Raw genomic sequence first — 56,896 nt, 5'->3', positions numbered from 1 at the left:
CTGATGCAGGAGGCGTTGCCGGGGCAACCGGCCGACAGCGCATCCCAGGAGGCATCCATGTCGATCACGCCAGAGGCCATCACGACCGTGCTGGAAAAGGGACGCGCTGCGGGCCTTGCCGCTTCGGGCGGCAAGAATGCCGACTATATTCCATACTTGGCTTCGGTTCCGTCAGACTTGTTCGGCATCGCCGTCGTGACCGCCGACGGGCAAGTCTTCAAGACGGGCGACGCCGACTTTGCCTTCGCGATCGAGTCGATCTCAAAAGTGTTCACCCTGGCGCTGGTGATGGAGAAAATCGGGGCCGAGGCCGTGCACAAGAAGGTCGGCGCCGACCCGACCGGTCTGCCCTTCAATTCGGTCATTGCGCTCGAGTTGCATGGCGGCAGGCCGCTGTCGCCGCTGGTCAATGCCGGGGCAATTGCCACGACAAGCCTAGTGCCCGGCGACAGCGCGGATGCCTGCTGGAAGGCCATACTCGATTGCCAGAGCCGCTTCGCCGGTCGGCAGATTTCCTTGAGCGACGAGGTGAATCGTTCGGAGCAGACGACGAACTTCCATAACCGGGCCATCGCCTGGCTGCTCTACAGCGCGGGCACCTGCTACAGCGACCCCATGCAGGCCGTCGATGTCTATACGCGCCAGTGCTCGACGCTCGTCACGACAATCGAGCTAGCCACAATGGGCGCGACGCTCGCCGCAGGCGGCATAAATCCAGTAAGCAAGGAGCGCGTGATCGCGGCGAGCAACACCGGACCGATCCTCGCGGAGATGGCGATGGAGGGCCTCTACACGGCTTCCGGCGACTGGGCCTTCAACGTCGGCCTGCCAGGCAAGAGCGGCGTTGGCGGCGGGCTGCTCGCCGTAGTTCCGGGCGAGTTGGCGATCGCGGCCTTCTCGCCGCCGCTGGATCCAGCCGGCAACAGCGTGCGGGGCCTTGCTGCGGTGGCGGCCGTGGCCAAGGCACTTGATCGCAACCTCTTTCAGCCGCACCAGGCCTGAGATCAAGGTCCCGCTCAAACAAAGGGAGGCCCGCCATCGCCCACAGACGCTTGCGGAAGGCAGATCACCACGGGGCCGCAAGATACCGCGCCAACGTTGGGAATCCCCTACCCCCGAATATTCGGGCCTCCATGAATGTCTGGAGCGTCACCGCGCTCGGCATCGGCTCCATGGTTGGCGCAGGCATCTTTGCCCTGCTTGGACAGGCCACGCTCCTGGCAGGTCGGGATGTCCTGCTCAGCTTCCTGATCGGCGGCGTGATTGCGTTGCTGGCGGGCTACTCCTTTGCTCGCCTCTCGGCCCGCTATCCCGAACGCGGTGGGCTGATCGACTATCTTGCGGAAGCGTTTCCCAAAGGCCTCTTTGCCGGCACTTTGTCGCTCGTTTACCTGGTGACGCTGATCGTCACCGTCGCGGTGGTCGGCAAGAGCTTCGGTGCCTATGCGGCGCAGCTTATCTTCGGTGATGCCGCCGGCCGCGGGATTGCGAATACGCTTGCGGTCCTCATGGTGCTCGCCATCGCCTTCATCAATCTCGTCGGTTCGGGAGCCGTCGGACGCGCGGAAATATTGCTGGTGGTCATCAAGCTCGGGATACTCGTCCTGCTCATCGCCGCCAGTCTTTCGGGCTTCAATTCGGGCATTCTGGCGAAGTGGCCCAGCGTCGGCTGGGCCACGCTGACGGCAAGCGTCGGCCTGACATTCTTTGCCTATGCCGGGTTCGGCATGATGGCTAATGCCGCAGCAAGCGTCGCCGATCCGAAAAAGGTCATGCCGCGCGCTATATTCCTGGCGATCAGCCTCGTCATCCTGCTCTATCTGGCGCTGGCCCTGGTCATTCTCGGGAACCTGCCGGCCGACCGGCTCGCCCATTATGCCGACACCGCCGTTGCCGCTGCCGCAAAGCCCGTGCTCGGGCAAATCGGCTACACCATCGTTGCCATCGGCGGTCTGCTGGCCACGGCATCGGCCACCAATGCGACCATGTTCAGCATCCTGAATCTCAACGCCGACCTTGCCCAGCAAGGCAAGCTCCCGCAGTTCTTCGGACAGAGCGAGTTGCATGTGCCACGCGGCTTTCCCATTGCTGTCGCTATCGCGTTGGCGCTCATCCTCGCCTTCCCCCTGGGCGCCATTGCCAACCTCGCGGGCGTTACCTTTCTCATCGCGTACCTTGCGGTCCTTGCCGCGCATTGGCGGCTGCGCGAAACAGCCGGAGGCATGCGACTGCCGATCGTGCTGGGCGCAGTTCTGATGGCGGGCGTACTGCTGGGCTCGCTAATCCATCTCGGGCGCGAGCAACCGGCGGGGCTCTTGCTGATCTGCCTGATGCTACTCATCTGCGCAGCCAGCGAATGGCTGATCGGGCGTGAGGAGTACCGATCGCCCAAACCTCCGGCGCAGGAGTGATGGTCCGGCAATTGGCGTCAAAACATGACATCATCTATGTATTAGCATGTATTCCTATGCGGATGAATTGAGTCGGGGGGGGACAGGCAATGCACGACGCGATAGTAATTGGGGCAGGTCACAATGGCCTCGCGGCAGCCATCCATCTGGCCGCGCGTGGTTGGAAAGTGGCGGTGGTGGAGCAGGCCGCCGAACCTGGCGGAGCAGTCAAGACCCGCGAGGTGACCCTGCCGGGCTTCCGCCACGACCTTTGCGCCATGAACCTGTCGATGTTCGCCGGCTCGGCTTTCTTTGCCACCTACAAGGACGAACTCACAGCGCATGGCCTAGAACTGGTGCCGGCGCCGGATGCATTTGCCTCGGCTTTTCCGGACGGCAGCTGGCTCGGTGTCAGCGCATCGCTCGACGAGACCGCATCTCGGATTGCCGCGCTCTCCCAGCAGGACGCCGACGCGTGGCGGCAGATGGTGGCCGGCTTCGGCACACAGGCGCCGCATCTTTTCGGCCTGCTCGGCGCCGAAATGCCCTCGCTTCAGACCGCAAGGACGGCATGGAAAGCGTGGCGTGCCATGGGCACGAGCGGGCTTCTCGACATGGGGCGCATGCTTCTGTCCACGCCGCGCGATTTTCTCGACGCGCATTTCGAGAGCGAAAAGCTGAAGGCGATGATGGCGGCGTGGGGACTGCATCTCGACTTCGCACCTGACACAGCCGGCGGCGCGCTTTTTCCTTATCTGGAATCGATGGCCAGCCAGGCCTTCGGCATGGTTATCGGCAAAGGCGGCGCGGATACGATCATCCGGGCGATGACCAGCCTGTTGAAGGCCAAGGGAGGCGAGATCTTGCTCGGCACCGGCGTCGAAGCGATCGAGATGGAGGGTGGCCGCGCAACCGGCGTGAGACTTGCCAACGGCAGGACGCTGAAGGCAAGCCGCGCCGTGATCGCCAATGCGCACCCGAAGCTGGTCTTCGGCAAGCTGCTTCCGAGCGACCCGGGACGGACGGCATTCGATAAGCGCGTGGCAAGCTTCCGCGCCGGCCCGGGGACAATGATGATCCATCTCGCGCTCGAAGGCCTGCCGGACTGGAAGGCCGGCCCAGAACTACACCGCTTCGCCTATGTCCACCTCGCGCCCGACATGGGCCTGATGGCGCGGACCTATGCCGAGGCCGCCTCAGGTCTTCTGCCGCGCGAGCCGGTGCTCGTCGTCGGCCAGCCGACGGCGGTCGACCCTAGCCGTGCGCCGGACGGCAAACATACACTTTGGGTTCAGGTGCGCGTGCTGCCGGCCGAGATACTCGGCGATGCAGCCGGCACGACTTCGGCGCGTTCATGGGATGATGCCAAGGACGCCTACGCCGAACGAGTGCTGGATCTGCTGGACCGCTATGCGCCGGGCATACGTTCCCGAATTCTTGGACGCGCGGTGTTCACGCCATGTGACCTGGAGCGCGAAAACCCCAACCTCATCGGCGGCGACAACCTGTCCGGCAGCCACCGGCTCGACCAGAATTTTCTGTTCAGGCCCGTCGCCGGCTGGTCGCGCTACAAGACGCCGGTCGAGAAGCTTTATCTATGTGGAGCGGCCACCTGGCCAGGCGCCGGCACGGGTGCCGGCTCCGGTTTCATGCTTGGCCGTAAGCTGGCGGGAAAGTAACGGATCCCGCTGTTCCGAAAGCTGCGGTGCGGCCAAAGCCGCACCGCATATAGGCCTCAGGCCGCGACATGGAGCGCTCGGTAGCCGCCGCGCCAATAGGTCAGAGCGCCACCCTCATCCCTGGTGCCGACGGCCGCAACCGAGCCGATGACGATCGAATGCGAACCGCGGTCGATCATTTCATCGAGCTTGCAGTCGAACACGGCGACCGCGTCCTTGAGCAGCGAGGCGCCGGTGACCATCGTCGCCCACTCGGCACCCTCATAGCGATCGGCGCCCTTGATGCCGCCGAAGCCCGAGAAGCGTTCGGCCAATGCCTGATGGTCTGGCCCGAGCGAGCTCACACCGAAATGGCCGAAGCGCTCGATGATCGGCCAGGTCGAAGACGAGCGGTTGACGCAGGCGATCACCTTGGGCGGCTGGGCCGACAGGGACACCATGGAGATGACGACGAGGCCGGAACGATCCGTCCCGACGCCGGCGGTGATGAGGCTGACATTGCCGACGATCAGGCGCATGGCGGCGCGAAACGCCGCCACACCCTGTTCGCTCGACATGTCGTGAGAGGTGAACCCATCTGACATGACGTTCCTCCGCTCGCCTTACGCAGCCGCTTCGGCCGGACGATGCGCCGGGCGAATGCCACGCGCCTCGAGGATCGGCAAAACGTTGTCGCGGAAATAGGGGAACTCTTCTGCGTAATCGAAGAAGGAAAGCGTCGTCCCGCGGAATCCTGCCGCATGCAGCGCGGTGAGGCCGTCGGCCACCTGCTCGGGCGTACCGGTAAGCGGGAAGCCGCCATGGCCGGCCGCCATGCGATCGCGAATGAGCGCGAGCAGATCATGCGGGAAGGATTGCGCATGGCTGAACAGGAGCCGCACGAGATTGTCGACCGCCGGCCAGTCGGTGTTGTTCTTGCCGGTGTGCTCCAGGAACTCCTTGGCTTCCTTTTCGGTCGGACGGCAGACGACATGCGAGAAGGTCAGCACATTCACGTCGCGACCGACGTCCCTGCCCTGCTGCTTCAGCATCGCGATCTCCTCGCTCGAGCGGGACAGGTCGATGGCTGGCGTGAACAGGAAATCGGCATTGCGCACCGCAAAGGCGCGGCCTTCGCCCGAGCCGGCTGCATTCAGGATCGGCACCTGTCGCGACGGACGCGGATCGCCGAGAATGTTCTTCAGCTTGAAATAGGTGCCGTCCCAATCGAAGGCTTCGGTGCGGGTCCAAAGCGCCTTGATGACGTCGTACCATTCCTGCGCATAGCCGTAGCGGGTCTCGTGGTCGTCCGGCAGCGTCAGCCCCAGCGCCTCGTATTCCGGCTTGTTCCAGCCCGCGACGATGTTGAGGCCGATACGGCCGTTGCCGATCTGGTCGATCGTGGCGAGCTGCTTTGCCACCACCACAGGATGATTGGCGGTGGTGTGAATGGTCGCAAAGATCGTTATGTCACGCGTCTTGGCAAGCAGGCCGGCCGCCCAGGTCATCGTCTCGAGAACGCCGCCATGGAAGTTCGTCTCACCGCCATAGCCGACCCAGCGGGCGATCGGCAGCATGAAATCGATCCCGGCGTCATCGAGCATCTGCGCCAGCCGCAGATTGTTGGCCCAGGAATTGTTCCAGCGTTCCGGCAATTTCGAGACCGTCAGCCCGCTTGAGCAATTGGTCGCGAAAGTCCCAAGCAGGAACGTATCGGAATTGTACATACGGTTGTGGGATTCAGTCATCGTGCTCCTCCATACGATGAAATTTATAATAGAATGTCTATTTGAAATCTTATGTAGACGCAAGCGGGTCGCTGCTGCATCTTTCCGGGAGGGAGATTCACATGGCGCGAAACAGCAAAAACAAAGGCACTTCGGACACGTTCGATCGCACCTGGCACCTGGCGCATACGCCGCTGGAGGTCGACGTCGTCGAACTCGAATACGCCCTGATGCGCTCCTTCGAGGCTTTTGGCCGCTGGCAGACCGAGTGCCTGGCTTCCGTCATAGATTTTGCGGCGAGTGGCCCCGAGAATGCCCTGCTGCACATCATCCGGATGAATGATAGACCCAAGAGCATCCATGACCTCGCATACATGACCAATCGCGAGGACATTCCGAACATCCAGTACAGCCTGCGCAAGCTGATCAAGAGCGGACTTGTCGAGCGCAACGGCAGCGGACGTTCGGGCGTGACCTACGAGGTCACCGCGCTCGGGAAGGACGTCACCGACCGCTATGCCGAAGTCCGGTCAGCCTTGCTGATCGATGCCGTGCGACACGTGCCGGAACTGGCCCAGCGCCTGGAGGATGCGGCGCGCACGCTCGAACTGATGACCGGCATTTACGCGCAGGCGGCACGGAATGCGGCCACCCATCGCCGGCGCCCAGGACGCTTTGCCGTCACCGCGCAACCCAAAGCCGCAGAGCCCGAACCTCGCGACTGACGCGGCGACAGCACTGTCGGCCGCCCGTCGTGAAAAAATATCCGATTACATATATTTTCGCTTGGCAAAGCCGCAGAAACCATCTTAACCTCCAGCATCACCAGATCGGCACATAGCCGGCGGGTGCGTCGGCGAAAGCACCGACGCCAAGGGGAACATTGGAGATAGATATGACGACGCTTAACAGGCGCGATGCGCTGGCGCTTGGCGCCGGCACCTTCCTGGCTGCCTTGCTTGCTGGGCGAGGCATTTCGGCTGCCGCGGCCAGCGACACGCTTACCATCGCTTTCAACGTGAACCTGCCCTCGTTCGACCCTACGGTCGGCTCGAATGCCACCAATCCCGCGACCCAGGCGATCTACCGGACGGTCTTCGATCACTTCATCGACCAGGGTCCCGACTTGGCCTTCAAGCCGGGCTTGCTGACGGAATGGGGCTGGAACGAGGACAAGACCAAGGTCTGGATGACGGTTCGCGAAGGCGTCACCTGGCACGACGGTACGCCGCTCACGGCAGAGGACATCGTTTGGTCGCTCGAACGCGCCGCCAAGCAGGAGACCGGGAACCCGATCCAGTTCATCTGGTCGACCGCCGGCAACTACAAGATCGACGGCAACAAGATCACCGGCGACGTACTGCGCTACGAGCCGACCTACTTCATGTGGATGGCCTATCTGACCGGCTACGTGCTGCCCAAGGCCCATTACGAGAAGGTCGGGGCGGAGGGCTTCGAAAAGAAGCCGATCGGCACTGGCCCCTATATGGTCGATGCCTATGAAGGCAACTCCTTCCTGCGCCTCAAGGCCAATCCGAACTATTTCGGCGGCAAGCCGCCCTTCGAGACGGTCGTGTTCAAGTTCGTTCCCGACGCAACCAGTCGCGTCGCGGAGATCGAAAGCGGCTCGTCCGATGTTACGCTCGATATTCCCTATGAAGAATTCGATCGCCTGAAGTCGGTGCAGGGCCTGGCCGGCATTGCCACGCCGATCACCGACATCGGCATGATCTTCATTACCAATGTCGATGTCATGCTCGACAAGAACGTCAGGCTCGCTGCTCATCACGCCATCGACAAGAAGGCGATCGTGGATCGTCTGCTGCGCGGCTACGGCGTGCCGATCGACACGCTGGAAGCGCCGAACTACACCGCCTATGATCCTTCGGTCGTCGTCGGCTACGATCCCGAAAAGGCAAAGGAACTGCTGGCGGCCAGCGGCTACTCGACCGATAAGCCGGCAAAGTTCACGATCCAGACAACGCGTGGCCTGAAGCCCAAAGACTACGAGATGATCCAGGCGATCGTCGGCATGTGGCGCAAGGTCGGCATCGAGGCCGATATCGAGGTCTACGAAATCGCCAAGCACTTCGAGCTGCGCGCTGCCCACCAGCTTGCGCCGGCGGCCTTCTACAACTGGGGCAACGCCATCATCGACCCGACCACGTCGACGGGCTTTGCGATGTTCGGGCCTTCGCCGCACTCGGCATGGAAGACCGAGGACCTCGACAAGCTCATCGGACCGCTGTGGGGCGAGAAGGACGAGGAAAAGCGCATCGCCGGCTGGAAGGCAGTTTCCAAATACATCGCCGAGAACGGATATGTCATTCCGCTTCTGCAGTATGTGCAGCCGATCGTCTTCAAGTCCCAGCTGAAGGTCGCGCCGAACCAGTCCGGCGCGCTTCAGCCGGTCCACATCGAAAAGGCGTAACAAGAGGCGTTGACCCACAAAAGGTCAGTGTAGCCAATGTTTCTAGCCAGATTGACCAAACGCGTCGGCATCGCGGCAACGACCTTGTTCGGTGTCGGCGTCATCGTCTTCGTCCTGTTGCGCGTTGCGCCGGGCGATCCGATTGCGATGATGATCGCGCCGGGGGCAACCCCGGCCGACATCGCTGCACTACGTGCACACTACGGCCTGGACGAAAGCATACCCGTGCAGTTCGCGCTGTGGCTGAAGGGCATTCTTGCCGGCGATTTCGGCACGTCGATTTCCATCCGCCGCGATGTTCTCGACCTGCTTGCGGAAAGACTGCCCGCGACGCTCGAACTGGCAACGGCCGCGCTGCTGGTGGCCATCCTGATCGGCGGCGGAGTAGCGATCGTCGGCACGATGCTACGCCGCACTCGCGGTGAAAGCGTTGTAGACGCGGCCAACGGGCTGTTGCTGGCGATACCGGATTTCGTCTGGGCGTTGGCGCTGGTCCTCGTGCTCGGCGTCTTCTATCCAGTCCTTCCTCTTTCCGGCCGGGTCAATCCGCAGTCGGCCGACGATTTCGCCACGCGGTTCTACCTCGTGGAGAGCATTGTCACGCTGCGCTTCGACAAGTTCCTTGAGGTTGCATCGCATTTGGTGATGCCGACACTAGCGCTTGCCCTGCCGCTTGCTGCCGTCATAACGCGCGTGCTCAAGCAGGCACTGGCCGAGACGATGGTGCAAGACTACGTGCTGCTCGCACGGCTGAAGGGAATGTCCGAGTTGCGGCTGATCCTGCAGGAGGCATTGCGCAACGCAGTCGGCCCGACGCTCGCGCTCACCGGCGTGCAGTTCACCTTCCTGATCGGCGGCACAGTCATCGTCGAGCGCATCTTCTCCTATCCAGGCGTCGGCAACATGGCGATAGACGCTGTCATCAACCGCGACCTGCCACTGATCCAGGGGCTGGTCTTGGCATTCGGGCTCATGTTCATCGTGATCAATATCCTCGTTGACCTCGCTGTGGTCGCGCTCAATCCGCGGCTGCGTCATGGCTGACGCGGTCATCATCCAAACAGCGGCACGGCGCCGGCGCTTCGCGAACCTCTTCGCCAACCCCAAAGTGCTGTTCGGCGGCGGCTTCATCCTTCTGCTGGTCCTGCTGGCATTCTTTGCGCCCTGGATCGCCCCCAAGGATCCGCTCGAGCAGGACCTGATGCTGGGCACGCTTCCGCCAGCGGGCTTCCCTGGTGCAGAGCCAGGCTACTATCTCGGCACCGACGACCTCGGCCGCGACGTGCTTTCGCGCCTCGTCTACGGCAGCCGCGTCGCGCTCACAGTGGCCTTCGTGGCCGCCAGCTTGGCCGCCCTCGTCGGCGCCATGCTTGGGCTTCTGGCTGGCTGGTACGGTGGTTGGGTGGACGCCGTCGTGTCCCGTCTGGTGGACATCTGGATGGCCTTTCCGCCGGTGCTGCTGTCGATCCTGCTCGTCGCCATTCTCGGCTCCGGCGTCCACTCCGTCATAGCGGCTATCGTTATCATCGACTGGACGCGCTTCTGCCGCGTGGTGCGGGCGGAGACCATGACCCAGGCGAGCATGGATTACGTCACGGCGGCGCGTACCATCGGCTTTTCGCGCTTCACCATCCTGATGCGCGAGATCCTGCCCAATGTCGCGCCGGTCCTCATCGCGCTTGTAAGCCTGGAAATGGGCATCGCGGTGATCGTCGAGGCGATCCTGTCCTTCGTCGGCCTGTCCGTCGCTTCGGACATTCCAACCTGGGGCGGCATGATCGCGCAAGGCCGGCAGATCATCCATCACGGCTGGTGGGTCCTGACCTTTCCCTTGCTCATGCTCTTTGCCACGGTGCTCGCCTTCAACCAGCTTGGGGACGGATTGCGCCGGGTAATCGATCCGGTGATGCGCCGATGAGTTTGCTCTCCATCAGGAACCTGTCGGCGGTCAGTGATCGGGACGGCGGCACGCCCATCCTGCGCGGCGTCTCGCTCGATCTTGCGCCCGGCGAGGTCATCGGGCTTGTCGGCGAAAGCGGTGCGGGCAAGTCGACGATTTCCAAGGCCGTGCTCGGCATGCTGCCGCGAACGGTGCGCATCACCAAGGGCTCGGCCATCTTTTCGGGGCGCGACCTGCTCAGTCTCTCGTCCCGCGAGCTGCGGAAGATCACCGGCTCCGAGATTACGCTGATCCCACAGGACCCAATGACCGCGCTCAACCCCGGGCGGCGGATCGAAAGCCAGCTCACCGACGGGCTGAGGCTGAAGCGGGGCATGTCTTCCACCGACGCGCGCCGGCGCGGCCTTGAGCTTTTGGAGGAAGTGCACATTCGCGATCCGGAAAGGGTAATGCGCGCCTATCCGCACGAACTGTCGGGCGGCATGCGCCAGCGCGTGCTGATCGCGGCCGCATTTGCCATGGACCCCAAGCTCGTCGTCGCCGACGAGCCGACCACCGCGCTCGACGTGACGGTGCAGAAGCAGATCCTGCGCCTGATCCGCGCCATGCAGGCCAAGCACGGCACGAGCGTGATCTTCGTCACTCACGACCTCGGCGTCGTCGCTCAGATCTGCGATCGCGTGACCCTGCTTTATGGCGGCATGGTCGTGGAAGCCGGAGCGACCGCCGAGATCATGGAGCGCCCGCGCCATCCCTATATGCAAGCGCTTCTTGCCGCCGGTCCGCGTTACGACCGGCCCGACCGGGCGCTTGCACCGGTGCCGGAAAGCATCTTCGCCGGCTTGCGCGAGGAATTGGCATCGTTCGACCGCGAGGAGGTTCGCCATGGCTGACACCCTTCTTTCGGCCTCGAACATCGAGGTCGCCTACGGCGCCGCGCGCAACATCAAGGTGCTGCACGGCGTCGACTTGACCATCGCCAAGGGCGAAACGCTCGGCATCGTCGGCGAATCCGGATCGGGCAAGACGACCCTTGGGCGAGCGCTGCTGCGCCTTGTCGATGTCACGAACGGCACGGTCACTTTCGACGGGATGGATATCACGCGTCTTGGCGAAACGGCGATGCGCCCCCTGCGGCGGCGCATGCAGATGATCTTCCAGGATCCGATGTCATCGCTCAATCCGCGCCATTCGATCCGCCAGATCCTGACCGGGCCGCTTCTGCTTCATGGCCTCGCGACGGACAGGCGCGACGCCGAGCGCCAGGCGTCCAAAGTCATTGAGCGCGTCGGCCTGCCGCTCACTACCCTGAACAGGAACCCGCACGAACTCTCCGGCGGCCAGCGCCAGCGCGTCGGCATTGCGCGCGCCGTGGTGATGCGGCCGGATTTTGTGCTGGCCGATGAGGTTGTGTCCGGCCTAGATGTCTCGACGCAGGCGCAGGTGTTGTCGCTGATCGGCGAACTCGGCCGCGAGATGGGACTGGCTGTGGCATTCATCAGCCATGATCTGTCGGTGATCCGCGCCATCTGCGACCGGGTCATGGTGCTGCAGGGCGGAAAGATCGCCGAAGAAGGCCCGTGCGGCAGCGTGTTCGAGGCGCCGCGCTCCGACTACACTCGCGCCCTGCTGGATGCGATCCCATTGCCGGATCCGATGCCGGGCTGGCTGGAAAGATAAGGGGGCGGCCCCGACCGCTCTACTTTTTCTGCATCGCCAGAACAGGCAGAGTGAATCCGGGGATTGCCGGCTCCCAGCCGCCTACGCCGGAATTGACTGCTCTCAAGAAAATTCAGAAATCATTAGCCGGCTTTAAGCGTGGTCGCGAGATCATCCAATAAGCTGCATCGCGTTTAGCGGAAACGAGCCGACTGCTCGGCTCATTTCCTGATGGCTCTGCATGCGTCCTGCCGCTCTTATGCGGCGGCCTTGTCGCCGTAGATGCTGTCGATGGTCTGCAGCGCCCCATCAAGCGCCTTTCCTTCCTCATCCAGCAATGCCGCGCGGCGCAGACGGTTGAGCCAGGAAGCGCCGTCCGCGCGTCCCTGCAGCCGTGAAACCTGGCCGATGACCTTGTCGAACTTGGAATGCCCGCGAGCATGCGTGTCGGAATAGCCCTTGACCAGGCGTCGGCACGAAACGACCTCAACCGCCAGCTCATAGTCCGCAGCGATGACCTTGCCGGCCAGGTCAAGCCATCTGTCGATGTGTTCGATCTCGCGGGCATGCCGAAGGGTACGGCGACGGAAGCGTTTTGTCCCGGCCAGCATGTGCAGCATCAGATACCAGCCGACAGTGCCGGTGCGTACGCGACGCCCCTTGTTGATCATCTTGTCGAGCGTCCCGAATAGGCGGGGGCTGTCTTCGAGCCAACGGCCAAGCGCGGCCGGCATAGTGCCGGCCACCTCTTCCATGCGCGGATGCATATATTCGGTGGTGTAGACGATCTGGTCCGACTTGACGCCGATCTCCTTGCGCACGCGCTCGAAACGGCTCGCGCGCGTTTTGAGGTCGGCGACGCGGATGACGTCGTCATAAGCCATCGCAACGGCCAAGTATTTGGCGACTTCGGCGGTGAAGGCAAAGCCCCGTCTCGCGCCACCGCCGGCGGCATCGAGCCGATGGGCCGCCTCCACCTTATCCAGATACTCATTCGCGTAGGCGACGTCCTGATAGTCCAACAGGCGCTTCACGCCGGCAAAGAGCATGGGCTGAACAGGCTGGGGGTATCCGGCGCGTATTCGATCGAGCAAACGATTGAGGCCAGGGTGCGGATCCGAGGCGGGCAACGGCGGAAGCAATTTCGCCGGCAGCTGCTGGCTCGGGGCTTTGCCGGCCGGCTCGCGCGCCCTGTCATAAGCAGCTGCAAAGGCGCGCAGGCTCGCCTCCACACCCTTGCCGCCCGCCCGGATAGCGGTCTCGAAGGCACTGCGGGGAAATGGCAGGACTTCGGCGGATGCCAGCGCGCCGAACATGGCGGCGGAAACGACGCTTCCGTTGGCCTCGGCCAGCGACTGCATGTCGAACACGATTGCACGCTTAGCCGAAACCCCTGTCGCTTCGACCACGACCGCGGGATCGCCGGTGCCGTCGCCCGGCTTCTCCTTCTCGGTCACTGCATAGGAGCGGTGGCTCGATGCAATGAGAGTGGTGCGTTCGGGCGTGACCAGCCCGCGCAGCATGGCGCGACCGGCCTCCATGAACTCGGCTGCGAGCACGACATCGACATCGCCGGGCGTGGGCATGAGCGAAAGGACCGGCGGCTTGGCGTCCTTGGGCGGCAGCATCTCGATATAGTAGATCGTGGCGCCGGTTCGCTGTGCGACGCCGGGAACCGAAGTCGACTGCGCAACCCAGCCCCCAGCTTCGGCCAGATCAACGATCCAGTCCGACAAAACGCCACCGCCCTGCCCGCCCATTGCGAGGATGGCAACCGTGATCGGTTTTTCCGTCGCCAGACGGGGAGCCATATTCGAAGGTTTCTGCAACATGGGGACCACCGTTAAGCAGCGAAAGCGATCTGGCGACTGGCGCGGCGGCGCTGCAGGAAGCCGATGAACAGCCCCCTCAGCGTCGCGGCGATGCGATCCAGCCTGGTCGGGTTGTAGATGATGTCGGCGCGATAGAAGGACGGGCAGAGCACGGCGGCCTCCGACACCTCGCCGCAATTGCCGCAGCCCACGCAGCTGTTGTCGATCGCGGCGACGGGATCGTCCTTCAGGGGATCGTCCGTATGCTTGACTGAAAGCGAAGGGCAGCCCGAGAGCCGAATGCAGGCGTGATCGCCGGTGCAGACGTCCTCGTCAACGCCGAAGCGCTCGCGCACCATCCTCTTGCCGCCCTTGACCGCCTGGTTGAACTGCGGCTTCACCCGACGCTGCTTGTTCAGCATGCATTCGGACGAGGCGATGATGACCTTGGGGCCTTCCTCCGGCGTGGTCAGCGCTTCCTTCAGCGTGTCGCGCACCTTGGCCACGTCATAGGTCCGGTCGATCTGCCGGAGCCATTTGACGCCGACGCCCTTCACGGCCTCGGCAATCGTGTTGTTGGTCGAGCGCGTTGGATTCTGCGCACGCGAAGACAGGATGTCCTGCCCGCCGGTCGCCGCCGAATAGTGGTTGTCGACGATCAGGATGACGCCGTCATGCTTGTTGAATACGGCATTGCCAACGCTCGACACCAGGCCGTTGTGCCAGAAGCCGCCGTCGCCCATGACGGCGATCGGCCGCTTGTCGGCCTTGACGTTGAAAGCCGAAGCGCCAGCGCCCGAAAGGCCGTAGCCCATCGTGTTGCCGCCGATGTTGAAGGGCGGCAGGACGGAGAAGATGTGGCAGCCGATGTCGCCGGACACATGATGCTGCCCGAGTTCTTTCTCCATCAGCTTCATGCCCGCGAAGATCGGCCGCTCCGGACAGCCTGTGCAGAAGCCTGCCGGGCGCGGAGGCACGACCTCGGTCAGCGCCTTCACCTTGGCGTTCTCCAGCACGGGTTTCGGGTCGGGCGTCGGCGGCTGATTGCCCAGCAGTCGCGGCGCATGGGATTTCAGGAACGACCTCAGCCCGTCGACCATCAGGGCGGTCGTGTAGTCGCCGCCCAGCGAAAGCAGGTCCTTCCCGTGCACCTTGGTGGCGATGTCTCGACGACGCAGGATCGTATTCAGGGACTGTTCCAGATATTCCGGATGCCCTTCCTCGACCATGATCACCGCCTTCTTGCCAAGGCAAAAGTCGGCCACCTCGTCATCGACAAGCGGATAGGTGACATTGAGGACGTAGAGAGGCAGGAGCGAATTGCCGTAGACGTCGGCCAGGCCCAGCAGTTGCAGCGCCCGCATGACACCGTTGTACATGCCGCCCTGAAGGATGATGCCGACATCGCCATCGGTCGGCCCGAAATGCTCGTTCAACCCGCGCGATCGGATGAACTCGACCGCTTTGGGCCAGCGCTGCTCCAGCTTTTCCTTGTCGTGGAACAACGAAGCCGGTGGCAGCACCACGCGGTTGACATCGCGGCGGGGATTTTCGAGCGCCTCCTTGAGCGTGAAGGTCGGGCGCTTGTTGTCCTTGGCGACGAAATGGCCGTGAACGTGGCAAGCGCGGATGCGGATCTGCAGCATTACGGGCGTATTCGAGGCCTCGGAAAGTTCGAAGCCATCCTCGACCGCTTTCACCATGCTTGTGAGGTTTGGGCGCGGATCGAGCAGCCACATCTGCGACTTCATCGCGAAGGCGTGGCTGCGCTCTTGCGGGATGGAAGAGCCCTCGCCGAAGTCTTCGCCCAGGATGATGAGCGAACCGCCCATCACACCGCCCGATGCAAGATTAGTGAGGGCGTCCGAAGCGACGTTGGTCCCTGCTGTCGACTTCCAGGTCACCGCACCCCGGATCGGATACATGACGGATGCCGAAAGCATCGCCGCGGCGGCCGCCTCGGATGCGGAGGATTCGAAATGAACACCCAGATCGTCCAGCACGCCCTTGGCGTCGGCCAGCACATCCATCAGGTGCGAGATGGGCGAGCCCTGATAGCCGCCGACATAGCCCACGCCCGACTGCAGCAGCGCCTTGGTGATGGCGAGGATGCCTTCGCCCCGGAATATCTCCCCCTCGCCCAGCTTGAGGTCCTCGACCTCCCGCGCAAATGAGCGCTCCGCCATTGCCCCCTCCTTTATGAGATTATATGATTTATCATATTTTGGCGCATGTGTGATGTCAACGATTGCGGCTTGCGAGAAGCGGCCGTTGAAATGCCGAATAATATATGAGATTTCATGTAACTTCTGAAATTTGAATGCCCAGCGGGAGGAGAGACCAGAAAAATGTCCTTATTCTTTGATGACATTCGGGTGGGACAGGAGTTCCAATCCGGCAGCCAACTGGTCAACCGAGATGACATCCTGGACTTCGCAAAGGTGTTCGATCCCAACCCCTTCCATTCCGATGACGAGGCGGCCAGGGCGGTCGGCTATCCCGGCATCATGGCGTCAGGACTGCACACGCTCTCGCTGAGCTTTCGCCTGTTCTTCGACCTGCATCTGTGGGACGACTCCGTGATGCCTTCGCCAGGCATCGACAAGGTGCGCTGGCTGAAGCCGTTGTATGGCGGGCAGGAAATCCGGATCAAGGCCACGGTCATCGAGGTAACGGCGTCGCGTTCCAAGTCGGATCGCGGCATAGTTCGGTTGCTGCACGAGACCATGGAAACAGCCAGCCAGGACGTCATCTTCACAGCTGAGGGCCTGCACCGGCTGCGGCGGCGTCTTGCATGACAGGCCTTGGCTCGGTAACAAATCGGCACCCGCTAAAACAAGGCGACAAGGTCGTGGCAAGATCCAAGGATAAATCGAATTCGGCGAGCCGTTCCCCGCTCGTCCTCGACCAGTATCCGCCATACCTGTTCCACCTGATTACAAGCCACCTGAACAACCGCCTGCTCGACCGGATGCGGCCGCATGGCGTCACCGTTCAGCGCTGGCGCGTGCTGATGGTGCTGATGAACGGCGATGGCCGAACCATGACCGATCTGGTGCGCATGACCCTGATCGCCCAGCCGGCGGTCAGCCGCGTTATCGACCAGATGGAGCGCGGCGGCTTGGTCGAACGGCGCGTTGCCGAGCGCGACAATCGGATCGTCGAGGTTTTCCTCACCCAACACGGTCGGGACACCTATTGGAAGATCGCTCCTGATGCGGAAAGGCATGGCATCGACATGCTGGCAGGCTTCAATGCAAGCGAACGCAAGCAACTTTCCGAGCTGCTGCGCCGAGTGCTGGACAATGTCAGCCAGGGCCCCGCTGCAGCGGAAGAGGAGTGAGCTTCAGGGGCCAGCCGCGCTTCCATAGCGAGTATCACAGCTTTGACTTCAAACGGGTTCGGTCGCCTAATGTCGAGCCGCACCCGTTCCCCTGCCTCGCGCGCCGTGCTGAGGCCTGTTTTCTGCCCGGCGAAATACTTGCAATATCATATAATCCGACCTAACCTTCGACGTATCAGTCAGCCGTGATCGAATTTCAGCTCGGCTGACGATGCCTATTGCATCTGGGAGGGACGCTTATGGCTTCAGCCAACATTCTTGCCGATTTCGCGTCGGCGCTTCTTTCTGGCTCCATCAAGGTTGTGGACCTTTCCGCCCCTCTCGGGCCGGACACGCCGGTCATCGCGCTGCCGCCTGAAATCGGCAAGAGCACGCCAAGCGTGAAGGTGCACACCATCTCCAGCTACAATGACGACGGCCCCTTCTGGGCCTGGAACTGGCTGGAACTGGGCGAGCATACCGGCACACATTTCGACGCGCCGACACACTGGATCACCGGCAAGGACTATGCGGACGGCACCACCGACACGATCGCGATGAAGAATTTCGTCGCACCGGCGAACGTCATAGACCGCTCGAAGGAAGCAGCGGCAAATCCCGACTATCTGCTCACCGTCGAAAGCATCAAGCAGTGGGAAGCCGAGCACGGCGAGGTAGAGGCCGGAAGCTGGGTGCTGCTGCGCACCGACTGGTACAAGCGTAACGGCTCCGCCGAGACATTCCTGAATGCCGACGAGAATGGTCCCCACTCCCCCGGCCCGACGGCGGAAGCCATCGAATACCTTCTGTCAAAAGGCATCATTGGCTGGGGCTCGGAAACGGTGGGGACGGACGCAGGCGCTGCCGGCAGCATTACGCCGCCCTTCCCGGCACATAACCTCATGCACAAGGCCAATCGCTACGGTCTTGCGAGCCTCTGCCATCTCGACCAACTGCCGCCGAAGGGCGCCGTGCTGATTGCGGCGCCGCTGAAGCTGGTCAATGGTACAGGCTCGCCGGTCCGGGCAATGGCACTGGTTCCGCGATGATGCCTGCTGCCGGCGCAGCGCGTCCGGCGGCAGCGATAATTGGCTGAGAAGGAGGGCGCGGCCATGGAAAAACCCGACTACATCATCGTCGGCAGTGGCATCAATGCACTGATTGCTGCGTCCGTCCTTGGCAAGAAGGGCCGCAAGGTGCTTCTCCTCGAGCGCGAGGAACGCATCGGAGGCTGCATCCGCACGGAAGAGATCACGGCGCCGGGCTTCGTGCACGACGTGATGGCAACGACCTTCGTGCTCTTCCTTACGTCGCCCGCCTATGGTGCCATCGGCAAGGATCTCGAAGCCCGCGGGCTCGAATTCGCCCATTCGGAACTGCCGACCGGAGTGCTCAGGCCCGACGGCAGCCATGTGATCCTATCCAAGGACAGGCAGCGCAACATTGCCGCGTTCGATGAATTGGCCGAGGGCGATGGCGCCGCCTTTGCGCGGGAGATGGACCGACTAGGCGCCGACGCTCCTTTCCTGTTTTCGCTGCTCGGCGGCTCGCTGTGGTCGGGCGGAATGCTGAAGACTGTCGTCCGCGAGGCGTGGCGGCGCGGCCTGCGCAATCTGGCAGGCTGGTTCGGCGAGGCGCTCGTCCCGGCCCGTTCCTATCTCGAGACCACCTATGCATCCGAAACCATGCGGGCATTGTGGGCGCCGTGGGTTCTGCATTGCGGGCTGGGACCCGAAAGCGCCTATTCGGCGCAGATGGTGAAGGTGATCGGATTTGCCACCGAGATGGCGGGCTGTCCGATCGTCAAGGGCGGCGCGCGCAACCTCCTTGCCGCATTCGAGCGCCTGATCACCGACACCGGCGGCACGATACGCACGAATGCCGATGTGAGCTCGATCATCGGCGATCAGCAGGGCCGTGCAAGCGGTGTGCGCCTCGCCAATGGCGAGACGATCACCGCGCGCAGCGGCGTCATCTGCTCGGTCACGCCGAACCAGCTCTACGACAGGCTGCTGACCGACTGGCCGAAGCCGATGCCTGCCGAGATTGACGAGAGCGTGAAGCGCTATCGCTACGGCAAGGGCGACATGCAGATCCATTACGCGCTGTCCAGGCAGCCGCAATGGAAGGCGGGGGCGGAACTGGGCAAGGTGGCGCTGCTTCACCTGACGCCTGGTCTCGACGGGGTTTCACGCGCTGCCAATGAGGCCGAGCGCGGCATGCTGCCGGCGGAACCCTCGATCTGCGTGGGCCAGCCGACCGCACTCGACCCCAGCCGGGCTCCGGCGGGCAACTCGATCCTCTGGCTGCAACTGCCCGAAGCGCCGCGCTTCATCAAGGGCGATGCGGCAGGCGAGTTGGACGTTCCTTCGGACGGCCGATGGACTGAAGGACTTCGCGAACGCTATGCCGACCGCGTGGAGAAGATCCTCGCACACCATATCGAGGGTTTTCGCGAGACCGTCATCGCCCGGCGCAGCTACTCGCCGGCCGATCTCGAAAGCATGAATATCAACCTCGTCGGCGGCGACCCTTACGGCGGATATTGCGGGCTGGACCAGTTCTTCATCTGGCGGCCGTTCAAGTCCTCGGTCAATCACCGAACGCATGTGCCAGGGCTCTACCACGTCGGCGCATCCACCCATCCCGGCCCAGGCCTGGGCGGGGGCTCGGGTTTTCTTCTGGCTTCGTCGCTAAAGTAGGGGCCAGACCTGGCCGCGTTCCGCCGCAACGCGGCGAGGCTCCGAACTTCCGAGAAGATCAAAGACGCCTGTGAGACAGCCTGGCGCGAGCGCAACGCATCAGGCCTATTCAATAACGGACAAGCCAAAGACCGTCAGGGGACCAAAACCATCGAGCCGGTCGTCTTGCGCGCTTCCAGGTCGCGGTGAACGTCAGCAACTTCGGCCAGAGGACGCTGAGTGATGCGGTCCGTTCGAACTTCCCCAGCCAATATGCGCCGGAACAGCTCCGCCGAACGCCTTTCGAGATCGCCTCGCTCGGCAATATAGTCGAACAGCATCGGTCTGTTCGCCGATAGGGAACCTTTCGCGAGATCGGACAGCGCGAACCCCTGTATCGGGCCGGACGACTGGCCAAAATTCACGAACATGCCGAAGCGCCGGAGGCATTGAAGCGAGCCGCGCCAGGTGTCGTTTCCGACGCTGTCGTAAGCAACGGCGCAGCCCGCGCGCTGCGTCAGCGCCTGCACTTCGGCCACGAAATCCTGTTCGCGATAATTGATGACGTGGCTGTAGCCGTGCTCACGCGCGAGGGCGACTTTTTCAGCCGAACCCGCGGTTCCGATCGCGACCGCACCCAAAGCCTTCAGCCACTGCCCCAGCAACAGCCCGACTCCGCCCGCCGCCGCATGAACCAACACCGTGTCGCCCGGCTTGACCGCATAGGACGACGTCACGAGGTATTGCGTGGTGAGGCCTTTCAGCATGACGCTCGCCGCCACGGCGTCGCTGAGGGCGTCCGGAATGCGGACGAGTTGCGATGCGGGCACGTTGCGCTCGGTCCGATAGGCGCCATGTCGCATGACATAAGCCACGCGGTCGCCTGGCGCGAAGCCGCTCACGCCCTCGCCGAGCGCCTCCACGACGCCGGCGGCTTCCGCCCCCGGGATCATGGTCGGCTCCGGCCAGGCGTAGAGCCCGCTGCGAAAATACACATCGATGAAATTGACGCCAATGGCCGTGTGCCTCACCCGCACCTCACCCGGCCCCGGAGGCGGCGTGTCGATGTCGGTCCAGACGAGGACCTCCGGCCCGCCCGGTTTGCTGGCGACAAAGGCTTTGCTCATGACATTCTACTCAGCTTTTGACGTCGAATTCCGGATCGACCGGGATTTGCATTGCGGTGACGATATGGTTCGTCTGCGCCGCCAGCCCGATTACCGCCAGGAGTTCGGCGTGCTGCGCGTCAGTCATGCCTTTGGCGCGCGCGGAGGCGGTGTGCGAGTGAATGCAATATTGGCAGCTGTTCGCCGTCGACACGGCAATATAGATCATCTCCCGCACCATCGGATCGATCGCCCCCGGCGCGACCATGACCGCCTTGAGTTGCTCCCAGACGCGCTTCAGATTGACGGGATCGTTGGCGAGACCGCGCCAGAAGTTGTTGACGAAATCGGACTTCCGGGTCGCGCGGATATCGTCGAACACCGCTTTGACCGCCGGATTCGCCTCGACGTCGGCGTCGCTCCACAGTTTGACAGTAGCCATCGGTTTTCCTCCTTTAGCGATGAGCCCATTCCCAGTAGAGCGCGCGGGCGCGGCGCGTCACCGGACCGTATTCCAATGCACGGTCGTCGAAGCCGATCACCGGCACGACCTTGCTCATATTGCCGGTCGAGAAGATTTCGTCGGCCGTGCGGAAATCCTCCACCGTCAGCGTCGTTTCGTGGACCGAAACGCCAGCCGCGCGCAAAAGCTTGATGACGCGCTGGCGTGTGATGCCGTTGAGAAAGCTGCCGTTCGGAACGGGGGTGAATACATCGTTGCCGCGAACCATGAAGATGTTCGAGGTCGCCGTTTCAGCCACATTGCCGAGCACATCGGTGACGAGCGCGTTGTGAAAACCCTTGGCCTTGGCCTCGCGCAGCATGCGAGCATTGTTCGGGTACAGGCAGGCCGCCTTGGCGTTAACGGGCATCACTTCCAGATAAGGCCGACGGAAGGACGTGGTGGTGATGGTAAAGCCCTTGGGCTCGACCATGGGGATGGCTTCGAGGCAGAGCGCGAAGTCGGTGGAGGACGCAAGCGGTGCGACGATGCTGGTGTCGCCTTCCTCAGCCCAGTACATCGGACGGATATAGACGTCGGTTCCGGGAGCGAACTTCTTCAAGCCCTCGCGCGCCAGCGCTTCGATGTCACCGGCGGAGAGTGTCGGTTCCAGACCGAGCGCGCGGGCGGACGCGTTGGCGCGCGCCGAATGCAGGTCGAGATCAGGCGTGACGCCTTCGAAGAGGCGCGCGCCGTCGAAGACGAGGGAGCCGAGCCAGGTCGCATGTGAGGCCGCGCCCAGAATGCGCACGTCGCCCTCGCGCCATTCGCCCTTGTAGTATGTCCAGATCTGTCCCTTTTCGGCCATTTCGCTACCCTTTCCTATTCTTGCAGCCGCGCACGCTTTTCAGCTTTCAGTGCACCGCCGCATACATGATTTTTTCTTCCGTCGCCTCGACGGGCGAGAACTCCTCGACGATACGCCCCTGCCGGCTCACCAGGATCCGGTCGGAGAGATTCATGATCTCCGGCAGGTAGGAAGAGATGACCACTACGGCTAGCCCCGCATCCGCCAGCTGGTTGATGAGTTGATGGATTTCCGCAATGGCGCCGACATCGACGCCGCGCGTCGGCTCGTCGAAAATGACGATACGGGGCTCCTGCAGCAGGCCCTTGCCGATGACTACCTTCTGCTGGTTGCCGCCCGAAAGCTCCACGACGCGGGCGTTGTTGTTGATGGCGCGGATGTTCAGCCGCTTGATCCAGTCTGCAGAAAGATCCTGCATTTCCTTCATGCTGATGATGCTGGATTTTTCCCTGTCCGCGGCCAAAAGCCCGGAAAACAGGTTTTCAGCGATCGACATGGTTTCGAAGAAGCCTTCGCTTTTCCGGTCTTCGGTGATGTAGACGATGCCGGATTTCACCGCCTCGCGCGGCACGTAATAGCGCACCGCCTTGTCGTCGAGCTCGATCGTCCCGCCACGCAGGAAGTCCCGCTTATAGATGCCCGAGACCACCTTGAACGTCTCGGTGCGGCCCGAGCCGATCAACCCGAACACGCCGGTTATCTGCCCCTCGAAGATGGAGAAGGAGTTGTTGCGGACCATACTTCCCATGGAAATGTCCTGCACCGACAGGATCTTCCTACCCGCCTTGCGCAGGCGCGACGGATCGCGCTCACGGTAAAGCTCCGCTGAGAGCGAGCGCCCCACCATCGCCGCGACGATTTTTTCGCGGTCGAAATCCGTTACGGGACCGCTCGCCACCAGCTCGCCGTCGCGCAGGATCGTGATCTTGTCCGAAATCATCAGCGCTTCCTCAAGCGCGTGACTGATGAACACGATGGAGACGCCCCTCGCCTTCAGGCGCCGGACGAGTGCGAAGAAATGGCGCTTTTCCTCGGGCGTGAGCGTCGCCGTGGGCTCGTCGAAGATGATGACTTCGGCATTGTGATGCACGGCGCGTGCGATCTCGACCATCTGCTTCTTCGCAGCGCCCAGCGTCTCCACCATCGCTGTCGGATCGACGGAAAAGTTCAACGACTGCAAGAACTGCTGCGCGGAAATATAGGTTCCGCGCAGCCGGTTGAGGAATTTCTCCGAGCCGAGATAGAGGTTCTGCGCGACCGTCATGGACGGCACGAGGCTGGTTTCCTGAAATACCATCGCGATGCCAGCTTCCAGCGCCTCGTTCGGCGATGAGAAGCGCACGCTCTTTCCCTTGTAGGCGATGGTTCCGGCGGTGGGCTCGACCACGCCGGCGATCATTTTCGTCAGCGTCGATTTGCCCGCCCCGTTCTCGCCGAGCAGGGAGTGGATTTCTCCGCGCCCAAGACGGAAATCCACGTTTCTGACCGCCGGCACGCCACGATATTCCTTCGTGACGCCCTTCATCTCCACAATGACGTCGCCAGCTTGAACCATCAATGCACCTTCTGCTGCGCGATGTCGGTGGGCCCTGCGTCGACGATGCAATCGCCGCCCTTGCTGGCGACCAGCAGCCGGCCGTCCAGCTCGACGGCACTGCAGGTGCCGTGCCGATGGCCGTTCGCCCGGCTGTGATAGCTGAAGAGGGGCTGGAGCTTTTCGCCCAGTCGCACCACCAGACCGTAGGAGCGGCTCGGCGACCAAGGCTTGTGCACGCCCATGGTCTTGATGCCACCGCATTGCAGGGGCTCGAGAAAACTGCGCCCCGACGAAAGTGCGGGTGCGATCCAGAATTCGCGCGGCACCAGGCTGATCATATCCATGCGGTAATGGGTTTCCTGCAGGACTAGTTCGATCAATCGATTGCGCGGCGCGAAGAACGCCAGCCATGCGCCGCCGCCGGTGGCGGGCGACAGCCGTGCAGGATAACCCGGAAGCTTGTCGGCGACTGTCCGCTGTGTCCCGGTCGCGCTGTCGAGACGGACCAGACGATGTTTCCAGCTTTCGCTGAAGATGACGCCGCCATTGACCGGCAGCAATCCATAGGGGAAAGCCAGACCGGACGCGGCCTGCGAAAACTGCGCAGAACCGGGGAAGCGTTTCCAGATGGAGCCTGATGCGCCGCGGCGCATCAGGTCGGCGGACCAGTTCGCTATGGAATGATCGGCAGAGCCGTTGGCGAGCCACAGGGTTCCATCGGCTGCAAAGGCGAGCGCGCTTATGCAGCCAACGATGCTCGGCAAGGCTTGCTCCACACCATCGATGAGGAGCTTTCCGGTCTCGAGCGCCACCGCCAGGTCCCCACCGGGACCGACCGCCAGAGCCGTTACGGGCGCGGGGAAGCGCGCGGCTATCTCCGGCTCGCACCCCACCGCGAAACTGTAGACGGCGTTCCCACTGCTGGCGAAAAGCCTTCCGCCGGAGACGGCCAGATTGTCCGCTTCGCCCAGATCGGAGAAGACGCCCGCGTCGTCCAGAAGGGTGTTTGGGCGGAACGCACCGTCGAGCGGCGGTATGGTGACGGCCTTACCGCGGAAGTGATCGAGGATCGGATCGAAGATCATCGCTTTTCCCCCCAATAGGAAACGGGGCCGGTCCAGTCCGGGTCCGCGCCTGCGATCCTGTAACGGCCGATGCGGTTGTTGAGGATGCCGCCCACGAAGAGATACCCCTTGTGCTCGCGCATCGAGGTCACCATGGGATGCGACACGCCGGAAAGATCGCCCAGCGTGTCGACGATCCTGCCGTTTTCGTCGAACTTCACCACGCCGCCCGTATTGATGTTTGGGAACAGCCATTCGTCCTGCGGCAGTCGGCGCGTCATGCGCTTGCGCATGTCGGGATGGCGTAGCGAAAGGTCGAAGCTCGGCGTGCGCATGCCGAGCCACGCCATCCAGTAGGTGCCGTCGGAGGCACGATTGATGTTGTCGGGATAGCCCGGCATGTCTTTGATGACGCACTCGGCGGTTCCTGCCTTCGGCCCCTCCAGCCAGTAGCGATGCACCCGGCACGCCCAGCTTTCGGCGAAGAACAGCGACTTGCCGTCATGCGCCATGCAAACGCCATTAGTGTAGCGATAGCCGTCGAGCAGCGTCTTGGTCGAGCCGTCCTTCGGATCGTAGACCAGCAGCCGTCCGGTCGGGCGGTTCTCGATGGAATCCAGCGCCCAGTCGTGAGCGTCGTAACGCTTGGTGGAGTCCGTGAAATAGATACGCCCGTCCGGCGCGATGTCGCAGTCGTTCGGGTCGCGAAGGCGCGCGTCGTCCACCACCGATGTCCATGAGCGCGCGGTTTCGGCGGAGAGTTTCTTGACCTCACGCTCAGGCGAAATGGAATAGAGCCCCATGGCACCCACGCAGGAAATCAGATTGCCGTCGGGGTCGAAGGCGAGCCCGAGCGGGAAACCGCCGACATGCGCGAAAACCTCCGAACGCTTGTAGTCGGGCGCGAAGAAGCGGACGATCTCACCGTGGCGCGTTCCGCAATAGAGATTGTCGTCGCGATCGAGAATGACGTCCTCAGGCCCTTCCAGCTCACCGAGGCCGATATAGTCGGCTTCGGACAGGCGGTCGTCGAGCTCGTAGGGCGTGCCGGATCCCGGCGCAGCGGACTGCGTCTCGCCCATTTTGAGATAGACTGGCGCGACATAGATTTCGTTGAGAACCTTGTGCCGGTTCTTCAGCCAGCGAATGTCGATGGTGACCGCAACGGCGAGCATGACGCCCAGAACGAGCTGCGTCGTGCCCGTACCGTAGCCGAGCCGGATCAGTCCGTTGGTCATGACGAGAACGATGATCGCCCCCATCACACCCTTGACCACCGAGCCGCGGCCACCGCCAAGACTGTTGCCGCCGACCACCGCTGCAGTGAGTGCCAGAATTTCGAGGTTCAGGCCCGTGCCGGGGCCGACGCCGCTGAGGCGACAGGCGATCAGGAAGCCCGCGATCGACGAACAAAGTCCCGAGAAAACATAGGTGAAAAAGACCGTCCGGCGCACGCGTATGCCGGCGTTGTGCGCGGAGCGCCGCGAACCGCCCACCGCCAGAACGTGCCAGCCAGGACGGGACCGTGTCAGGGCGACATGCGTGACGATCGCGAGCAAGATCGCCGTCAAAACGGAAATGGAAAGGCCGAAAACCGTTTCGTCTCCGATGAAATCCCAGACGTCGGAGGATGCGAGCGACGTCTGCACCTGAGCGGCGAAGCTCACGACGAGAATGTCGTAGATAGCCCGCCCGATGATGAACGTAACCAGAGTGGTGATGAAAGCGCGCAGTCGCAGGAAGCCAACCAGATAGCCGTTGATCGCGCCATAGAGCAAACCTGTGGCGATGGCCGCCAGCAGCGCCAGCCAGACAGGCTGTTCGAAGATGAAGAAGACCGCCACGGCCGAGAAGGCGGAAAGCGCGAAAATCGAGCCGACCGACAGATCGATGCCGCCACCCAGCATCACGACCGTCAATCCGGTGACCACCAGGGAGAACTCGCCCAGCTGGCGGGTCGATTCCTGCAAGGACGCGACCTTGAAAAAGCCCGACACGGCCGAACCGAAAATCGCGATGGTCGCGACGAGGACAGCGAAAGGAATGGCGTTGTCCGTCCAGCGTTTCGTCAATATCTCGCCGATCAGGTGATCGGGCATGTAGTTGTAGCGCCAGGCCTGGATACGTTCTCGAAGCGACATGGGGATTTCCGAATACAGAACGTGGCGAGTGACCGCAAAGCGCGGTCACTCGCCCATGATTGCGGAGCGAGGCTTACTGGGCTTGCGCCTGGAGGGCCTTCACATCCCAGCAGCTTGCCGGCGTAAGGTCCGCCTTCGTCGTCGCCTTTTCGAGCGTGTAGATATAGGTGTGCGACGTGCCGGCCGGCTGGCCGCTCTGCAGCAGGAATTTGATGATCGCGCTGATGTCTCCCGACTGCCTGGATAGGTCGGTCATGACCACCGCGCCATAGGTTCCGTCTTCGAGACGGTCGCAATCGGCGGTCTTTTCGCCGCCACCGGTCGTGACGAGGAAGACCTTGTCCTGAAGCTTGGCGTCGCGGATGGCCGCGGCCGTGCCGGTGGCATCGCCATCCCAGAAATCGACGATGCCGCAAATGTCCGGATGCTGCTGAAGGATCGTCGTGGCGGCGTTACGCGCCGTCGTAGCGTCCCAGTTGGAGTCGGGCTTGGCGACGACCTGGAAATCCGGATTCTTCTCCAGAACCTTCATGACGCCGGCGTACTGATAGAGGCTCGACGCGTTGACCTGATCGCCCTGAATGAGCGCAATCTTCTTCGACGAGTTCGGGCCGCAGCCCTTGATCACCGCTTCGGCTTCAAGTTGCCCGAGACGATCCCAGTCCGAACCGATGAAGGCGTCGACCGCATAGTTCACCGGGTTGTCGATGGCGATCACGTAGATGCCCGCCGCGTGAGCCTTCTTGAACAGCTTGGCGTAGGAATTGAGGTCCGGCGACTGCACGACCAGCACGTCCGGCTTGGTGTCGGAGGCAATCGCTTCGGTGATCGCCTGCGCTCCAGCTTCGGCGCTCCAGTTCGGATCCCGCGTCTCGAAAACACCGCCGAAGCCTTCAACCTCGCGCTTGAGATAGTAGGCCCAGCCCTGCGCCAGATCGAAACCCATCGTCATCGGAACGAGCAGAACGCGCTTGCCCTTTAGGGCCTGTTCGTAGGCCGCCGGCCCCGGATCCTCGGCGGCATGCGCAACCTGCGCCACCAGCGCGGTGGATAGAATGGCCGTCGCGGCCAGCATTTTCCTGAAGAAATTCATGCTTTCCCTTCTCCTCTCGAGCGGCGCTTTGCAGGCCGGTTTTTGAATTTGGCTAGATATCGCCCTGTTGGGCCGTCTGTTCGTCGCGTGGGTTGATGATGCCGTCGATGATGATCGCCGCCAGCAAAATGGTCGATTTGATGAGGTTTTGATAAAGAAGCGGGATGTCCAGAATGGTCATCGCGTTGAGCAGGATGCCGATCAGCGCCGCGCCCACCAGGACGTTGCGCACGCCTCCCTTGCCACCAGACAGGCCGATGCCACCGATGACCGCCACCAGAACGATGTCGTAAAGAAGCGTCGAGTTGACGACGCGCGTGTTGATGGAATGGAGGCTGGCCGCCGTCAGAAGCCCGGCGACGAATGCGATGAGCGCCGACAATACATAGCGCAGGACCAGCATCGGACGCACCGGAATTCCCGAATTGCGCGCCGCAACCGGATTGTCACCGGCGTAATAGACGTAACGGCCCCATTTGGTGAAACGCAGGAAAGCGAATATTCCCAGGCTCAAACCCGCGAAGATGAAAACTTCGACGGGAATGTCGAAATAACGCAGGTCCCCGAATAGCTCGAGCCAGTGATCCGCCGGAACGGGTACGGCGTCCTGCGTGATCAGTTGCGAGCGGACATAGCCGAACACGAACGAACCGCTCGCCAGCGTCACGAAAATCGCGGGCACGTCCGCATAGGCGACCAAAAACCCGTTGAGGAGGCCGATGCCCACGACGCCCGCCAGGACGAGGGCAAGCGCGGCGGCATCCGGAGACCCCTCGCCAAGCAGCTGCAAGTACCAGGCGACCGACATGGCCATGATGGCGACCGTCGACAGATCGATACCGCGCCCGATGATGACGATAGCCATGCCCAATGCAAGGATGCCCAGAACGGAGACAGAGCGCACGATGGCGATCAAATTGTCCGTCCCCAGGAACCCTGGAAGGCCAATGGCGGCCGCGACGAACAGCGCTCCGGCGAGCGCCAAGATGATCCGTTCCTGATTTAGAAAACCCCAGCCGGACTTCTGCACGTTCTCGCCCCCTTCGACCTTGCACGTATTCTCGTGCTTGCAGCTCGAAAGTCGAAGGTAACAGCAGCAAAATCAATTCGTCCAATGAATAGTTTTGCCAATAATCAGTGCGATTTTGGAATAGATGTCCGTCGCGAGAAGGGAGGCCCTCTGAATGCGCTTAGCGGTGGAATGAATGGGAAACGGCGTCGCCGTCGCCACCAGAAAGTTGGTCGCCACCTCAGCACCCCATTGCGCAAATCCTCGCCCGAAACCGGGTTGCCTCGGGTCACCACAATGCGTCTTGCAAGTTCTCGGCAACGATATGGGCTTTCAACGCCTCTACGAAGCGCATGCCATAATCGGGTAGAGGGGCAGCGTAACTCCACATGGCGCAGATATCGAAATGAACCGTCTGCCCCTTCAGCGCGATAGATCGGCCGACAAGGGGCGGGCCGAATTTCATCGCTGAAGACGGCACGACCGCCACGCCGATCCCGCCTTCGGCCATGGCGAAGAGCGTATGCGGGGAGTAGCTTTCGAGCACTATGGACGGCGCGGCTCCCGCCAGTTTGCACGCGGCGTCGAACACTTCGCGCGAGGCGTGACGCTGATTGAGCGTCAGGATCGGCAGACGCAACAGGTCGGTCATGTCTATGGGAGACGTTTCGTTTGAAAGAAACTCCTCGGTCGCCACCGCGAGGAAGCCCAGCCGTCCCAGCGACACCGTTTCGAAGGGATCTATGGGCGACATGGGGCGGGCGCTGACCGTCAAATGCACCGAGCCGGCACGCAACTTTCCGGCGAGTTCGGGGCCGCCTCCGTCTTCTATGCGGATGCTGACGCCAGGGTTTTCGCTCGTCCATCTTTTCAGGAATGTGGGCAGGTAACGCTCAATGAGCTGCGAACAGGCCCCCAGCTTGAGCACGCCGCCCTGGCCGCTTCCCAGATTGTCGGCCAGGACCCGCAGGCTTTTGTCCGCCACGACCACATCGTTTATCTTGTCCAGAAGAGCGTCACCATGGGCCGTCAAGCGCACATTCCGGCCGCTCTTCTCAAACAGTTCCACGCCCAAATAGTCTTCCAGGCCTTTGATCTGTCGCGACAGTGCCGATTGGGTGATGTTCAACCGCTGCGCCGCGAGCGTAAAGTTCATCAACTCGGCTGCGGCCACAAAGCCGTTGAAGTTGCGGATATCCAAAAGCCAGCCTCCTGCGCAAATCCCGCAATTTGAATTATGCGGGCGGTGAGCGTCGCGAGTATAGCCGCTTGCATCGATGGCATGCCAGAGGCGCGCTTTCGCTGTTGCAGACACCGACGAAAGAACTAACCCGTCTTCTGAGACACGAGACGCGGCGCGGGCTCGAGACAACGAAAGTTGCATTGACGTTCGTTTTTTCTGTCGGCCTACTATTTCGAAAATCGATCAGGCTCGCCCATGAAGGCGACCCAAAGGGCACATCACCGATAGCGGGGGAGGAAATTCCGCGGCACAGCTGCCGCAATCCGTCTCAGGAGCAGAACAGACCAGGGAGGAGAGCATGCCGGAGTTCAAACTCACGAACGCAAGCGCACCCGGTTTTTCGCGACGTTACGTGCTGCAGCTAGGGGTGGGCTTTGCTGGTGCAACCCTGATGCCCGGCTTCATCGGTCAGGTCGTCAAGGCCTATGCTGCCGACAAGCCGCCACTCGGCACTTGGCCCGCCGGCTCGCAGGGCGACACGGTCTTCATCGGCGCCTCGGTTCCGCGCACCGGTGCCTATGCCGTCCAGGGTGAAGACGAGATCAAGGGCATGGAACTTGCCGTCGAGCACATCAATGAGGGGCACGACCTGATCAGGCGGATCGCGCCCAAGGTGAGCGAGGGCGTGTTGGGCAAGCAGGTCAAGCTGGTCGTTGCCGACTCAGGCGCCAAGCCGAACAATGCCGTGCAGGCGCAGCAGACCTTCATCAACGATGACAAGGTCATCGCCATGACGGGATCGACCTCTTCGGCGGTCGCGGTGGCGCTGAACAAGTTCGCCCAGCGCGAAAAGATCCTCTACCTGGTGGGGATCTCCGGCTCCAACGACACGACAGGCAAGGACTGCGCACGCTATTCCTTCCGCCAATGCTTCTACGGTGAGACCGCGGCCAATGCGATCGGCCCGGTGCTGTTGAAAAATTTCGGCAAGGGCAAGAAGGCGGCGTTCATGACGCCGGACTACACCTATGGCCACACCGTCACCAAGTCGGTTAACGACTACCTGAGTTCGCACGGCGAATGGACCATGGTGACCAACCAGGTATCGCCGCTCGGGACGGAGGACTTCAGCCAGTATCTGACCAACATCGCCAATTCCGGCGCCGAGTTCATTATCAACGTCAACTGGGGCCGCGACGCGGTGCTTTCGGTGCAGCAGGCCAAGCAGTTCGGTCTGACGCCGCAGATGAAGATGGTGATCCCCTACCAGATCCCGTTCCTCGCCAAGGAAGTTGGGCCGGAACTTACAGCCGGGGTCTTCGCCGCCACTGACTTCTGGTGGACGATGGAAGACCAGTATCCGCTTGCCAAGATGTTCGTCGAAGCGTTCCAGAAAAAGTACAACTACCGCCCCGAATGGGGCGCCGAGAACAGCTACATGCAGTTTGCCATATGGGCGCGCATGGTTTCCGAGGCCGGCAGCTTCTACCCGCCGGACGTCATCAAGCAGTATGAGAAGGGCGAGACCTTCCCGTCGATGGTAGGCGACGTCCACTTCCGCCCCGAAGATCACCAGCTCGTGCGCCCTGTCGTCATCGTCCGTGGCAAGGACCCGAAGGACATGAAGAACGAAGAGGACTTCTGGGAGGTGCTCGAGGTGGTTCCAGGCGAACAACTGATGCAGAAGCCGGACGCCTTCGGCTGCCAGTTGGGCGATTACACCTGATCGACCGCAGATGCCTTCCGCGCGCGACCGGTGCGCGGGAGGCGCCCGGGTCACCGGAGGGGAATACACCACCGGCCATGATGGTGGGCATGCAGGCAACGGGCTCGACCGTTTCTCAATCTCAAGGCAGGCGGTAGCGTGGTCAATTGGGCTAACTTCATATCGCAGTGCTTCAACGGGCTGGTGCTCGGCGCGCTTCTGGCGCTGATTTCCTCCGGCCTCACAATCATCTACGGCACGCTTGGCGTGCTCAACCTCGCCCACGGCGCCATGTTCATGCTGGGTGGTTACGCCGGCTGGGTCGCCTACACCTATTCCGGATCCTTCGTCGTGGCGGTAATCGCCGGCTCGCTGTTCGTGATGCTGGCCGGTGTGCTGATGGAACGGCTCATCATCCGCCATTTCTACACGCGCCCGCACGAGGACCAGCTTCTCGTCACCTTCGGGCTCGGCATCGTGTTCGTCGAGGCGGTGCGGTTCTTTTTCGGCAGCCTGTCACAGACGGTGCCCCCGCCCGCTTCGCTGATGGGCATAACCTCGCTCGGCTTCATGATGTACCCGACCTATCGGCTGGCTCTCCTCGGCATCACCACGGCGGCGCTGCTGGTACTCTATTTTGTGCTCTACCGGTCGCGCATCGGGATGATCGTGCGCGCCGGCATCGAGGATGCCGTGATGGTCGATTCGCTCGGCATCAATGTCTATCGGGTCTTCATGCTGGTGTTCGGCATCGGTGCCATGGCGGCCGGATTTGCCGGCATCGTCAATGCGCCGGTTGTCTCGATCGCGCCGGACGTCGGCGAGTCGATCCTGGTGCAGACCTTCGTAGTCGTCGTCATCGGCGGCGTCGGTTCCTTCCCGGGCGCGGTGCTCGGAGGTCTCATCGCCGGCGAGATCATCAGCATCACCTCGATGTTCAACCCCGGCTATTCCTATGTGATGCTCTTTGTGGCGATGACGCTCGTGCTGGTATTCCGGCCCTACGGGCTGCTTGGCACCGCGGGTCGCGAGTGAGCGTGGGCGATGAGCACGCGACGCCCCCTTCTTGTCGAGGCGCTGACGGCCGCCGCGCTGGTTGCCGTGCCCTTCGTCCTTCCACATCTCGGCTTTTCGCCGACGACCATAAATCGCATCCTCATATGGGGCCTGTTCGGATTGGGCTTCGATATCCTGTTTGGCTATACGGGGCTGCTGTCTTTCGGACAGTCAGCTTTCTATGGCACGGGCGGCATGTTCGCCGCTTATCTACTGACCGAGGCGGGCTTTTCCTATGTCATGACTGCGATTGTCGTCGGCGCGCTGGTCGCGGGCGTCGTCGGCTATCTGGTCGGGCTGATCGCCCTGCGGCGCACGGGCATCTACTTTGCCATGATCACGGTGGCGATCGCGGAAGTCTTCTTCTTCGTCGAGTTCAATCCGTTGTCCGACTACACCGGAGGGGAGAATGGCCTGCCCGGCGTGCCGACGCCAAGCTTTAATCTTGGCTTCACGATGCTCAACTTCAGCACCGATTGGTCCATGTATGCCTTTCTGGCGTTCTGGTATCTCGTCGGGCTGGTGATCGCGCTGCGCATCGTGCGGTCGCCGGTAGGAGCGATCCTGAGTGCGATCCGCGATAACCCGCTGCGCGCCGCGGCCCTCGGCCACAACATCCACGGCTACAAGCTCACCGCTTTCGTCGTCGCTGCGATCTATGCCGGCTTCGCCGGCGGGCTGCTTGGCGTCATGCAGGGTTTCATGCCGCCGGACGCCTTCATGTTCGACACGTCCGGCCAGCTCATCATGCAAACCGCGATCGGCGGCGCCGGGACGTTGTTCGGCCCGCTGGTGGGCGCGGCCGTGTGGCTCTATCTCAGCGATTTCTTCCAGAACACACTGCATCTCGGCGCGACCTGGAAGCTGGTGCTCGGCACAGTGTTCGTACTGCTCGTCTGTTTCCTCAGGCGCGGCATCGTCGGCTCGGCCGTCGATCTTTACAGACTGACGACCCATCGAGGAAAGCCCGCGAAGCCGATCGAGGCGAGCAGCGTGGCGCCGACGGCCATATCGATCGCGGGAGCTTCTGCTGCCGCGGCGCCGATGCCCGCGCGCAAGCGGCCGACCGACCACGTGTCGGGGGCCATCCTGCAGGCCAAGGGCCTTACCAAACACTATGGCGGCGTGGTGGCCAACAGCGATATCGATTTCACCGTCGATCACGGCGAGATGCGCGGCATCATCGGGCCGAACGGCGCCGGCAAAACCACCTTCTTCAAGATGCTGACCTGCGAGGTTCCACCAACGTCGGGCAAGATCGTGTTCGAGGGGCAAGACATCACGGGGATGCGCGTCACCGATGTCTGTCAGCTCGGGCTGACCAAGAGCTACCAGATCAACCAGCTTTTCGAGCGGCTGACCGTCCGGCAGAACCTGACGATTGCGGCGCTGGGCGAGATCCGCGGCAGGTTCAGGCTCGACCTGTTCCGCAACATCCGCAACATTCCAGACCTCGCCGAACAGGTCGAGCACACGCTGGCGCTGGTCAATCTGACGGGGCGGCCCGACACGCCGGTATCGGAACTCGCCTATGGCGAGAAGCGCCGGCTCGAAATCGGGCTTGCCCTGGCGACTTCGCCAACCTTGCTGCTGCTCGATGAGCCGCTCGCCGGCATGAGCCCGCCCGAGCGCATCGAAACGGTGGCGCTGCTCAAGTCGATTGCGCGCGGCCGCACGGTGATCATCATCGACCACGACATGGATTCACTATTCGAGCTGGTCGAGAAAATCACCGTGCTGCAGGAAGGCCGCGTGCTGGTCGAAGGCACGCCTGACGAGATCAGGAACAATCCCAGGGTACAGGAAGCCTATCTCGGCGGCGTGCATGGAGTGATGGCATGAGCCTGCTCGAAGTCCATGGCCTCAACAGCTACTACGGCGACAGCCACATCCTGTTCGACGTCTCGTTGCGTGTCGAGAAACACGAGGTGGTGGCGCTTCTGGGTCGCAACGGCGCCGGCAAGAGCACGACCCTCAAGAGCCTGATGGGCGTCGTCACACCGAGCAGCGGCAGCATCAGGTTCGACGGCGTGGAGATAGCGGGCAGGAGAGCCCACAGCATCGCCCGCGCCGGCATGCAACTCGTGCACGAGGACCGCCGCATCTTCGGCAGCCTGAATGTTGAGGAGAACATCATCCTCGCCGGGCTGACCGCCGACAATAAATGGCCGCTGGAACGCATCTACGACATGTTTCCGCGGCTGAAGCAGCGGCGCACCAGCCGCGGCACCGATCTTTCCGGCGGCGAACAGCAAATGCTGGCGATCGCGCGGGCGCTGGTGCGTGATCCGAAGATCATCCTGCTCGACGAGCCGTTCGAGGGGCTGGCACCGGTCATCGTACACGATCTGGTTCGCGCATGCCGCGAACTGGCGCAGGCTGGCCAGACCATCGTCCTTGTCGAACAGAATTTGGCAGCGACACTCGCGCTAGCCGAGCGCGTCTACATCATCAACAATGGCCATATCGCGCATGAAGGCCCGGCAGCAGAGATCAGGGAGCAACCGGGCCTCTTGCAGCGCTATCTCGGCGTGTAGCCCGATCCGGCGCCCTGTAAAGGCATGGCCTTCACGAAATCGATGAAGGCGCGCAGCGGCGCCGGCACCAACCGGCGTCCGGGGTAGTAGAGAAACGGGCCGGAAAAGCTTTGCCACCAGGGCTTCAGCACGGGAACCAGGGCGCCGCTTTCGAAGTGCGGCCGCAGCCAGTCCTCGAAGAACGACACGATGCCCGCGCCGTCGATTGCCGCCATGACGCCGAGATCCGAGCCGCCGCCGGCCTGCACGACGAGGGATGCCGGCGGGTCGACCCGCACCACCTCGCCATCGCGTTCGAACTCCCAGGGCGCGAGCGACCGGCCGGCGAAGCGGGTGCGGATGCAGGCATGCGCAAGCAGATCCCGCGGATGCTCCGGGCGGCCCCGTGCAGCGAGATAGGAGGCGGATGCAGCGCTGGCGAAACGTTGAACGCGCGGACCGATAGGCACGGCGATCATGTCCTGCTCCAGCCGTTCGTCATAGCGGATCCCCGCATCGCAACCGGCAGCGATGATATCGACGAAACTCTCGTCGGTGACGATTTCAAGCTGGATGTCGGGATAGGCGGCCAGGAACCGCGGCACGATCTGCGGCAATACCAGCCGCGACGCGCTGACCGGAACGTTGAGCTTCAATGTTCCCGCCGGGCGGCCGCTCAGGCTCCTGGCATACTCGAGTGCCGCATTGATTTCGCTGAAGGCCGGGCCCACGCGCTCCATGAGGCCGCGCCCCGCCTCAGTCGGAACGACGCTGCGCGTGGTACGGTTCAGAAGTCGAACGCCGAGCCGCGTTTCGAGACGCCGGACGGCATCGCTGAGGGCCGACGAACTGCTGTCGGTCGTGCGCGCCGCCTCACGAAAACCGCCAGCTCGCGCAACCGCCAGGAAGGCGCTGATATCCCCCATCTCCGGCTCGCCTTGCTTCATGCCGCCGCTCCTTCATCCATTGTCCGAAACTGCGGACAGCCTGTACGGATTATACGCCGTTATCGGCCGGCACACTCGGGCTTATCTGCATGTCATCCAGAAATTGGAGGCAGACCATGTCCAATCTTGAAAAATCCGGCACGTTCCAGCTCGGCAGCTTCACGGTCAAACGGCTCGGCTACGGCGCCATGCAGCTTGCAGGCAAGGGCGTCTTCGGCCCGCCGAAGGATCGCGCTGAGGCGATCTCCGTACTGCGCGAGGCCGTGGAGAGCGGCGTCAATCACATCGACACCAGCGACTATTACGGGCCGCATGTCACCAATCGGATCATCAAGGAAGCGCTGCACCCCTATAAGGACGGTCTCGTGATCGTCACCAAGGTCGGCGCGACGCGCGGCGCGGATGCCTCCTGGAACCTGGCCTTCTCCAAGGAGGCGCTGACGCAGGCGGTGCACGACAACCTGAGGAACCTCGGCCTCGACGCCATCGATGTCGTCAACTTGCGCGCCATGTTCGACGAGCATGGACCAGCGGAGGGTTCGCTCGAGGAGCAGCTGACGGTTCTTGCCGACCTCAAGCGCCAGGGTCTTATCAAGCATATCGGCCTCTCGAATGTGACCGCCCGGCAGGTCGCCGACGGCCGCAAGATCACGGAGATCGTCTGCGTCCAGAACCAGTACAACCTGGCCCATCGCGACGACGACGCGCTGATCGACCAGCTGGCGCGGGAAGGTACCGCCTATGTGCCCTTCTTCCCGCTTGGCGGCTTCTCGCCGCTGCAATCGACGACACTATCGAACGTCGCCAGGCGCCTTGAGGCAACGCCGCTTCAAGTGGCCCTTGCCTGGCTCCTCAAGCGCGCGCCGAATGTCATGTTGATCCCCGGCACCTCCTCCCGTGTCCATCTGCGGGAAAATCTGGCAGCCGTCGATATCGAACTGCCGGCGGACGCGATGAGCGAACTCGACGGCATCGCAGCCGCCAAGGCCGGCTGAGGCAGAATCCGTGAGAGCGCGGTCGTAAGGCTGCCGCGCTCTTTTCCCAAAACGGCTTTGCCTGCGTCCTTCCGCACCATGGCCCTCCTTAGGACTGCCTGTAAGATGCGCTCATTGACCCAGCCACTGACAGGAGTTTGCCAAGTGACTGAGCCTGAGAAGGACAACCGCACGGACGCGCAGAAGAGGGCCGAAATCCGCTCCTCTATCATCACCTGGGCCGTCTTTATCGGCGGCCTGGCATTGGCCTTCGCCACAGTGGATTTCTTTCTGATCGCGGAATAGGCGAGAGATTTGACAATCAACGCGGTTTGGCCGACACACCGGCCATGAATACCCTTCCCTTTGCCCTCCTCATCATTTGCAAAGGCAGCCTTCTCATAGGCTGATTGCCTGGTGCCGCTACCTGCGATGGCAAGAGCGGTGCCAGGATCGCGAGACTACCCCCATAGGAGATCAATGCGTGTCCTTGGACCGAGCGCTGCGCTTGCGCGCGCCCGCGTCTGGGACACCACATCATTTGGATTGTTCCGAGATGACTTTTCGATACAGCTTCACGTTTCCCATCGCCGGCCCAAACAAGTTGCCTCGCTTCAAGCATTGGGCGGTCGAACATGCGCCGGGCATAGAGGTCAGCTTGCCGCCGCAGGTTCCGGTCAAAAGTGAGGCGATGACCATCCGTCTGAAGTCGGTCGAGGATCGGCAAAAGCTCATGACATTGCTGGCCGACGTCAAACTGTAGGCCCTCCAGGTCGGCAGCGGTCAAATTCCGCTGCCGACATCTTCCGCGTCCGGCGCGCGCGACAAACGAGGGCACTCGCATTGAGCACGATCGCCCCCGGCTGGCCTTCTCTGCGGGAAGCGTCGAGCGGATGTCCGGCTAATAAGCGTTCAAGGCAATCCCCCATATTCGGTAGGCGGTGCAACAGAGAGCTAGATCGCTCCATCAGCGCCGCTCGCGGTAACGTCGACCCTTCAACATCAGCTCATATTCTCGACGAAGGGAGACCTCCATGAACGCAAAGCGTTTCACTGAGCCTGTCGCGATTTTTGTCGGCCTTGGATTCCCCCGAGAGATCGAAACTGTTCTGGATGCCTATGAGGTGCTCAATGAATGGAGCGGGAGCCGTGGGCCATGGCACAATATGGCGCTCACCAGGTGCCGCGCTGCGTTGATCAAGGACGAAGATGTAGAAGCCGCGCGCATCGCGTTTGTGGCCTTTGCGCGTGCGAGGGGGATTCTGGCGGCAGATGCCCTCACTGCCTCCGTTGAACGCGCCGCCCGGGAGTGGTTGGAAAACTGAGCCTCATGCAACCGCCCTCCCCCGCATAGCGTTGACGCGCTGTGGAGGCATTGCGATGGATCGCGGCGAGTTCTTCCCTGTTGCGGTGACGCTCAGCGACGGATCCTTCATCTGCGTCAGCGATGTCATCCAAGCGGGTGATTTTCTGCTGCAAGTCAGTGGGCTGCCGCGATGGTTGCCGCACTGGATTGTTTGGGACGGCGGAGCAGCAGCACAACCGGCGATATTGCGAGGATCAGGACGCCCATCAGCCAGAAGCAATCACTGTAGGTCATCACCAGCGCATCCTTTTCGATGAGGCTCGACAGTTGCGATATCGCCCGGAGCTTGGCGGTCGCAGCGTCAATGCCCTGGGTCACTCCGCTAGCCGCGATACGAGCCTGGCCTGCCGGCGAATTCGCAGTCAGCGTCTCCCGGATGCTGTCGGAGTGGACGGCGCTCCGCTGGTCTATGAGGATCCCGCTCATGGCAAGTCCAATCGACCCGCCGAGGTTCCGGGCCATGCTGAATATACCAGCTCCGTCCGCGGCATTCTCGCGCCCGATGGCCGCCATCGATACTTGGTTGAGAGGCATGGCGGCGAGCATCTGTCCGACGCCACGGAGAAGCTGCGAGATCGTAAAGTCGCCTCCGGCGCTGTCAGGACCGAGGCCGACGTCAACGAAGCAACTCAGCGCGAAGAAGGCGAGCCCGAGCGCGACCATGAGGCGCGCGTCGAAGCTGCCGACGATGCGGGGAAGTATCGGAACCAGCAGGAGCACAGGCAGGGCCGACAATGCCATGATGCCGCCCGCCTGTCGGGGGTTGTAGCCTGCGATGCCGCTCAGGAACTGAGGCACGACGAAGGTCGCGCCGTAGGTGGCCGCCCCGACGACGAGCGCAATCAGGGTACAACTTGCGAAGGTGCTGTTCTTGAGAAGGGAAAGCTTGATGACGGGATCGGCGCTCGTCTTCTGGGTTATGAACAGAACGATGAAGCCGAGCAGTGACGCGAGGCACAGATATACGATCATGGAGGACTCGAACCATTTCTCGCGCTGCCCCTCTTCGGAGACCACCGTCAGGCAACTGAACGCGACCGCCATCCCGACGATCCCCCACCAGTCGGCCTTGGCGAGCAGTCCCAGGTTCGGGCTTTGACGTGGAAGTCCCAGAAGCAGGAGAGCTGCGAGGCCGATGCCGACCGGAAGGTTGAGGAAAAAGCACCAGCGCCAGCTTACCTCCTCGGCGAGATAGCCACCGACCACCGGGCCGAGGACCGGGCCGAGCAGGACGATGATGCCGAATATGCTCATTCCGACGGGCATCTGGCGGGCCGGCAGGCGCGTTCGGATGATCACTTGCGCCGTCGGGATCAGCGCGCCACCGAAGAAGCCCTGGCCCGCACGACCGACGATCATTTCAACGAGGCCGTTGGAAAGTCCGCACACCATTGAGAAGAAAACGAAGGCTGCGGTCGTGATCAGCAGCAACGTACGCAGGCCGAACAGCCGGGTCAGCCAGGCGGTTAGCGGAATCATGATGACCTCCGCCACGAGGTATCCGGTGCCGATCCATGTTCCTTCGGTTCCGCTCGCGCCGATCGCCCCCTGGATCTGCGGGAGCGCCGTGTTCGTGATGGAAGTGTCGAGCGTCGCCATGAGCGCGCCCAGCGCGCCCGCGACGACCGCCACCCAGTCGGCAGCGCTCGCCGATCCCTGTTCGGACGGACCGGCTGCCACGGAACCCATTTTGCCGGTCATTTCGTCTCCGCCATCTCGTCACGAGCCGATGCCTTGGTATTCACCGCGACCTCGATCGAGAGACCGGGCACCAATGGCGGAATCTCCTTCTGATCGGCGTCCAGCTTGATGCGGACAGGAACGCGCTGGACGATCTTGGTGAAGTTTCCGGTAGCGTTCTCCGGCGGCAGGAGCGCGAACTGGGCGCCCGTTCCCGGAGCGAAGCTGTCGACGACTCCCTTCATGTCGAACTGCGGAAAGGCGTCGATATGGATGGTGGCCGGCTGCCCCTCCCGCATGCCGGCGATCTGCGTCTCCTTGAAATTCGCCACAAGATAAATCTTGTCCGTTGGCACGAGCGTGAGCAGCAGCGTGCCCGGCTGCACGTACTGGCCGAGCTGAACCGTGCGGTCGCCGACCCGACCTTCGATGGGGCTTCGAAGCACGGTATCCTCGAGATCGAGCTCGGCGCGCCTGAGGCTTTCTTCGGCGGTGGCGAGTTGAGCGTGCGCCTGCTCGATCTGCGCCTTGAGCGAGGACACCTGCTGGCGGGCCGCATCCAGCGCAGCACTCTTCAATCGGATGACGGACTTGGCCTGATCGAGCGCGATTCTTGTCTGGTCGACCTTCTGCTGGCTTTCGACGCCGCGAGCCGCCAAGGGCGCGGTCCGGTCGAACTCCCTCTTGGCGAGTTCTGCATTGTGCTCTGCATTGTCCAGGTCGGCGGCCGCCTGAGCGATCAGCGCGTCCTGCTGCTTGGTGTCGGCCTCGCTCTTCGCGAGGTCGGCCTTTCGGGCGTTCACCGTGCCTTGCGCCTCGCGGACCGAAAGCTCGTATCGCCTCGGGTCGATCTTCACGAGGGGCTGACCCGCCACGACCTTCTGATTGTCGCTTACGTAGACTTCGGCGATCTGTCCGGCGACGACTGGCGCCATGGAGACCTTGTCGGCCCGGAGATAGGCGTTGTCAGTGCTTTGGACGAAGCGTCCCGTCCGATACCAGTCAAACCCATAGGCGCCGCCACCGATCACCGCCAGACATGCCATCGCACCTAGGACGTAGCGGGCGGTACGACGCTTGCGAACTGGCTTGAGCTCCATCGAGCCTGCGACGGGCGCGGAGACTGGACTGTCCATTTGCGTTTCACTCGATTTGATTTGGGAGTTAAAAATTATTCCAATTGGAAGAAGTATGCCGTTTGGCAGAATTATGACAACTGGAATATTTTCTGAATGATGGTACCATCGGGCGAATTGGAGAAATCGATGACGAGCATGCGACGACACCAGGCGCAGAACGGCTATCCCCGCGGCGAGGAGACGAAGGCCAAGATCATCCGGACGTCGATCGCGCTTTTCGGAGAGGAAGGGTTCGCAGGCGTCTCCACACGGGAGATCGCGAACGCAGCGGGAGTGCCCCCGCCATCGATCCAGTACTACTTCGGAAACAAGGAGGGGCTGTACGACGCCTGCCTTGAAGACATCCAGGCTTCGGCGTCAGCGGCGGTGTCCCCGGCCCTCGAGAAGGTGGAGGAACTGCTTGCCGCCGATGCTACGGCCGACCGCCTGATCGACGGCTACTGCAACGTGCTTGAAAGCCTTGCCGACTTCCTGCTGGGAGCGCCGGACGCTGCCAGCAGGGCGCTGTTCGTCGCCCAGCTCCGGGCCGCGTCGTCGCCGCCGCGGAAGTCGGAGGCAAAGAGGGCCGTGGGACGACGGATTCAGGAAGGCTGCGCCGCGGTCGTCTCGCATATTTCCGGCCATAACCTCACAGACGAGGAAGCCAGAATGGTCTGCACCATGGTCAACGGACAGTTGTTCATCATCCATGTTGCTCGAGGACACGTCGGGGAACTGATCGGATGGGACGAGATCACGCCTGCACGGATCGAGTCCCTCAAGACGGTTCTCAGGAAGCAGACGACGGTCATCCTGAACTCCCACCGACCCAAGTAAGCTCGAAGGCCGAGGACTGGCTGTGGATACTTCGGCACGCGACGGAAACGTGACATCGCCGCCCCCAGCCGCCGGAATCTACGTCTGAGTTCGAGGTCGATGAATCTTCTAGCGATTCAACAATCTCTGACGTTCCTTCTCAGTCAGGAGCCGCCCGGCCCACCAGATTTCCCCTGCAGCGCAAGCATCCGGGATTGGCTCCGTGACGTTCGTCGGTGTCTCGGGCCGGACGCCGGTCGCAGGTGGGACACGGTTCTCCTGACCGCCGCCCATGGCTATCTCGTCTCCGACATAGGCGGTGTTGCCACTGTAGCCGTCCGTAATCTTGATGCGTCCATCATTGGTGCGTTCGATGCGGCTGTCGTGATGCCAGATCACAAAAGGCCCATCCTCCCCACCAATGCGCAGGCATCCATTCCGGTCGATCTCCAGTCTGCCCTGGACCAAAGCCTGAAGCTCAAGGTCGCTGCGCACGCTGTTTCGTACAAAAACAGGTAAAGCTCCCGATATCGGCTCAGTGGCCGTGGCCGTTGAAGGCGCAGTCCCCTCAGTGCAGGCGGATAGCGCCAATGCGGCTGCAATCATAAATCTCATGTTCTTCATAGCTTTGCTTAATTTTGACCGCAGCGACAATCAAGACCCCGTCGAAAGGGTTCGCCTACGCGCCCAAATCCGTAAGGGGGTTCTTGCCCGTGACCTCGGAAACTCGGCCAATGCCTTCCAGGATAACCGTACGCATCGCGTTTCTGGCTGCGACCGGATCCTTGTTCTTTATGGCCTCGGCTATTGCCCTGTGCCGCTCTACATTGAGCTTGTGCTTTTCCGTATTGGGGATCGGCGAACTGACTGTGAAAGTCGCGCCGAGCGCGACTTCGATAAGCGCACTGATCGCGCGCATGAAGGGGTTTTGCGAGGCCTCGGCCACGCTGATGTGGAAACGGAGATCGTATTCGACGAACTCTGTACCTGTGATGGTCATGTCGCCCATGCGTCCGACCCAGCGGAACAGTTCCGCAACATGTGCATCCGTCCGGCGAAGCGCCGCGAGCGCGGCGGCCTCCGGTTCGAGCGCCAACCGCATTTCCTGGAGGCTGAACAGGAACCCGGCATCGATCGCTCCGGCCTCGGCGTGCCATTGGAGGATGTCCGGATCGAAGAGGTTCCATCCTCCTCTGGCCAGAACCCTGGTGCCGATCTTTGCCTTCGGCTGGATCATGCCCTTGGCCGCGAGTGTCTTCAGCGCCTCTCGAAGCACGGTGCGCGACACACCGAAATGCTCCTGAAGCTCTGCATCACGCGGGAGCAGGGAATTTTCCGGATAGACACCGCTGACGATGCTGCGGCCGAGTTCGGTTATCACGTGACCGTGGAACCCTTTCGGCTGCTGCTTGCGGCTCAATCCAGGTTGAGGGCTTTTCATGTAGGTGTATTCCTCAGCAACCGCTTGCGGTCAGACAGGACCACCAATAGCCGCTGAAGGGCGATGAAGGCAAAGAGTAGCAGGCCCACGACGATCTTCGTCCACCAGCTCGACAAGGTGCCGTCGAAGACGATGTAGGTCTGGATAAGACCCTGGATAATCACGCCCATGAATGTGCCCGCCACAAGTCCGACGCCGCCTGTCAACAGCGTGCCGCCGATGACGACCGCAGCGATCGTGTCGAGTTCGACCCCTACGGCCGAGAGCGAATAGCCTGCGGAGGTGTAGAGCGAAAATACGACGCCCGCGAGGCCGGACAGGAAACCCGACAGGGCATAGATGCCGATGGTGGTACGCGCCACCGGCACGCCCATGAGTTCTGCCGAGGTCTTGTTGCCTCCCAGCGCGTAGACGTAGGAGCCGAAGCGGGTGAAGTGCGCAAGGGCGATGCCAAAGGCAAACACCAGCACCATTAGCCCGCCGATGAGCGTGAAACGTCCTCCTCCCGGCAGCCGAAGATAGAGGCCCTGAAGTGTCGTGTAGAACTCATGCCTGATGGGGATCGAGTCCGTCGTAATCACAAAGGCCATGCCCCGCGCCAGGAACATGCCGGCCAGCGTCACGATGAAGGCCGGGACGTCGAGATAGTGAATGACAACGCCCATCGCCGCGCCGAAGGCGGTGGAGATGGCAAGTGCGATCGCAAAGGCCGCCAGCGGATGGATGCCGTACCACGAGATAAGCACGGCGATCAGGACGGTGGTGAAGCCGATGACCGCGCCGACCGACAGGTCTATACCGCCCGAGAGGATGACGAAGGTCATGCCGACTGCCACGATGCCGAGGAAGGCGTTGTCGGTCAGCAGGTTTCCGGCCACGCGGGTCGACAGCATGTTGGGGAACTGGAACACGCAGACCCCGTAGGCCAGCACAAAGATCGCCAGCGTGGCATAAAATGGCAGGAGTCGGGATGACATCCTATGCCTCCTTCGACTTCGCCGCCGGAATCCGGCGCGGCAACCAGGCGACTCCGCCGAGCGAGGCAGATTGCGCGAGCAGGATCAATATGATCACGCAAGCCTTGACTACGAGATTGTATTCCGGCGGAAAGCCGGAGATCAGGATACCGGTGTTCATGGCCTGTATGATGATCGCGCCAAGAACCGACATCAGGATGGAGAAGCGCCCTCCCAGAAGCGATGTGCCGCCGATGACCACGGCGAGGATCGCGTCGAGTTCCAGCCACAGTCCGGCATTGTTGGCGTCCGCGCCGCGAATGTCGGCGGCTGCGATGATGCCGGCGAGTGCCGCGCAAAACCCGCTGAATGCGTAGACGATGATGATCAAAAGCCGGCTGTTGATGCCGGCATAGGTCGATGCGCTGCGGTTCACGCCGATGGATTCGATGAGCATGCCAAGCGCCGTTCTCCTGACGACGAGCACGGCAAGGAGCGCGAGCGCTGCGGCAAGCACCACCGGCATCGGCAGATCCAGGAATGCGCCGGTTCCGACGAAGATCAAGCCTGGATCGTTGAAGGTGACGATGACGCCCTCGGTGATAAGCTGCGCTATGCCGCGCCCCGCCACCATGAGGATCAGCGTCGCGACGATCGGTTGCAGTTCCAGTACGGCCACCAAAAGACCGTTGAGCAGGCCGCAAGCGACACCGACAGCGAGCGCCGAAAGCAGCACGATGGGAGGCGGATGCCCTGCCACGGTCATGGTTGCCGCCACCGCGCCGGCCATCGCCATCACGGCGCCGACTGACAAATCGACACCCTTCGATGCGATGACCGCAGTCATGCCGATGGCCAGGATCGCAACCGGCGCGCCGCGGTTGAGCACGTCGATCAGGCTGCCGAACAGTCGGCCGTCCTGGATGCGTAGATCGAAGAAGCCGGGAAAGGCCAGCCAGTTGAAGAACAGGATCACGCCCAAGCTGACGAGTTGCGGCGCCGCCTTGCGAAGGCCGGGCATGAACTTCCTCATTTGGCCCCTCCCGGATCGGCGGCTATCGCCTGCATGATGCTGCCGGTGGAAATCTCCGCACCCGTCAACTCTCCGACATGCGCCCGGTCACGCAGGGTGCGGACCCGCGTCGAATAGGCAACGATTTCCTCCAGCTCCGAGGAAATGACAAGCAGCGCCAGCCCCTCGTCGCAAAGCTTGTTGATGAGTTCGATGATCTCGGCATGGGCGCCAACATCGATGCCGCGCGTCGGCTCGTCGAGGATCAGGAAGCGCGGTGAAGTGGCCAGCCAGCGCGCCAAGATGACCTTTTGCTGGTTGCCACCCGACAGAAGCTTTACCGGCTTCTCGATATCGGTGGTGCGAATGTCGAGCGCCTTGACGAAGCGGTTCGCAAGCTCGGTCTGGTCACTCGTCGACATGCGCCTTAGCCAACCTCGGCGCGCCTGAAGGGCCAGCGCGATGTTCTCGCGCACCGACAGATCGCCAATGATGCCATCGGCTTTGCGGTCTTCTGGGCAGAGCCCGAAACCCAGCCGCACGGCGTCGCGAGGCGAAGCGATCTTCACCGGCTTGCCGTCGATGCCGATCGTGCCGCAGTCGGCAAGGTCGATGCCGAACATCAGCCGCGCTGTCTCCGTGCGGCCCGATCCGAGAAGGCCGGCAACGCCGACAACCTCGCCAGCGTGAATGGTCATGTCAAAGGGCGCGATCGAACGGTCGCGGCCGAAATCGTGGAAAGCGATCCGCCGCGAGGAATGCGGCGGCGCATCACGACGCCCATGCTCGGTCGCGGCGGCCAAAGTGCGCCCCAGCATCATCGACACCAGTTCGACGCGCGGCAGTGACGCCGTCTCGCGCGTGCCGACGAGCCGCCCATTGCGCAGCACCGTGATGCGGTCACTGATCGCGTAGACCTGATCTAGGAAATGGGTGATGAAGACGATGCCCAGCCCCCGGTCACGCAGCTTTCGCAGCACGCCGAACAGAAGCTCCACCTCGTGCCGGTCCAGGCTGGCTGTCGGCTCATCGAGGATCAGCACCGAGCCGGACATGTCGACGGCCCTGGCGATGGCGACCAGTTGCTGGACTGCCACGGAAAAGCTGGAGAGCTGCGCGCCGACATCGATGTCGATGTCGTAGTCGGCCAGCAAAGCGCGCGCCATCTTGTGCATCGCGCGGGTGTCGACCAGTCCGAACCGTTTGGGCTGCCTTCCGATATAGAGGTTTTCCGCGACGGTCAGGTTCGGCAGCAGGTTGACCTCCTGATAGACCGTGCCGATGCCGAGCTGCTGGGCATGGAGCGTGTCACGCACGGTAATCGGGTCGCCATTCAGCTCGAACGTGCCGCTGTCCGCCCTCAGCACCCCAGTCAGAACCTTGATGAGCGTCGACTTGCCGGCGCCATTCTCGCCAAGCAGCGCATGGATTTCGCCTGCGCGAACGGAGAAGTCGACGCTGTCCAGCGCCTTGAACCCCACGAAGGACTTGCGGATGTCCCTGGCCGTGAGCAGATCGGGATTGCTCAATGTTTATCCTCCGCTCGCCGGCGCAATTTCAGCCCGGCCCAGCCGGGATGCGTTTCGATCGGTCTGACGGCCGGTTGCTGGTGCAGCCGGCCGTCTGGGGAGGATATTAGTAACCGAGGCCCTTCTTTTCCTCATAGACCTTCATCGGGTCGTCGGCCTGGGTATAGAGCTTGGACTCGGTGATGATCTGCTTGGGCGGCAGGGTGCCGTCGGCCTTGAACTTTTCGAGAGCGTCGAAAGCGGGACCGGCCATGTTCGGGGTCAGTTCGACCGTGGCGTTGGCTTCGCCGTCGGCCATCGCCTTGAAGATGTCCGGCACGGCGTCGATCGACACGACCTTGATGTCGGTGCCCGGCTTCAGGCCCGCTTCCTTGATCGCCTGGATGGCACCGACTGCCATGTCGTCATTGTGGGCGTAGAGCGCGCAGATGTTCTTTCCGCCGTTCTCTGCCTTGAGGAAGCCCTCCATGACTTCCTTGCCTTTGGCGCGAGTGAAGTCACCGGTCTGGCTACGGATGATCTTGACCGTCGGAGTACCGGCAATCGCCTCCTCAAAACCCTTCTTTCGGTTGATAGCCGGCGAAGAGCCGGTTGTACCCTGGAGTTCGACGACGTTGCATTCCTTTCCGGCGGCTTCTTTCACCAGCCACTCGCCGGCCACTTTGCCTTCGAGCACCTGGTCGGAGGCGACCATGGTCATATAGAGGTCGGGAGAGCCATCGATGCCGCGGTCGAGCAGCATGACGGGAATGTCGGCATCCTTGGCTTCCTGCAGCACGGCTTCCCAGCCGGTGGCCACCACCGGTGCCACCAGGATGGCGTCGACACCCTGCGCGATGAAGCCACGGATCGCCTTGATCTGGTTCTCCTGCTTCTGCTGGGCATCGGCGAATTTGAGATCGACGCCGCGCTTCTCCGCCTGCTGTTTGGTGACGCTGGTCTCGGCCGCACGCCAGCCGGATTCCGAGCCGATCTGCGAAAAGCCTACCGTCAGGCTCGCGGCGCTGACCGAACCCGCGAGGGCCGCTGCGATTGTTGAACCAAGAACAATGGACTTCAGAACATTGATCATAAGCAACCTCCCAGAAACAATGACCGACCGAGGTTCCTCCACGACGGCCGTAAAGTCGTATACTAATATAGTATGACTTTTTCAAGGGATGTGCGTGTCATTGGCAGAAGCATCCGCATGGCCAAGCCAATCACCGCTTGTGGTGGCGTCCCGTAACCTAAAGGGACTGGCCGGCGGCACGCTCCCTCGCTTCGTGGGACGGCGAATTAAGTCGCGAGCCCAGACGCTCTAGGAAGCGGCGATAAGCGGGTTGCTGGACCAGGAGGCGGCCCCCGAGATCGCTCAGAAAAGCTGCGTCCTGCGGCTTGAGAGCGAGCGTGTTGTGCAGGGCGAGGATGCGCCGCGCCGTGGCCGGCTCCTGGACATCCGCGAGGGCGACCCGCACGATCGACACGTCGAGGTCGCGACAAGAGGCCCGGTCCCCCGCCTTTTGGCAACGCCATCTCACCACTTCCTGCCGCCAGGACGGCAGGCGGCGACGCAGTTCGTCGAAGCTTTGGAGGTTGGGAACGTTCATCAAGGCATCCGTGGCCGCCACGATCGCTTCCTTGCCAGAGGGGCTGTCGGGCGTCTCGGAAAGGCTTCCGCCAAGACGGGTGGAGGCGTCCACGACGACGAAGAGCAGATGCCGGACCCTGCTCGCCGTCTCCGCCGGCAACGGCTCGGGCGCTCCCCGGTTCACGAGATGCAGAAGCGTCGACGTGCCGATGCCATCGACGAGCCCGCCATCATAGAGCTTGAGAAAATTGAGGTCGTCGGCACTGCGATAGCGGTCGAGAGACTCCCGGTATTGCTGCTCCACCAGCGTCGCCGGGTGGTTTTCCGACCGGACGGCTGCTACTTTGGCGACCTCAACATCCGGCGGACATTTCGACCGGTAGTTGCGCAGCGTGATTGGTGCGAAAGCGACCGGCACCGCGGCAGACGCGGCGACGGCATAGGCCAGCGGGTAGTCGTTGAAATTGCTGCAGATGGCGGCAAAGGAAGCGCGATCGAAGATGAAGGGCGCACGATTGTAGAGGTCGGTGGCGTGGATCACCAGTTTGGGACGTCCGGGCCGATCCAGCATTCCCAACGTGGCGCCATGGTAGAGATTGGCGTCCAGCCAACGAGGCAGCCCGTTGCGATCATTGACGCCGCCGCGATAGCCACGCAGCAAGTTTGCGGGGCTAAGGCTGGTGCGCAGCGAAGCCTCGGCATTGCGCGCGAGGAAGTCGCGCCGAAAGCCGGGCAATCCCGCCGGGCCGTACAGGGCGAAGTAGGAAGCCAGCATCGCGCCCCCAGACACGCCTGCCGCCACGGCGACATCATCCGCCAGGCTGCGGCCGGCGACAGTCGATGGCTCACGAGCGAGGCTGGCGAGAACGCCATAGCCGAAAGCGGCAGAACGGGCGCCGCCGCCGGAGAGGGCGAGCACGATCGCCACATCGCCTCCCCGCGCCGGACTGGTTGTCGGGATGGCTCCCGTAACAAGCTCGAGCGGCGCGTTGGTCGGGCGCGTGTCGGGCGCGGCGCATGCGGCAAGGAAGCAGGCCAGCGCCAGAAGCGCTCCGAAGCGTGGTCGGCGCTTTAGACGTCGTGGTGTTACCAGCAAAAGCAATCGGCGAGGGTTGGGTCGTCGTGAAAGAAAGGCAATCATCATCGGTGTCGGGAACGTTGCAACTGCCCTCCCGGCGCTGGATTGGCAGAGAGCGACACGGACTTTCCGGTCCTTCAATTGCAGCAGCCTTGCATGATCGACGGCGCAAAAGATTTTTTTGCGAGCGCCTGCTACGTGCCGGGCCGGTCCGTCTCCCCCTGCGCAGCGGTTCCTCAACGCCACGCGTTCAAACCGAACATGTGCCGGTCTGAACCGCTGCGCCATCGCCGTCCATCTGCATCGCCTCAGAGAACAGCGGCCGTCTGTTCTGACACGGAAAGCGCTGCTCGGCAGGTATACCGCGCGGTCCAACAGCGGCTTCAGGAATTCAATGATCCGCAGGGCCTTGCCGCGCAGCACGCCGTTCGTGTCAGGCTTCAAGCGCTGCAGCTCACTTATCCCACGCTAGGTCGCCTCACGTGGATGGTATAGCTTTCAGGCGTTCGGTCACGTCCGCAACAGAGAGAGGATCGCTTCGGCGGCCATCTCCGTTCCGGGTCTCGACGCCATGTCGGCTGCATTTTCTGCCAGGCGGGCACGCATCGCATCGTCGGCTAGTAGGCCGAGAATGGTCCGCTCCAGAACCTCCTCGGTCCAGCCGTCTCGGCTTAGGTGGCGGCCGACGCCGGTTTCCTCGGCGCGTTGCGCGTTGTCGTGCCCATCCCAGCAATAGGGCATGATCAGCGAGGGCACGCCGAAGCGCAGCGCCTCGCAGAAACTGTTGTTTCCGCCGTGATGAATGAACAGGTCGGACTTCCCCACCACCGAAGGCTGCGGAAACCAGGCATCGAGATGGACGTTGTCGGGGACCGCGCGATAGGCGTCGCGCAAGCCCCCCACATTGACGAGGAACCGCGCCGGCAGCCGGTCAAAGACGGTCAGCATGCGTTCGATCAGGCCGACATCCATGGCGCCGAGGCTGCCGAAGCTGAGATACACCAGCGGCCCGCCATTACGCGGAAAGACAGGCACCTCGAACGGCCCTTCGGAACGGACGCATCCTTCGAGATAGATGAAACGCGCAGGGTCGAGCGGGGCGGCGCGTTCGCGACGTACGATCGACGGCGTCAGCAGTAAGTTGAGATCGGGCGAGACCTCGAGAAACGATCCCTTCGGCAAGGGTGGCAGGCCGGCATCGGCGCGAAGCCGATTGAACCGCTCATGCGCCGGGGCAACGGCCGCGAGATAATGCGCCTCGAAGGCGGCGCGGCCGGCGTCGTCGGCGGCAAGCCCGGACAAGTAGGGCGGCACGCGGGCATCAGGGAGCTCGGTTTCGGCACAGGAGACGACACGCACCCAGGGGTACCCGGAGGCGGCGATCGCCGGAAACATTATGACATTGTCGAGCACCACGGCATCGGGCTTCAGCTGCGCCAGCAATTGCCTGAGCGGAGCCTCGGCACTGACCGCTGTGTCCACGATCGCCTCCCAGGTCGGCGCGACATAGGTTTCGAGCTGGTCGGCTGGACTGAGCCGGAAATGCGGCAGATGGCGGCGCACGAAGGCTTGCCAGTAGCTCTGGCGTTCGCTGGCACTCAGAGGGTCCTTGGTCGGTAGCTGGTATTCCTGGAATCCATAGTCGGCGAACACGCCGGAGAAGCCGGCATGGCAAATGAACACCGGCCGCGCGCCCCGGGCACGCAACGCCTGCGCGATGCCGACGCAATTGAGCGCCGCGCCAAAGCTCGCTTCGGGAAAGAGCACGATGGTCGGGTTTGCCTTATGCATGGTCCTGGTCAACCCGGCCGGACGATCATGCCGAACAACGCCGGCGCCCCACGGCTGGCCGCCTGCGGCCGCTGGTTGCGGGACAACCGTAGATGGACGCGCAGCAGGTCGGCTGCCACTTCGTACTGCAAGCTTTCCAGATGGTCGAGTATGGCTAGGTGCTCGCGCAGCGATTGCTTCAGCCTGTAGACATTGACGCCCACATAGATGCCGGGCAACCGGCGCAGTCGCAAGTGGTCGGAGAGAGCGTCGGCGATGAAACGGTTGGCCGATCCATCGGCGATCATGCCGTGGAAATCGATGTCGAGCCGCTGGAACTCCCTGATATCGAATGCCGCGTCCGGCAGCGCCGCCAACGCCTCCATTCCTTGTCGCAACGCTGTCGCGCGCGCACCATCGAGCCGGAACCCGGGCGTCAGGATCGCGGCGGGTTCCAGTAGCAGGCGAAACTCAGAGCTCTCACCCTGCGCCTCCGGATTGTCCGGTGCGCGCCGAAACAGCCAGGATTGCCCTGGCGCGCGATCGAGAAGATTTTCTTCGGTCAGTCTTTGAAGCGCTTTTAGTACCGTCTTGCGTTCAGCACCATAGCGTCGCATGAGCCCGCTGACGGTGACGGTCTGATCCAGCCTTCGGGCTGACCGGTCGCGCAGGATCGCTTCGACCAGCTCATCCTCGGCGCTTGCGGGGAGCTCGGCGGCAATGGCCGCCGGTGCGGTGGCGTCGATGGCCAGACTATATCCGGCTGCAGCTTCCCAATGCACGACGCCTTGTTCCGCAAGCAGGCGTAGCGCCGCGCGCACCGGCGTGCGCGAGACATTACAGAGCGACGCGATCTGCTGCTCCGGCAAGTGGGCACCGCGCTCGAAACCGCACTGCCGCGCCACGTCCAGGATGCGCTGCGCGAGATCAAGATGGTTGGTGCGAGGTCGCCGGGCTGCCGCTTGCATGGAACTTCTCGTGACGGACATGACCGTGATGGTTTGACCGATCGTCCCTACGGGCGCAACCGGACAGATTCCACGGCCACCTGTCAAATTATGGATTGACGTTCTTTTTTCCGCAATAGTACTGTCTACCAGACCGGCAAAAAGACCGGAGGGAACAGGACCGAGACCGCAGCCTGGCGCGAGCGCCGGTCCGACAGTGATATCGACGATCAATCGGAATGGGAGTCCGTCATGACCGCCACCGACCCGCGGTACCGTTCGTCCAAAACGTCATCAATCGCGCTCGGCATCGCGCTGGCGCTTTCGACGCCGGCCGCTGCCGCCGACCTCGTCGTCTCCAATTGGGACGGCTACATGGCGCCCGACGCCATGGAGGCATTCAAGACCGCAACCGGCGTTTCCGGCGAAGTCGTGGTGCATGCCACCAACGAGGAGATCATGGGCAAGCTCGTCGCCTCCGGCGGCAAGGGCTACGACGTGATCTTCGTCTCATCGCCCTTCGCCGAGGTGCTGAACAAGCTCGGCCTGACTGAGCCGATGGACCATGCGAAGATCCCCAATCTCGCCAACCTCTATCCTGAGGCGACGAAGCTTCCCCACGATGTCGGCAACAGCTTCTCCGTCCCCTACACTTGGGGCACAACCGGCCTATGCTACCGTTCGGATCTGGTGAAGGAGGCCCCGACCAGCTGGAACGATTTGCTCGTGCCGTCCGACGACCTCATGGGTAAGACGACAATGCTGGCGACAGACCGCTGGCTACTTGCCGCCGGCCAGCTCGACAAAGGGTTTTCGGTCAACGAAACCGATCCCGCCAAGCTCGCTGAGGTCAAGGACCTCCTGATCTCGGCCAAGAAGAACCTGCTCGCCTATGACGATACCACCTTCTACTCCAAGCTGGTTTCCGGAGAGGCGCTGATGGTGCAGGCCTGGGATGGCTGGTGCAACTACGGCATCGCCGAGAAGCCCGAGATAAAATACGTCATCCCCAAGGAAGGTTCAGACCTCTGGGTCGACACGATGGTGGTGATGAAGGCGTCGCAGAACAAGGACGCAGCCTTCAAATTCATCAACTTCATGCTCGACGCCAAGAACCACGCCTGGGCGGCACAGAACATCGACTACAAGGTGCCGAACAAGCCGGCGATGGAAAGTCTGCCGGCCGATTTCCTCGCCAAGTTTCCCAACATGGCCATGCCGGTCGCCGATCTCGTCAAATTCGAGCAACTGCGCGACGTCGGCAATGCCCAGCGCGACTACGCAAAAATCGTCAGCGAGATCAAGGCCGCCCAGTAGGCGCAATCACGGCAAGAGATCGGCGTTCATCAGCCAGCTACTGAACGGTACCGCAACGTGCCCCAAACTAGATTTCGCTCCTCATTGCTGATGGCGCCGGCGCTGGCATGGCTCACCGCCCTAATGGTGGTGCCTTGCGCGCTGGTGTTGACACTCGCCTTCTTCCGGCGCGGCATCTATGGCGGCATCGAGTACACCGTCACGCTGGAGAATTTCGGGCTGGTGTTCGACCCGCTCTATGCGCGGATCTTTCTCAAATCGGCGTACATCGCCGGCACCGCAACGGGCATCGCCGTTATCATCGGCTATGCCGCCGCCTATGCTATCGCCGCTGCGCCTCGTCGGCTGCAGCCGGTCTTCCTGTTCTTCGCCGTGCTGCCGTTCTGGTCGAACTACCTGATCCGCACCTATGCGTGGATTGTACTGCTCAACCGGGAAGGCCTAATCACGCAGCTCCTGCGATGGGTGGGCTACACCGGCGAGCCGCCGTCGATGCTCTATACCGAGGGTGCCGTCATCGCCGGCCTCGTCTACAACTACCTGCCCTTCGTTATCCTCGCCTGTTACGCGCCGCTGTCTCGCCTGAACCCTGAGCTGGGTGAGGCATCGCGCGATCTCGGCGCATCGTCAGTAACCACCTTCCGGCGCATCATCCTACCGCTGACCGTGCCGGGCATCGCCGCCGGCGCGGTCTTCGTCTTCGTGCTGTCGATCGGCAATTTCGTCACGCCCGCTCTGCTCGGCGGCGGCCGTTTCCAGATGATCGGCAACCTTGTCTATGACCAGTTCCTGACTGTTAACGACTGGCCCTTCGGCGCTGCATTGGCGATCGCTCTGATCGCTGTCATGCTGCTGGTTCTGATGGCGCAGTCGCAATTCGCCGACCGCGCCGCCGGCCGGACGATCGAGGCGCGTGGAGGCGCCGATGGCTGAGCGCTCCCCCGGCACGCGGCGCGCGCTCTGGCTCGTGCTTACCCTGGTCTTCGCCTTCCTTTACATCCCGATTGCAGTGCTTGTGGCACTGTCCTTTAACAATGCCGGGCTGCCGACGGCCTGGTCCGGCTTTTCGCTGAAATGGTACGCCTCGCTCGCAGGTAATTCCGCGATCCTGTCGGCGGGCCTCAACACGCTAATCGTGGGGCTGATCTCCACCACGATCGCGACGTTGCTCGGCACACTGCTCGCGATCGGCGTCGAGATGCGCCGGCAATTCGGCAAGGGGCTGGAGGCGCTGATCTTCGCACCGATGATCATTCCCGACATCGTTCTGGCCATCGCCCTGCTCAGCTTCTTCTCGATGCTCAACGTTACCATGGGCCTGCAGACCATCATCGTCGCCCACGTCGTCTTCAATCTCGCCTTCGTCTGCTCGGTGGTGCGCGCGCGGCTGAAGAATTTCGACTGGTCGATCGTCGAGGCCTCCGCCGATCTCGGCGCGTCCGCGATCACCACGTTCCGGCGGGTGACACTGCCGGTCATTCTCCCCGCCGTGGTAGCCGGCGCGCTGCTTGCCTTCACGCTTTCGGTCGACGAGTTCATCATCGCCTTCTTCACCGCCGGCGCGGGGAAGGCCTCGACCACGCTGCCGATCCAGATCTATTCGATGATCCGTTTCGGCATCACACCTGAGATCAACGCGCTGGCGACCATCGTCATGGCGGTCAGCGTCGTAGCGCTGACCCTGTCGCAGCGACTCAATCGCGAGGTCATCGGTCAATGAACGAACCGCGCACCTTGCTGTCGATCGATCGCGTGTCGAAGAGCTTCGGCCGCGTTAAGGCGGTCGAGGACATCTCGCTCGATATCCGTGAGAACGAATTCTTCGCGCTGCTCGGTCCCTCCGGCTGCGGCAAGACCACGCTGCTGCGCATGCTCGCCGGCTTCGAGCCCCCGAGCGATGGCCGCATCCTGCTCGACGGGCGTGACATCACCAGGACACCGCCCAACAAGCGGCCAGTCAATTTGATGTTCCAGTCCTACGCGCTGTTTCCGCATATGAGCGTCAGGGCCAATGTGTCCTACGGCCTTGAGATGGAACGCTTGCCGGCAAAGGAAATCCGTTCCCGTGTCGACGCGATCCTGACGACGACCGAGCTCGTGTCCTTCGCCGACCGCAAGCCGGAACAACTGTCCGGCGGCCAGAGGCAGCGCGTGGCGCTGGCCCGCGCGCTGGTGAAGCGGCCGCGCCTGCTGCTGCTCGACGAGCCGCTCGGCGCGCTCGACAAGAAATTGCGAGGCGCCATGCAGCTCGAGTTGAAGCGCCTGCAGAACGAAGTCGGCATCACCTTCGTGATCGTTACCCACGACCAGGAGGAATCGCTGGTCATGGCCGACCGCATTGCGGTGTTGAAGGATGGCCGCCTGCTGCAATGCGATGCGCCACGAGCGGTCTACGAGCATCCTTGCGACCGCTTCGTTGCCGACTTCATCGGCGTAACGAATTTTCTGCAGGGAAAGGCCACCGCCGATGGCGTGCTGACCTCCAACGGCGTGAAGATTGCCGGCAAGGTTCCGAACATGCTTTCGCCCGGAGTTGCTACCGTTGCCGCTGTAAGGCCCGAGCGTATCCGGCTCTTTCCCTCGCCCGAAACCGCCAACCGTGTCGCTGGCACTGTCGAGGCGTTGGCCTACCAGGGGCTCGACCTGCAGCTCCACGTCCGCACGCCGCTGTCCGACAAGCCCTTCCTGGTGCGTGTCACCGCAGATGCCGTTGATCGCCAGCCGGTCTCGGCCGGCGATCAGGTCGAGCTTGGCTGGGACGCGGCCGATGTCAGAATTTACGCAGATTGATGGAGGAAACAGTCATGGCGCGGAAGACGATCGCGTTCTTTCCTGAAGCGGCTTTTGGCCCGGCGCTCAATTCGGTTGGTATCGCCCAAGCGGTCGAGGCGCGCGGGCACAAGGCGGTATTCCTGTCGGATCCTGGCTTCGTCGACGTCTACAAAGGCTATGGCTTCGAGGCCCATCCGGTAAACCTTTCCGAGCCGATGCCGCCCGAGCAAATGGCAAAGTTCTGGGAGGACTTCATCAATGGTCACATCCCGAACTTCCGAAAGTCGCCCTACGACCAGGTCGA

The 56,896-nt window shown here is 62.5% G+C and carries 53 protein-coding genes (2 of these 53 only partly in view); 28 read left to right on the top strand and 25 right to left on the bottom strand.

Features of this window, described 5'->3' with window-relative positions; translation table 11 throughout:
• From gadC to C7I85_RS04920, 4 genes are all read left to right on the top strand, one after another.
• Positions 1 to 4: the 3' portion of a putative glutamine/gamma-aminobutyrate antiporter GadC gene (gene gadC, locus C7I85_RS04935; protein ID WP_106722827.1), read on the top strand. Its footprint begins 1,550 nt before the window's first position; 4 of the gene's 1,554 nt are visible here — the last part of the coding sequence; its start codon lies off the left edge, out of view; the stop codon is at positions 2 to 4.
• Positions 5 to 57: 53 nt separating this feature from the next.
• Positions 58 to 1,002, top strand: coding sequence for a glutaminase A (gene glsA / locus C7I85_RS04930; protein ID WP_106722826.1), 945 nt, complete (start codon positions 58 to 60; stop codon positions 1,000 to 1,002).
• Positions 1,003 to 1,133: 131 nt separating this feature from the next.
• Positions 1,134 to 2,411: an APC family permease gene (locus tag C7I85_RS04925; protein ID WP_106722825.1), complete on the top strand. Its 1,278-nt coding sequence runs from the start codon at positions 1,134 to 1,136 to the stop codon at positions 2,409 to 2,411.
• Between the two features lie 89 nt (positions 2,412 to 2,500).
• Positions 2,501 to 4,069 carry a phytoene desaturase family protein gene (locus C7I85_RS04920; protein WP_106722824.1) on the top strand — a complete coding sequence of 523 codons (1,569 nt, stop codon included), beginning with the start codon at positions 2,501 to 2,503 and terminating at the stop codon, positions 4,067 to 4,069.
• Between the two features lie 56 nt (positions 4,070 to 4,125).
• On the opposite strand, the gene C7I85_RS04915 is transcribed toward C7I85_RS04920, so the two are convergent.
• Both C7I85_RS04915 and C7I85_RS04910 read right to left on the bottom strand, forming a co-directional pair.
• Positions 4,126 to 4,653, bottom strand: a complete 528-nt coding sequence (locus C7I85_RS04915) for a flavin reductase family protein (protein WP_245444810.1) — start codon at positions 4,651 to 4,653, stop codon at positions 4,126 to 4,128.
• An 18-nt stretch (positions 4,654 to 4,671) separates the two neighbouring features.
• Positions 4,672 to 5,796, bottom strand: a complete 1,125-nt coding sequence (locus C7I85_RS04910; protein WP_106722822.1) for an LLM class flavin-dependent oxidoreductase — start codon at positions 5,794 to 5,796, stop codon at positions 4,672 to 4,674.
• Between the two features lie 101 nt (positions 5,797 to 5,897).
• Here C7I85_RS04910 and C7I85_RS04905 point away from each other — a divergent pair, with 101 nt between their 5' ends.
• The 6 genes from C7I85_RS04905 (at position 5,898) to C7I85_RS04880 (ending at position 11,786) form a co-directional block, all read left to right on the top strand.
• Positions 5,898 to 6,500 (top strand): winged helix DNA-binding protein, encoded by a 603-nt coding sequence (locus tag C7I85_RS04905; protein WP_106722821.1) that lies wholly within the window; start codon positions 5,898 to 5,900, stop codon positions 6,498 to 6,500.
• 170 nt (positions 6,501 to 6,670) lie between these two features.
• The gene (locus C7I85_RS04900; RefSeq protein WP_106722820.1) at positions 6,671 to 8,206 is read left to right on the top strand and encodes an ABC transporter substrate-binding protein; all 1,536 of its coding nucleotides are present in this window, start codon (positions 6,671 to 6,673) and stop codon (positions 8,204 to 8,206) included.
• 36 nt (positions 8,207 to 8,242) lie between these two features.
• A complete protein-coding gene (locus C7I85_RS04895; protein ID WP_106722819.1) occupies positions 8,243 to 9,250 on the top strand; it encodes an ABC transporter permease in 1,008 nt (335 codons plus the stop codon).
• The gene (locus C7I85_RS04890; RefSeq protein ID WP_106722818.1) at positions 9,243 to 10,124 is read left to right on the top strand and encodes an ABC transporter permease; all 882 of its coding nucleotides are present in this window, start codon (positions 9,243 to 9,245) and stop codon (positions 10,122 to 10,124) included. The genes C7I85_RS04895 and C7I85_RS04890 overlap by 8 nt, the downstream gene beginning before the upstream one ends.
• The gene (locus C7I85_RS04885) at positions 10,121 to 10,999 is read left to right on the top strand and encodes an ABC transporter ATP-binding protein (RefSeq protein WP_106722817.1); all 879 of its coding nucleotides are present in this window, start codon (positions 10,121 to 10,123) and stop codon (positions 10,997 to 10,999) included. Before C7I85_RS04890 ends, C7I85_RS04885 begins: the two co-directional genes overlap by 4 nt.
• Positions 10,992 to 11,786 carry an ATP-binding cassette domain-containing protein gene (locus tag C7I85_RS04880; protein ID WP_106722816.1) on the top strand — a complete coding sequence of 265 codons (795 nt, stop codon included), beginning with the start codon at positions 10,992 to 10,994 and terminating at the stop codon, positions 11,784 to 11,786. The genes C7I85_RS04885 and C7I85_RS04880 overlap by 8 nt, the downstream gene beginning before the upstream one ends.
• A 236-nt stretch (positions 11,787 to 12,022) precedes the next feature.
• On the opposite strand, the gene C7I85_RS04875 is transcribed toward C7I85_RS04880, so the two are convergent.
• Positions 12,023 to 13,597, bottom strand: coding sequence for an indolepyruvate oxidoreductase subunit beta family protein (locus C7I85_RS04875; protein WP_106722815.1), 1,575 nt, complete (start codon positions 13,595 to 13,597; stop codon positions 12,023 to 12,025).
• Positions 13,598 to 13,608: 11 nt separating this feature from the next.
• The gene (locus C7I85_RS04870) at positions 13,609 to 15,762 is read right to left on the bottom strand and encodes an indolepyruvate ferredoxin oxidoreductase subunit alpha (protein ID WP_106722814.1); all 2,154 of its coding nucleotides are present in this window, start codon (positions 15,760 to 15,762) and stop codon (positions 13,609 to 13,611) included.
• Between the two features lie 162 nt (positions 15,763 to 15,924).
• On the opposite strand from C7I85_RS04870, the gene C7I85_RS04865 reads away from it, so the two are divergent.
• The 4 genes from C7I85_RS04865 to C7I85_RS04850 all read left to right on the top strand — a co-directional run bounded on the left by C7I85_RS04865 (position 15,925) and on the right by C7I85_RS04850 (position 19,600).
• Complete coding sequence (locus C7I85_RS04865) at positions 15,925 to 16,374, top strand: MaoC/PaaZ C-terminal domain-containing protein (protein WP_106722813.1); 450 nt, start codon at positions 15,925 to 15,927, stop codon at positions 16,372 to 16,374.
• 53 nt (positions 16,375 to 16,427) lie between these two features.
• Positions 16,428 to 16,919 carry a MarR family winged helix-turn-helix transcriptional regulator gene (locus C7I85_RS04860; protein WP_181257088.1) on the top strand — a complete coding sequence of 164 codons (492 nt, stop codon included), beginning with the start codon at positions 16,428 to 16,430 and terminating at the stop codon, positions 16,917 to 16,919.
• A gap of 239 nt (positions 16,920 to 17,158) precedes the next feature.
• Complete coding sequence (locus tag C7I85_RS04855; RefSeq protein ID WP_106722811.1) at positions 17,159 to 17,947, top strand: cyclase family protein; 789 nt, start codon at positions 17,159 to 17,161, stop codon at positions 17,945 to 17,947.
• Between the two features lie 63 nt (positions 17,948 to 18,010).
• A complete protein-coding gene (locus C7I85_RS04850; protein WP_106722810.1) occupies positions 18,011 to 19,600 on the top strand; it encodes a phytoene desaturase family protein in 1,590 nt (529 codons plus the stop codon).
• 134 nt (positions 19,601 to 19,734) lie between these two features.
• Here C7I85_RS04850 and C7I85_RS04845 read toward each other — a convergent pair whose 3' ends face one another.
• The 9 genes from C7I85_RS04845 to C7I85_RS04805 all read right to left on the bottom strand — a co-directional run bounded on the left by C7I85_RS04845 (position 19,735) and on the right by C7I85_RS04805 (position 30,040).
• A complete protein-coding gene (locus tag C7I85_RS04845) occupies positions 19,735 to 20,706 on the bottom strand; it encodes a quinone oxidoreductase family protein (protein ID WP_106722809.1) in 972 nt (323 codons plus the stop codon).
• Between the two features lie 10 nt (positions 20,707 to 20,716).
• A complete protein-coding gene (locus C7I85_RS04840; RefSeq protein ID WP_106722808.1) occupies positions 20,717 to 21,127 on the bottom strand; it encodes a carboxymuconolactone decarboxylase family protein in 411 nt (136 codons plus the stop codon).
• Between the two features lie 13 nt (positions 21,128 to 21,140).
• A complete protein-coding gene (locus tag C7I85_RS04835) occupies positions 21,141 to 21,995 on the bottom strand; it encodes a branched-chain amino acid aminotransferase (protein ID WP_106722807.1) in 855 nt (284 codons plus the stop codon).
• 46 nt (positions 21,996 to 22,041) lie between these two features.
• Positions 22,042 to 23,550: a sugar ABC transporter ATP-binding protein gene (locus C7I85_RS04830; RefSeq protein WP_106722806.1), complete on the bottom strand. Its 1,509-nt coding sequence runs from the start codon at positions 23,548 to 23,550 to the stop codon at positions 22,042 to 22,044.
• Complete coding sequence (locus tag C7I85_RS04825) at positions 23,550 to 24,617, bottom strand: hypothetical protein (RefSeq protein WP_106722805.1); 1,068 nt, start codon at positions 24,615 to 24,617, stop codon at positions 23,550 to 23,552. The genes C7I85_RS04830 and C7I85_RS04825 overlap by 1 nt, the downstream gene beginning before the upstream one ends.
• Positions 24,614 to 26,737, bottom strand: coding sequence for an ABC transporter permease (locus C7I85_RS04820; protein ID WP_106722804.1), 2,124 nt, complete (start codon positions 26,735 to 26,737; stop codon positions 24,614 to 24,616). Before C7I85_RS04820 ends, C7I85_RS04825 begins: the two co-directional genes overlap by 4 nt.
• A 73-nt stretch (positions 26,738 to 26,810) precedes the next feature.
• Positions 26,811 to 27,830: a sugar ABC transporter substrate-binding protein gene (locus C7I85_RS04815; protein WP_106722803.1), complete on the bottom strand. Its 1,020-nt coding sequence runs from the start codon at positions 27,828 to 27,830 to the stop codon at positions 26,811 to 26,813.
• 52 nt (positions 27,831 to 27,882) lie between these two features.
• Positions 27,883 to 28,860 (bottom strand): ABC transporter permease, encoded by a 978-nt coding sequence (locus tag C7I85_RS04810; protein WP_106722802.1) that lies wholly within the window; start codon positions 28,858 to 28,860, stop codon positions 27,883 to 27,885.
• Between the two features lie 268 nt (positions 28,861 to 29,128).
• The gene (locus C7I85_RS04805; RefSeq protein WP_181257087.1) at positions 29,129 to 30,040 is read right to left on the bottom strand and encodes a LysR family transcriptional regulator; all 912 of its coding nucleotides are present in this window, start codon (positions 30,038 to 30,040) and stop codon (positions 29,129 to 29,131) included.
• 340 nt (positions 30,041 to 30,380) lie between these two features.
• Between C7I85_RS04805 and C7I85_RS04800 the strand changes: the two genes are divergently transcribed.
• The 4 genes from C7I85_RS04800 (at position 30,381) to C7I85_RS04785 (ending at position 35,320) form a co-directional block, all read left to right on the top strand.
• Positions 30,381 to 31,748: a substrate-binding protein gene (locus C7I85_RS04800; protein ID WP_428832821.1), complete on the top strand. Its 1,368-nt coding sequence runs from the start codon at positions 30,381 to 30,383 to the stop codon at positions 31,746 to 31,748.
• A 138-nt stretch (positions 31,749 to 31,886) separates the two neighbouring features.
• Positions 31,887 to 32,762, top strand: a complete 876-nt coding sequence (locus C7I85_RS04795; RefSeq protein ID WP_106722800.1) for a branched-chain amino acid ABC transporter permease — start codon at positions 31,887 to 31,889, stop codon at positions 32,760 to 32,762.
• A gap of 9 nt (positions 32,763 to 32,771) precedes the next feature.
• A complete protein-coding gene (locus tag C7I85_RS04790; protein ID WP_106722799.1) occupies positions 32,772 to 34,625 on the top strand; it encodes an ABC transporter permease subunit in 1,854 nt (617 codons plus the stop codon).
• Positions 34,622 to 35,320, top strand: coding sequence for an ABC transporter ATP-binding protein (locus tag C7I85_RS04785; RefSeq protein ID WP_106722798.1), 699 nt, complete (start codon positions 34,622 to 34,624; stop codon positions 35,318 to 35,320). The genes C7I85_RS04790 and C7I85_RS04785 overlap by 4 nt, the downstream gene beginning before the upstream one ends.
• Here the strand turns inward: C7I85_RS04785 and C7I85_RS04780 are convergent.
• Entirely contained in the window at positions 35,305 to 36,246 is a 942-nt protein-coding gene (locus C7I85_RS04780; protein ID WP_106722797.1) for a LysR substrate-binding domain-containing protein, read from the bottom strand. The genes C7I85_RS04785 and C7I85_RS04780 overlap by 16 nt on opposite strands.
• Before the next feature lie 116 nt (positions 36,247 to 36,362).
• Between C7I85_RS04780 and C7I85_RS04775 the strand changes: the two genes are divergently transcribed.
• The 4 genes from C7I85_RS04775 (at position 36,363) to C7I85_RS04765 (ending at position 38,545) form a co-directional block, all read left to right on the top strand.
• Positions 36,363 to 37,241: an aldo/keto reductase family oxidoreductase gene (locus C7I85_RS04775; protein ID WP_106722796.1), complete on the top strand. Its 879-nt coding sequence runs from the start codon at positions 36,363 to 36,365 to the stop codon at positions 37,239 to 37,241.
• A gap of 144 nt (positions 37,242 to 37,385) precedes the next feature.
• Positions 37,386 to 37,526 carry a hypothetical protein gene (locus C7I85_RS30890; RefSeq protein ID WP_181257086.1) on the top strand — a complete coding sequence of 47 codons (141 nt, stop codon included), beginning with the start codon at positions 37,386 to 37,388 and terminating at the stop codon, positions 37,524 to 37,526.
• 178 nt (positions 37,527 to 37,704) lie between these two features.
• Positions 37,705 to 37,983, top strand: coding sequence for a hypothetical protein (locus C7I85_RS04770; protein ID WP_245444809.1), 279 nt, complete (start codon positions 37,705 to 37,707; stop codon positions 37,981 to 37,983).
• A 271-nt stretch (positions 37,984 to 38,254) separates the two neighbouring features.
• Positions 38,255 to 38,545, top strand: coding sequence for a DUF982 domain-containing protein (locus C7I85_RS04765; protein WP_106722794.1), 291 nt, complete (start codon positions 38,255 to 38,257; stop codon positions 38,543 to 38,545).
• Between the two features lie 155 nt (positions 38,546 to 38,700).
• On the opposite strand, the gene C7I85_RS04760 is transcribed toward C7I85_RS04765, so the two are convergent.
• Together C7I85_RS04760 and C7I85_RS04755 are read right to left on the bottom strand one after the other, a co-directional pair.
• A complete protein-coding gene (locus C7I85_RS04760) occupies positions 38,701 to 40,287 on the bottom strand; it encodes a DHA2 family efflux MFS transporter permease subunit (protein ID WP_106722793.1) in 1,587 nt (528 codons plus the stop codon).
• The gene (locus tag C7I85_RS04755) at positions 40,284 to 41,402 is read right to left on the bottom strand and encodes an HlyD family secretion protein (protein WP_106722792.1); all 1,119 of its coding nucleotides are present in this window, start codon (positions 41,400 to 41,402) and stop codon (positions 40,284 to 40,286) included. The genes C7I85_RS04760 and C7I85_RS04755 overlap by 4 nt, the downstream gene beginning before the upstream one ends.
• Before the next feature lie 129 nt (positions 41,403 to 41,531).
• On the opposite strand from C7I85_RS04755, the gene C7I85_RS04750 reads away from it, so the two are divergent.
• On the top strand, positions 41,532 to 42,221 hold the full coding sequence (locus C7I85_RS04750) for a TetR/AcrR family transcriptional regulator (protein WP_106722791.1): 690 nt from the start codon (positions 41,532 to 41,534) through the stop codon (positions 42,219 to 42,221).
• 108 nt (positions 42,222 to 42,329) lie between these two features.
• On the opposite strand, the gene C7I85_RS04745 is transcribed toward C7I85_RS04750, so the two are convergent.
• The 9 genes from C7I85_RS04745 to C7I85_RS04705 form a co-directional block, all read right to left on the bottom strand.
• Positions 42,330 to 42,695: a hypothetical protein gene (locus tag C7I85_RS04745; RefSeq protein ID WP_146148837.1), complete on the bottom strand. Its 366-nt coding sequence runs from the start codon at positions 42,693 to 42,695 to the stop codon at positions 42,330 to 42,332.
• A 184-nt stretch (positions 42,696 to 42,879) separates the two neighbouring features.
• Positions 42,880 to 43,641: a FadR/GntR family transcriptional regulator gene (locus C7I85_RS04740; protein ID WP_106722789.1), complete on the bottom strand. Its 762-nt coding sequence runs from the start codon at positions 43,639 to 43,641 to the stop codon at positions 42,880 to 42,882.
• On the bottom strand, positions 43,638 to 44,618 hold the full coding sequence (gene yjfF, locus C7I85_RS04735) for a galactofuranose ABC transporter, permease protein YjfF (protein WP_106722788.1): 981 nt from the start codon (positions 44,616 to 44,618) through the stop codon (positions 43,638 to 43,640). Before yjfF ends, C7I85_RS04740 begins: the two co-directional genes overlap by 4 nt.
• A gap of 1 nt (position 44,619) precedes the next feature.
• Positions 44,620 to 45,630, bottom strand: a complete 1,011-nt coding sequence (locus tag C7I85_RS04730; RefSeq protein WP_428832820.1) for an ABC transporter permease — start codon at positions 45,628 to 45,630, stop codon at positions 44,620 to 44,622.
• Positions 45,627 to 47,138, bottom strand: a complete 1,512-nt coding sequence (gene ytfR, locus C7I85_RS04725) for a galactofuranose ABC transporter, ATP-binding protein YtfR (RefSeq protein ID WP_106722787.1) — start codon at positions 47,136 to 47,138, stop codon at positions 45,627 to 45,629. Before ytfR ends, C7I85_RS04730 begins: the two co-directional genes overlap by 4 nt.
• Positions 47,139 to 47,244: 106 nt before the next feature.
• The gene (gene ytfQ / locus C7I85_RS04720) at positions 47,245 to 48,210 is read right to left on the bottom strand and encodes a galactofuranose ABC transporter, galactofuranose-binding protein YtfQ (protein WP_181257085.1); all 966 of its coding nucleotides are present in this window, start codon (positions 48,208 to 48,210) and stop codon (positions 47,245 to 47,247) included.
• Positions 48,211 to 48,367: 157 nt separating this feature from the next.
• Positions 48,368 to 50,209 (bottom strand): patatin-like phospholipase family protein, encoded by a 1,842-nt coding sequence (locus tag C7I85_RS04715; RefSeq protein ID WP_146148836.1) that lies wholly within the window; start codon positions 50,207 to 50,209, stop codon positions 48,368 to 48,370.
• 87 nt (positions 50,210 to 50,296) lie between these two features.
• Positions 50,297 to 51,577, bottom strand: coding sequence for a nucleotide disphospho-sugar-binding domain-containing protein (locus C7I85_RS04710; RefSeq protein ID WP_428832819.1), 1,281 nt, complete (start codon positions 51,575 to 51,577; stop codon positions 50,297 to 50,299).
• Positions 51,578 to 51,585: 8 nt separating this feature from the next.
• Positions 51,586 to 52,524 (bottom strand): GntR family transcriptional regulator, encoded by a 939-nt coding sequence (locus C7I85_RS04705; protein WP_106722784.1) that lies wholly within the window; start codon positions 52,522 to 52,524, stop codon positions 51,586 to 51,588.
• Between the two features lie 231 nt (positions 52,525 to 52,755).
• On the opposite strand from C7I85_RS04705, the gene C7I85_RS04700 reads away from it, so the two are divergent.
• From C7I85_RS04700 to C7I85_RS04680, 5 genes are all read left to right on the top strand, one after another.
• The gene (locus C7I85_RS04700; protein WP_106722783.1) at positions 52,756 to 53,820 is read left to right on the top strand and encodes a polyamine ABC transporter substrate-binding protein; all 1,065 of its coding nucleotides are present in this window, start codon (positions 52,756 to 52,758) and stop codon (positions 53,818 to 53,820) included.
• Positions 53,821 to 53,910: 90 nt separating this feature from the next.
• A complete protein-coding gene (locus tag C7I85_RS04695; protein WP_106722782.1) occupies positions 53,911 to 54,753 on the top strand; it encodes an ABC transporter permease in 843 nt (280 codons plus the stop codon).
• Complete coding sequence (locus C7I85_RS04690; RefSeq protein ID WP_106722781.1) at positions 54,746 to 55,540, top strand: ABC transporter permease; 795 nt, start codon at positions 54,746 to 54,748, stop codon at positions 55,538 to 55,540. Before C7I85_RS04695 ends, C7I85_RS04690 begins: the two co-directional genes overlap by 8 nt.
• Positions 55,537 to 56,610, top strand: a complete 1,074-nt coding sequence (locus tag C7I85_RS04685) for an ABC transporter ATP-binding protein (protein WP_106722780.1) — start codon at positions 55,537 to 55,539, stop codon at positions 56,608 to 56,610. Before C7I85_RS04690 ends, C7I85_RS04685 begins: the two co-directional genes overlap by 4 nt.
• A gap of 14 nt (positions 56,611 to 56,624) precedes the next feature.
• Positions 56,625 to 56,896, top strand: the start of a protein-coding gene (locus C7I85_RS04680) for a glycosyltransferase (protein ID WP_106722779.1). The gene runs 1,003 nt beyond the window's last position; 272 of the gene's 1,275 nt are visible here — the first part of the coding sequence; it begins with the start codon at positions 56,625 to 56,627; its stop codon lies off the right edge, out of view.

Source organism: Pseudaminobacter soli (ex Li et al. 2025), assembly GCF_003012705.1.
Classification (GTDB): domain Bacteria; phylum Pseudomonadota; class Alphaproteobacteria; order Rhizobiales; family Rhizobiaceae; genus Pseudaminobacter; species Pseudaminobacter soli.
This window is presented reverse-complemented; position numbering and strand designations above follow the sequence as displayed.

What these genes read in the sequence shown, in the direction of transcription:
- C7I85_RS04900 (WP_106722820.1), top strand. Translation starts at nt 6,671, where the DNA reads ATGACGACGCTTAACAGGCGCGATGCGCTGGCGCTTGGCGCCGGCACC.
- C7I85_RS04835 (WP_106722807.1), bottom strand. Translation starts at nt 21,995, where the DNA reads ATGGCCGAAAAGGGACAGATCTGGACATACTACAAGGGCGAATGGCGC.
- C7I85_RS04800 (WP_428832821.1), top strand. Translation starts at nt 30,381, where the DNA reads ATGCCGGAGTTCAAACTCACGAACGCAAGCGCACCCGGTTTTTCGCGA.
- C7I85_RS04830 (WP_106722806.1), bottom strand. Translation starts at nt 23,550, where the DNA reads ATGGTTCAAGCTGGCGACGTCATTGTGGAGATGAAGGGCGTCACGAAG.
- C7I85_RS04775 (WP_106722796.1), top strand. Translation starts at nt 36,363, where the DNA reads ATGTCCAATCTTGAAAAATCCGGCACGTTCCAGCTCGGCAGCTTCACG.
- C7I85_RS04755 (WP_106722792.1), bottom strand. Translation starts at nt 41,402, where the DNA reads ATGGACAGTCCAGTCTCCGCGCCCGTCGCAGGCTCGATGGAGCTCAAG.
- C7I85_RS04685 (WP_106722780.1), top strand. Translation starts at nt 55,537, where the DNA reads ATGAACGAACCGCGCACCTTGCTGTCGATCGATCGCGTGTCGAAGAGC.
- C7I85_RS04855 (WP_106722811.1), top strand. Translation starts at nt 17,159, where the DNA reads ATGGCTTCAGCCAACATTCTTGCCGATTTCGCGTCGGCGCTTCTTTCT.
- C7I85_RS04740 (WP_106722789.1), bottom strand. Translation starts at nt 43,641, where the DNA reads ATGAAAAGCCCTCAACCTGGATTGAGCCGCAAGCAGCAGCCGAAAGGG.
- C7I85_RS04815 (WP_106722803.1), bottom strand. Translation starts at nt 27,830, where the DNA reads ATGAATTTCTTCAGGAAAATGCTGGCCGCGACGGCCATTCTATCCACC.
- C7I85_RS04785 (WP_106722798.1), top strand. Translation starts at nt 34,622, where the DNA reads ATGAGCCTGCTCGAAGTCCATGGCCTCAACAGCTACTACGGCGACAGC.
- C7I85_RS04870 (WP_106722814.1), bottom strand. Translation starts at nt 15,762, where the DNA reads ATGGCGGAGCGCTCATTTGCGCGGGAGGTCGAGGACCTCAAGCTGGGC.
- C7I85_RS04850 (WP_106722810.1), top strand. Translation starts at nt 18,011, where the DNA reads ATGGAAAAACCCGACTACATCATCGTCGGCAGTGGCATCAATGCACTG.
- C7I85_RS04865 (WP_106722813.1), top strand. Translation starts at nt 15,925, where the DNA reads ATGTCCTTATTCTTTGATGACATTCGGGTGGGACAGGAGTTCCAATCC.
- C7I85_RS04690 (WP_106722781.1), top strand. Translation starts at nt 54,746, where the DNA reads ATGGCTGAGCGCTCCCCCGGCACGCGGCGCGCGCTCTGGCTCGTGCTT.
- C7I85_RS04925 (WP_106722825.1), top strand. Translation starts at nt 1,134, where the DNA reads ATGAATGTCTGGAGCGTCACCGCGCTCGGCATCGGCTCCATGGTTGGC.
- C7I85_RS04840 (WP_106722808.1), bottom strand. Translation starts at nt 21,127, where the DNA reads ATGGCTACTGTCAAACTGTGGAGCGACGCCGACGTCGAGGCGAATCCG.
- glsA (WP_106722826.1), top strand. Translation starts at nt 58, where the DNA reads ATGTCGATCACGCCAGAGGCCATCACGACCGTGCTGGAAAAGGGACGC.
- C7I85_RS04825 (WP_106722805.1), bottom strand. Translation starts at nt 24,617, where the DNA reads ATGATCTTCGATCCGATCCTCGATCACTTCCGCGGTAAGGCCGTCACC.
- yjfF (WP_106722788.1), bottom strand. Translation starts at nt 44,618, where the DNA reads ATGTCATCCCGACTCCTGCCATTTTATGCCACGCTGGCGATCTTTGTG.
- C7I85_RS04895 (WP_106722819.1), top strand. Translation starts at nt 8,243, where the DNA reads ATGTTTCTAGCCAGATTGACCAAACGCGTCGGCATCGCGGCAACGACC.
- C7I85_RS04695 (WP_106722782.1), top strand. Translation starts at nt 53,911, where the DNA reads ATGGCGCCGGCGCTGGCATGGCTCACCGCCCTAATGGTGGTGCCTTGC.
- C7I85_RS04750 (WP_106722791.1), top strand. Translation starts at nt 41,532, where the DNA reads ATGACGAGCATGCGACGACACCAGGCGCAGAACGGCTATCCCCGCGGC.
- C7I85_RS04820 (WP_106722804.1), bottom strand. Translation starts at nt 26,737, where the DNA reads ATGTCGCTTCGAGAACGTATCCAGGCCTGGCGCTACAACTACATGCCC.
- C7I85_RS04790 (WP_106722799.1), top strand. Translation starts at nt 32,772, where the DNA reads ATGAGCACGCGACGCCCCCTTCTTGTCGAGGCGCTGACGGCCGCCGCG.
- C7I85_RS04920 (WP_106722824.1), top strand. Translation starts at nt 2,501, where the DNA reads ATGCACGACGCGATAGTAATTGGGGCAGGTCACAATGGCCTCGCGGCA.
- C7I85_RS04845 (WP_106722809.1), bottom strand. Translation starts at nt 20,706, where the DNA reads ATGAGCAAAGCCTTTGTCGCCAGCAAACCGGGCGGGCCGGAGGTCCTC.
- C7I85_RS04705 (WP_106722784.1), bottom strand. Translation starts at nt 52,524, where the DNA reads ATGCAAGCGGCAGCCCGGCGACCTCGCACCAACCATCTTGATCTCGCG.
- C7I85_RS04730 (WP_428832820.1), bottom strand. Translation starts at nt 45,630, where the DNA reads ATGAGGAAGTTCATGCCCGGCCTTCGCAAGGCGGCGCCGCAACTCGTC.
- C7I85_RS04915 (WP_245444810.1), bottom strand. Translation starts at nt 4,653, where the DNA reads ATGTCAGATGGGTTCACCTCTCACGACATGTCGAGCGAACAGGGTGTG.
- C7I85_RS04700 (WP_106722783.1), top strand. Translation starts at nt 52,756, where the DNA reads ATGACCGCCACCGACCCGCGGTACCGTTCGTCCAAAACGTCATCAATC.
- C7I85_RS04710 (WP_428832819.1), bottom strand. Translation starts at nt 51,577, where the DNA reads ATGCATAAGGCAAACCCGACCATCGTGCTCTTTCCCGAAGCGAGCTTT.
- ytfQ (WP_181257085.1), bottom strand. Translation starts at nt 48,210, where the DNA reads ATGATCAATGTTCTGAAGTCCATTGTTCTTGGTTCAACAATCGCAGCG.
- C7I85_RS04760 (WP_106722793.1), bottom strand. Translation starts at nt 40,287, where the DNA reads ATGACCGGCAAAATGGGTTCCGTGGCAGCCGGTCCGTCCGAACAGGGA.
- C7I85_RS04780 (WP_106722797.1), bottom strand. Translation starts at nt 36,246, where the DNA reads ATGAAGCAAGGCGAGCCGGAGATGGGGGATATCAGCGCCTTCCTGGCG.
- C7I85_RS04905 (WP_106722821.1), top strand. Translation starts at nt 5,898, where the DNA reads ATGGCGCGAAACAGCAAAAACAAAGGCACTTCGGACACGTTCGATCGC.
- C7I85_RS04885 (WP_106722817.1), top strand. Translation starts at nt 10,121, where the DNA reads ATGAGTTTGCTCTCCATCAGGAACCTGTCGGCGGTCAGTGATCGGGAC.
- C7I85_RS04875 (WP_106722815.1), bottom strand. Translation starts at nt 13,597, where the DNA reads ATGTTGCAGAAACCTTCGAATATGGCTCCCCGTCTGGCGACGGAAAAA.
- C7I85_RS04910 (WP_106722822.1), bottom strand. Translation starts at nt 5,796, where the DNA reads ATGACTGAATCCCACAACCGTATGTACAATTCCGATACGTTCCTGCTT.
- C7I85_RS04765 (WP_106722794.1), top strand. Translation starts at nt 38,255, where the DNA reads ATGAACGCAAAGCGTTTCACTGAGCCTGTCGCGATTTTTGTCGGCCTT.
- C7I85_RS04880 (WP_106722816.1), top strand. Translation starts at nt 10,992, where the DNA reads ATGGCTGACACCCTTCTTTCGGCCTCGAACATCGAGGTCGCCTACGGC.
- C7I85_RS04890 (WP_106722818.1), top strand. Translation starts at nt 9,243, where the DNA reads ATGGCTGACGCGGTCATCATCCAAACAGCGGCACGGCGCCGGCGCTTC.